The following is a 42414-nucleotide window of genomic DNA, read 5'->3' on the forward strand; positions in this document are numbered from 1 at the left end:
AGTCGCAGATCGCTCCGGAGCAACTTCCCAAACTTACCCGAATCCAAACCACATTGCAAACCAGCGTCTCCGCGGTCCACGGCTCAAACAAGGATCCCCACCCGGATTCCACACGCCATAAAAGCGCCGTTTTCCAGGCCATTCAGAAGAGGGTCGGTCGCTTTCTTTCCGCATCAGCGGCGGCGACTCGAATTACTTTACACACCCCCGGCGGCCGGTGCAAATCGACCGTCGGGCGCGGATCCGGCGCCCGATGCCGACCCTCTGGCGTCGCCCCAAGCCGACCCCCGGAGGTGCCCCGGACCCACCCCCTGACAGGGCGCCTGGCCAAGCTTCCGACCCTGCACATGACCGTAAGCCAACCGTAACTAGACAGAACGGTCTGTCTCGCATAAATTTTTAGGACGTTCTCTGCCCAAAGGGCAGTGGTCCGTCATCGCTGAAGCAGAACGGCGTATCAAATGTGCACGCCATGAAAGAGCCAAAAATGACTGCAACACACTTTGACCGCTTCGTAGCCGAGGCCCTCACTGCGGACCGGGAAACCGACTCCGGGCTGACTCCGGACGAGCTCTATGGCCTCTACACCAGCTGGAGCCTGATCAACACGATACAGCCCGAGTCCCCCGAGGCCTTGCGGGCAGGTCTGAAGGAACTCGGCATCGATCCGGATCACAATGAGTTGTCCATGACTGGCCCGGCCGCGGCGGACTATATCCTCGCCAGCGCCCCCAGCCTCATCTAGCTCCACTGCTCCAGGAAGAGCCGACACGCACCGGCTCTTCCTGGAGCGTTAAAGGCCGATGCTTCCAATCGGACGCCGGCCTTCCAAGCCGCGTTGTTATTAACCCGCTCCTGCCAGCACCCCACACCAACCTACGCACCGCACGCCTTTTGGCGCGCTCGGGAAAATTCAAGGTATCCAATGGACGTACTGTCCGGCATTTCAGCAGGAACGTTCCTCGGCGGACGATACCGCGTCGTGGACCAGATCGGTTCCGGTGCAATGGCCAACGTCTACCGGGCTACCGACGAATTCCTCGGCCGGGACGTGGCCGTCAAGGTGGTCATCAAGCCCGCCAACAGGGATGCGCAGGACGACGACGCGGAACTGAAAGTCCTCGCACGCCTGAACCACCACAACCTGGTCACGCTCCTGGACGCAGGAGCGGACAGGACCGAATCCGGCCCCCGCATCTACCTCGTGATGGAGCTCGTGGAGGGCCCGGACCTCCGCCGCCGCCTCCAGGACGGCCCGCTCTCGTCCCGGCACACGGCCCAGATTGGCCACGATCTGGCGGACGCGCTCACCTACATTCATGACAGCGGCGTAGTCCACCGCGACGTCAAACCCGGCAACATCATGGTCTTCGACTACCACCACGATGCCGCCCGGATGCGCGCGAAGCTGACCGACTTCGGCATTGCCCTCATGGCGGACACACCGCATGTCGACACCGGTGACGTTCTCGGAACCGCGGCATACCTCAGCCCGGAGCAGGCGATGGCCGAACCGGTGGGGCCCGCCAGCGATGTCTACTCCCTTGGACTTGTGCTGCTTGAATGCCTTGCAGGCGAGCCCGTATTCAAGGGCGATCCGCTCCAGAGCGCCGTGGCGCGACTGATCAGGGACCCTGAAATTCCTGCCGGCTTGGACCCGGAATGGCAGCAGTTGCTGGCGGCCATGACGGCACGGGACCCGCAGGACCGGCCCTCCACGCGCGAAGTAACCCAGGCCCTCTACGACCAGACCGTCAACAGCCGCGGGAAGCACAAGGTGGACACCGCCATCATCCCCGCCAACGAGGACGCGCGCATGGAGGCTGTCCACCGCTACGGCATTCTCGATACCCCTCCGGACGGCTCCTTCGACAGGATCACGGCACTCGCGGCCCGGGTCTTCTCGGTGCCCATAGCGATCGTCTCCGTCGTGGACCATGACCGCATCTGGTTCAAGTCCCACCACGGAATCCCTGCGGAGGAAATCAACCGGGACCCAGGTCTGTGCGCTTCGGCGATCCTGCAGGACGACCTCTGGGTTGTGGAGAATGCCCCCCATGACCCGCGGGCCTTGGCCAATCCGCTTGTTGCCGGGGAGTTCGGTCTTGGTTTTTATGCGGGTGCGCCGCTGACTTCACGGGATGGCTACAACCTGGGCACGCTGTGCATTCTCGATTACAAACCCCGTGTCCTCGCCCCGGAAGATGCAGCAACGCTCCGTGACCTTGCCGCCGTCGTCATGAATGACCTCGAGCTCCGGCTCGAGAGCCGGAGTTTGGCACCCGTCCGTCCCTGAGCTGGGCAACGAGGGAGACCCCGACGGCGGGAGGCCGGCAAACGCCGCGGGCTTCCCGCCGTCGGGCTTGGATCCCCGCTGCCGCCCCTCCCCCAATTAGCCCCCGCACAGCCCAACCTTTCCGTAGCATCTCCGGGCAATGCTGGATGTGTCCGCAAATGCAATTGGGGGGGACATGACTTTTCGGGCCAGCACGATTTCCAGCCGGGATGACTACCGGGGGCAGCCATGAGCCCCCTGGACATCCACTTCGATGAGCCCTCTGTTCCGGTGCCCGACTGGTCCGCCGGCAGTCCAGGCGTCGATGACGGGCCAGCCCCCGTTGTCCACCGTTTCCTTCGATTACCGTCGGTTGGTCAAAGGGCCGCCGCTCGCCCGGACGCCGACCGGGGCAGCTACCTAACAGGATTCTGCGCCGAGTTCCGCGCAGAGAAGGCTCGACGGCGGGGTGGTCGCCAGCGCTGCCGGCCCTCCCGTCGTCGAGGTACACTGCAGCTGCCGAAAGCAGCTTCCCCAAGCCGATGACGCCCCTGCGCCCGGCTGCTAGTGTGGCGAAATGGCAACAGCAATGGTTCGGCCCAGGAACGGCAAGATGATCGCCGGCGTCTGCGCGGCCCTCGCCGCCCGCTTCGGCATCCCCAAGGCCCTCGTCCGCATCGGCTTCGTGCTCTTCGGCCTGTTCGGGATCGGTGAATTCGTCTACATCGCCTTGTGGGTCATCATTCCCAAGGAGGCTTAGCCTCAGTCCGGCTGCCGCGCCGGGGGCGTGTCCGTTCGGGCTGGGCTGCGGGGAGTCTCGCCTAGCCGCCGGTGTGGTGGATGGTGAATGCGGTGAGGAACCCCACCGATGCCACCAGGCCCGTGAGGTTGTGGTGTTCCTCGAACGCCTCGGGAATCATCGTGTCTGCGAGCATGGCCAGGATGCCGCCGGCGGCGACTGCGGTAATGAAGGCCACGAGTTCATCGGGGGCGCTCTCCAGGGCTGTGAAACCGATAAGGGACGCCAAGCCGCTGAGGATGGCGATGCCGCCCCAGACGCCGAACACATATTTGGCGCTGCGGCCCGCCTTCTTCATCCCGGCGGTGCTGGACAGCCCTTCCGGGACGTTGGAGATGAACACGGCCGCGAGCATGGCTGGGCTGACGGCACCACCGGCGATCAGGCCCACGCCCAGAACCACTGATTCAGGGATGCCGTCCAGGAGCGCTCCGATGGCGATGGCAGTGCCGCTTCCCGGGGTGTCCTTTTCGGAGGGCTGCAGTTCCGTGGAGCGTTTGCGGTGCTTGGCCCCGGATTTCGACAGCATGGTATTGGCGCTGACGTAGATCAGGGATCCGGCCATGAATCCTGCGGCGGTGGGCCAGAGGCCGCCACCCTGCACGGCTTCGTCAACGAGCTCAAACGCGAGCGCCGAGATCAGTACACCGGCGCCGAAGGCCATGATGGAGGAGACCAGCTTCGGCGGGACCGTCCATTTCCAGGACAGCCACGAGCCGAGCACCAGCGCGCCTCCGGCAAGTGTTCCCCAGAACATGGCCTGCGCCCACATCGGCATGTATCCCCTTCCGCGGCCGCCAGGCCTGATCGTTCGCTTGGAACCGCCATCTGCTGCAGGCAGGCGCCGGTCCCGAAACCACGAGCATTCTCGCAGACAGGAGGACGGGGCCAGCGGCGGCGTGCCGTCAGCATGCTGATCAAATGCGGACAGAGGCACTCGAGACGGACCGCGCCCTCCGGGACGCACCACTGGGCGTGGAAAGCTAGAGGCGGCGCCGCCCTTGCGGCTTGCTGCCGATGCTCGCCGTCGGCGCATCCCAGAGCCCGGCGAGGCTGGATGCCCCGCGGAGGCCGGCGATGGCCCGAACCACATTCACACTGGCCCTGGCGTCAGCACCCGGGCCGGCCTCGGCGGGCGGCAGACTGAGCGCGGAAAGGACGGCGTCGAGGCTGTACGTCGGCAGATCCAGCTGGCTCCGTGCCAGCTGCAGGGCGCAGTAGAAGTCCTTCGCGGGGAGATCCAGCTTCAGGTGCCCGCTCGCCTTGCGCATGACATCGGCGTCATGGGGGGCGTCGAAGGCAACCAGGGGATCTTCGCAGGTGAAGTGCAGGATCCCTTCAACGGCCATTTCCCAGCCGGCGGCTGTGGAGACGTCCTGTTCGGTGACGCCGTGGCGCCCGGTGTGGACGGGATCGAACCGGTTAAGTCCTGCCGGCGGCTTGATCAGCCAGGACGTCGTGTCCACGATGCGTCCGTCCCGGACTTTCACCAATCCCACGCCGCACACCGACGCAAGGTCACTGTTGGCCGTTTCGAAGTCGATGGCCGTAAAGCATATTCCTGGCACTGCTTGCCTCCCCCTGGCATTGTTGCCGGAGGCCAAAGCTTGTCGTTCTGCCCCCTAGCCAAATTATCTTCGCAGACGGGATGCCAGATTACTTTCCCGGGCGGATTGTGAAGCCGGCGGTGATGAACAGCCGGTGAAGACCAGGCTCAGCGTTCGAGGACGGCCTTGAGATTCTGCACAAAGACCTTGTTCCGGCGCGGCACCATGAAGGCCATTGCCGGTGCCATCAGCATGCCGAGTCCACGCGGCCTCATGTCCACGCTCCGGGTAAATTTGGCGCCCTCCGGTGCGGGTTCTACCTTGTAGGTGATCAGGGGCTGGAGCCCGGCGAAGTCCCCTCGGTACACCAACTGCTCCCCCGGCGTCACGTCCAGTGCAGTGAACTGTCCGTCGGTCTTGCCCATGAACGGTTTGAACCGGAGGGGATAGGTCTTGCCGACGGAGGGCACGGGATCGGTGGCCGCGTCCACCGAGTCAATGTCGACGTGCCAGTTGGGCTCGTTGCGAAGATCCGCAACGTAGGCGAAGACGTCTTCCGGGGTCCGCCTGATGACCACACTTTCAGCCGATCTGACCACGGATCCTCCTCGCGCCCGCCACCTGAACCAAACCAACCGCCGGACGTCGAGGACGTGCGGCGATGAGCCGATTTGTGGCTCTCAGTTTACGCTTAGGGCCGCGGTCTGGGCACTCGGCCGGCTGCAGTCCGCAGCCCAAGCAACTACCCGTTGACACCCCGCCGGGTGCGGAGTACCACGGGGCTTAGACGGTCCAATCCCGGGCCGTCTCTGGTTTGTTCTGAAAGCCTTTAGGAGCGCGCTATGCCCATCGCCGTCATCCTGGATTTCCCCGGCGGAACCCTCGAACAGTACGACCAAGTCGTCGAGAAATTGGGCTTCACGCCCGGCGGACCCGGTGCCCCGGGCGGCCTCACCCACTGGGTGGCAGCCACGGACACCGGGATCCGCGTAGTGGACACGTGGGAGAGCCGGGAGGCCTTCGACACCTTCACACAAGCGAAGACCCTTCCCACCGTCGCCGAGGTCGGCATCCCTGGCCCGCCGGAGATCACCTTCTTCGACGTCCACAACTACCTGACCGCAGGCCCGAAGGCGTAAGCCACTCACCTACATGGGGGACGCCGCCAGGGCCTTCTTCGCCAATCCCGACCTGAAAGACGCCAAGCAAAGGGGCAGCGTCCAGGGCAACCCGAGGATTGAGTCCTTCGAATAGCCGGCCCGCCTGCAGACGGACCAAAAAGCATTGGAAACCCCGACGGCGGGTGGCCGGCATTGCTGCCGGTCACCCGCCGTCGAACTTTGCCCTGGTTGGGTCCGTCGACACCGATCCCGCTGGTTGAGCCTGTCAAAACCGGGTTTAGTGCCTTCGCGCTCAGCGCTCGGGATGCAGGTCCTTGCTCCAGAGCACGGCGCCGTTGGCGTTGCGGAGGCTGACGGAGAAGACGTCGTCCTCGCCGAGGTCCACGTGGCCGAAGAACTGGCTCTCGCCGTTGCGCGGGGACTGGTTGGCGTAGGCACCGGCCTTGAAGAATGCGACCTCGGGGCCGAAGGTGCCGTCCATCTGGCTGGGGCCGAACGTTCCGGCGTTGATGGGGCCGGCCACGAATTCCCAGAAGGGGTCGAAGTCGCGGAAGGCCGCGCGCTCCGGCGAGTAGTGGTGTGCGGCGCAGTAGTGGACGTCGGCCGTGAGCCAGACCACGTTTTTAACCCGGTTGCGCTTGAACGCGGACAGCACCCCGGCGATCTCGAGTTCCTTGCCCAACGGGGCTCCGGCGTCGCGGTTTGAGAGGGATTCCTCGTTCACGGTGCCGTCCGGCACGATGATGCCGAGCGGGAGGTCGGCGGAGATGACCTTCCAGGTCGCCTTGGACTTGCTCACTTCACGGATGAGCCAGCGCGCCTGCTCCTCGCCGAGGATGTGGGTGAGGCTCGTTTCCTTGCCGTCCGTGTTGGGGTCCTTGAAGGTGCGCATGTCCAGGCAGAAGACATCCAGCTGCGGGCCGCGGGAGATCTTGCGGTAGATGCGGGCGGGCTCGAAGCCGGTGCTGCCGTCGCTCAGCTGCGCGATCGGCTGGTACTCCTGCCAGGCCTGGCGGCCGCGGGCGGCGAGCACGTCTGCGCGGCGTTCGGTGTAACGGGCGTCGGTGATGATCTGCCCGGGGTACCAGTTGTTGTGGGTTTCGTGGTCGTCCCATTGGGCGATCACCGGCACGTCGGCGTAGAGGGCGCGGATGTTCTTGTCCATCATGTTGTAGCGGTGCCTGCCGCGGAACTCGTTGAGGGTCTCGGCCACCTTGGACACTTCCTCGGTGACCAGGTTGCGCCAGACCTGGCCGTCCGGCTCGGTGACCTCGGCGGTGATGGGGCCGTCAGCGTAGATGGTGTCGCCAGAGTGGATGAAGAAATCCGGCTTGGTGGCGTGCATGGCCGCGTATCCGCCCATGCCGCCGATCTCTTCGTTGATGCCCCAGCCCTGGCCGGCGGTGTCGCCGGTCCAGACGAAGCTCTGCTGGCGGGCTGTGCGGCCGCTGCGGAATGTGCCGGTACCGGGTGCCGTGCTGAACGAGCCGTGCGCAGTCTCGCCGGCGTGACCCTCGGCGTCCTCGAAGTGCATGGTGAGCGCGAAGCGGGTGCCGGCCGGGAGGTGCTGGGCGTTGATCTTGGAGGTGAAGTCGGTGGCCTCGCTGGCCGTGGTCCCGCGGAGCATGCGCTGGAAGGCGCGTCCGCCCCGGAGCGGGGTTCCGTACTCGTCCACGGCCAGCAGGTTGGCCACGAGCCGGCCGGGACCGGAGGCTCGGGACCAGAGCACGCCGGAGTTGGTGGTGACGTCTCCGGTGGAGATGCCGGACGGGAGGGTGAGGCGGTTGCGGACCAGCGGGACGCCGGATGGGCGGGCGGCGTGCGCGGGCACAATGAGTGAGGGTGCGACGGCGGCAGCACCGGCAGCGGCGATGGCACCTTTGAGGACGTTTCGGCGAGTGAAAGCAGTCATGGTGCCATCGTTGACGGCGCTTGTGAACCGTTGGAGACGTGGGGGTGAACACTTGAGTGAGAGCTGACAACTGTTTATTTCAATTGGGGATTTAGCGAAATTGTCTTCCCAAGCACGCGCGGCAGGGACTAATATCCTGCACCTAGGCATTAAGCAAAGAAGATAATGCCGGGAGCGGACCCTTACTTTCGAGTAAGAAATAATGAGTGGGAATCGGTGCTTTGCGCCTTCTCCGCGGCGACTCGTTAGCAGCACTCTCCACCGGGAGCTGCCCTATTGGATATTAATCTGCGAATACCCACCGCCCATAGAATCTTTCATTCGCAAACCTTCGACGCGTCTTTTGTCGAGCGCTTCCCAACCAAGCTTGGATGGAGTTTTGTCATGAAAAGAATGCCTGTTTTGTTGTGCCTTCTAGCGGGCCTGCTCGGAGGAACGGGAGCCGTGGCCACCGCGGCACCCGAGCCGATCGGCACATTCACCTTTACTCTCAAAGAGTGCGGCTTCCGAATCGAGGGTGTGCTCACAGGTAAGTCGAACTTCATTGAGCTACCCGGCGGAGCATTGCTCACGTCTCCCGGCCAGGAAGTGACTCTGACAAATGTGAAGACCCGCGAAAGCGTTACCTATGTGATCACGGGATCCTCGCATATTACAACCTCGGCATCGGGCAACCAGACCATTACAGCAACGGGGCGCAATGTGTTGACCATTCCGGTAGGCGACAGGAAAGGAGTCTACTTGACCGTGGGCAGCGTAACGTATGTGCTCGACAGCAGGGGAAGGCAAGTTAGCCCGTTCGAGGGCGATGCCCAAGTGACGAATATCTGCGAGTTGCTCGCCTAAATTCGTCATTTCACCATCCCTAGTGCCGTCGTACCCGGTGGCCGGCATCTCTGCCGGCCACCCGCCGTCGGGCATTCCTATTTTGGCCGAAACGTCAGCGCGACGGCAGTTGGTCCACGAATGGGATTTGGGTGACGTATTGCTGGTAAAGCTTCAGTGCGTCGTCAATGGGAATGTGGCCAAAATCCAACGTGTCCTGCAGCCCTTCCAGTTGGGCGTTCGTTGTTTCCGCTGCGCTGACCCTGTCGGTCAGCGCATGTGAATTGGCGAAGTTGGTGGCCAGGGCCGCCGCGACGGACAGAATTACGGCTGCCAGGCACAGGAATCGCCACACCACGGAATCGTCGCCGAGCGAGAATATGCCCTGTACTGCTTCGGTGAACCCGGTGCCCCCAGCCGCCGGTCCGGCGGTGACCATGGCGGCTAGTGCGCTACCCACGATGCTGATGTTTGAGAGCCTGTTCCGCCGGGGTCGTTCCCGCCCCAGGTAGGAGCGGATGGTCTCTTGCTTCTGTTGGATGCGGTCGGACAGCCTTTGACGCGTTTCCGGTGATTCGTCCATGATCTGCTACCAGCCTCCCTGTCGGACGGTATCTGCGATCAGGATCCCACCGCCCCGATGCGCGGTCCAGACTCGACTGCTCCAGCGCGGGCAGTCCCACTGGCCGCAGAGGAGTAAGGCTGGAGCCCAAGTTAGGCAGAGGGAATGAAACGCCTGACACTGCGAATGTGCTTGGCGGCAGCCGCGGCCCAACGGCCGCAGTCACCCGTTAGCGTGCGCGTGCAACATCCATGAACGCCACGTGGGAGACATATTGCTTATAGAGCATCGCCGCTTCGTCGATCGCTATGTGGCCGAAGCCCAGGGACAGTTGCAGCCCTTCCAACTGTGCGATGGCCGTCTCCGCTGCGCTGACCTTCTCGGCCAGAGCCTGGGAGTTGGCGAAGTTCGTGGCGAGCCCCGCCCCGACGGAAAGAATTACCGCTCCCAAACAAAGAACCCGCCACACCACCGAAGGGTCCCCAAGGGAAAGGGTGTCCTGGACGGCGGCGGTGAACCCTGTGCCACCGAACGCCGGACCTGCCGTGAACATAGCCGCCAGCACACTCCCGACGACGCTGAATTCGGTGAGTTTGTGCCGGCGGGGCAGTTGCCGTCCCAGATAGGACCGGATGTCCTGCTGTTTCTGGTCGATGCGGTCGGACAACCTCTGACGTGTCTCCGGCGAATCCTCCATGATCTGCCACCAGCTTCCCTCTTCGAGAGTGTGTGCGATCAGGATCCCACCGCCCCAATGCCCGGTCCAGAGTTCATAACAACAAACGCCGCGAGCGGCAGCCAACCGACACGAAGACCGGACAGGTTTGTCTCTCTGTCCCGGAACGCCGCGGTTTGTGTACGTTTAGGTTCTAGCGACGGGACTGCAATGAAGCAGGACCTAGCCTGAGGCAGGCACCGGACGAGAGGCGACGAACATGGCAAAGACATCGGGTGTGGCACCACGGCTGGCCAAAGCGCTGGCGATTGTTTTGGGCACGGAGGAGATCCCCGTCCGGCTGCGGGCGTGGGACGGATCGGAAGCAGGCCCGGCAAACGCACCGCTTATCGAATTCACGTCGCGGCGGTCATTGCGCCGGATCCTGTGGTCACCCGGGCAGCTTGGCCTGAGCCGGGCGTACGTGGCCGGAGAAATCGATCCTCACGGCGACATCTTTGCAACCTTCGCGGCGCTGAGCTCCGCCGGCAAGTTCGCCGAGCCCGGCCCCTTCAAGAAGCCAACGGCGCGTGAGCTGGGGACGCTGCTCACCACTGCCGTCAGTTTGGGCGCGGTCGGACCGAACCCCGCGCCGCCGCCCGAAGAAGCGAAGGTCGAAAAGCACGGGCACCGGCACTCAAAGAAACGGGACGCCGCGGCGATCTCGCACCACTACGACGTCGGCAACGACTTCTACCGTCTGGTCCTCGGCCCGTCGATGGTCTACTCCTGCGCGGTGTTTGACAGTGAAGGCATCTCGCTTGAGGCAGCCCAGCAAGCGAAGCTCGATCTGGTCTGCCGGAAGCTGGGGCTGAAGCCGGGAATGCGGGTCCTGGACGTGGGCTGCGGCTGGGGCAGCTTTGCGCTGCATGCCGCTGAGCACTACGGGGTCAACGTCGTCGGCGTGACGCTATCCACCGAACAGGCGGAACTGGCGCGCAAGAGGGTGGCGGAAGCCGGGCTGACGGAGCGGGTGGACATCCGGGTTCAGGACTACCGCGATATCGACGACGGGCCGTTCGACTCGATCAGCTCCATCGGCATGTCAGAGCACGTGGGCCGCGAACAGATCGGCCACTACGCTTCTCAGCTCCACGGGCTGCTGCGCCCCGGCGGCCGGCTGCTCAACCACGCAATATCGTGGAACGCCGGGCCCACAGAGGATGACCCCGACTCCTTCATCCCCCGCTACGTCTTCCCCGACGGCGAGATGCTGAGCCTTTCAGACATGGTTGTGGCGCTGGACGGCGGCGGCTTCGAGGTGCTCGACGTCGAAGCCTTGCGCCGGCACTACGCCCTGACGCTGCGGGCCTGGGTGAGAAATCTGGAGGAGCACTGGGATGAGGCAGTGCGGCTCGCCGGCGCGGGCCGGGCCCGGATCTGGCGCCTCTACATGGCCGCGAGCGCACTGGGTTTCGAGGACGGGCTGACGGGTGTGAACCAGGTGCTGGTGCAGCGGAAGGGCGGGGCAGAGCCGCCCCTGCGCCGGAAGGATTGGATCTGATCCGCTGACTGGGGTTGTCGCTGATCGAGCCTGTCGAAACCAGGTGCGCAGAACTCGGATCTCGACAAGCTCGATCAGCGGGGACAAGCTCGATCAGCGGGGAACGCCGGTTGAGCCTGTCGAAACCAGGTGCGCAGAACTCGGATCTCGACGAGCTCGATCAGCGGGGAACGCCGGTTGAGCCTGTCGAAACCGGGTGCGCAGAACTCGGATCTCGACAAGCTCGATCAGCGGGGACAAGCTCGATCAGCGGGGCAAGCTCGATCAGCGGCGCCCGGCTCGGCTCAGTCACATGCCCGGATGGACCTTTACGAAGTCGATCTTGTTTCCGGGGCTGGTTTTCTTTTGCGGGGAACGCGAGAATCCCTTCGCGTCAAGGTGGTTTTGTGCTCGGTATTCGGCCAGGGCGTCGTCGTAGGCCTTGTTGAGCCGGCCACCGGCGATCTCTTCTACTGTGCCGTCGGCAAAAGTGATGGAGATCAGGACGCTTTCGGGAAAGTGCCGGTTCATCCGGATAAAGCCTTCGGCATCCTGCTGGAGAGTAATCAATGTCTTCCGCCTTCGTTTCAGTGGCTTCCAGTCTCCCCCACTTTCGGGCCGCGCGGTGCGGCGCCGTCATCACACGACAACCCGCGGACGAAATGTGTCCGTTCCAACGGCACCGGGAATGCCGCTCCTGCTAGCCTCCTCGTATGACAACCGGACCGGGGGTAGGGTCAACCGATCCTCGCGGGACGGCCCCAGAGAAGACGCCCGCCGATTTTTCCAGCGCAGCTCCCGCCGAAGCCGCCGATGCGCCAACGGATCTGACAAGCCCCACTTCGACGGCGGACCCAACAGGTCCGGCCCGCACGTGGAGCCTGCAGCGCGAGTGGTCCAGGGCCTTCATCTTCATGCTCTTGGCACTGGTCTTGGGCGCGATCGTCACGATTGTGGGCGTACGGGCCGTGGTGCACCAGATGGAAACGACGGCCGGCCGGCTCCAGCTCGAGTCGGGGAAGGTCGCGCAGGTGGCCGCGGCGGTTGACGACCACGAACAACTGGGGCATCAGCTGCTGGCCGATGCGCCGGTGAACCGTCAGGCGTTCATGCTGCAGCAAAAGGACATCTCGGACAAGTTCGATAAGGCCGCCGAGGTCCTCGCGGATCCCGAGGACAGCGGCATCCAGTCCGCGCTCCTCGGCGCGCGCCAGGACTGGCAGGCGGCGCTGGCGGCACGCGGCCTCTGGGGAGACCAGGTGCTCGAACTGGACGGGAACCACGTGGCTGAGACCCCCGCCTTCGCGGCAGCCAGCAAGGGTGTGCGCGATCAGCTGGCAGGCATCCAGCGTTCGTGCTGGCGACGTTGGACCGGGGCCTCGTTGACACCGGCGACCTCGAACAGCTGCTCCTGATCGCCAGGACGGGGCTGTTGATCCTGGCCGTCGGCGCCACCCTGTACTTCCGCCGCCGCATGGTCAAGGACCTGATGCGTCCCGTCAACAGCCTGCGCCGCGGCGTCCACAAGCTGCAGGCCGGGGACTACAGCCACCGCATCGACATCGCCAGGCGGGACGAGCTGGGCGAGTTGGCCACCGCGTTCAACGGAATGGCCGCCGCCCTCCAGGACAGCCACCGCACGCTGACACACCGGGCGACCCACGACACCCTCACCGGACTAGCCAACCGCGCTGCCCTGACCGAGCGCCTGGCGGCGTCATTTGAAACCGGCAGCGACCTCAGGACGCGGCACGAGGGCCTCCTGTTCATCGACATTGACGACTTCAAGGACGTCAACGACTCCTTCGGCCACGAGGGCGGCGACGACCTGCTCATCCAGCTGGCGGCCCGGCTCCGGGCCAGCGTCCGCAGCCACGACATGGTGGCCAGGCTGGGCGGTGACGAGTTCGCCGTCGTCGTTCTGGACAACGACGACGGCAGTCCCGCCACGGGGCCCGTCGCCGAACGGATCTACGAGACGCTGAGCGAGCCGTTCCTCATCGGCGATCATCCCCTGACCGTCTCCGTGAGCATGGGCGTGGCCCAGAGAAGCGCCGAAACGGCCGACGCCGCTGAGCTGCTGCGGCAGGCGGATTCCGCCATGCACGCGGCGAAACTCGGCGGCAAGGCGCGCTACGAGGTCTACAACGCCGAGGGGAACCAACCGAAACGGCACGTGCATCCGGTGCGGTCAAAGCAAGGCTCAGACACCGCCGGGTGGTGAACCCGCTGGTTGAGCTTGTCAAAACCACTGGCTTTGAGAACCGCGGTTAGCCCTCACGGACAGAGTCGAAGTCCACCTGTGTGACCAACCCGGCCGAACGGAACCAATCCTTGGCCCCTGCCTGGACCGCCGGCAACGCCAGCTGCTCAACAACCCGTTCAGGTGGTCCTTCGAAGACTGATTTCTCATCCTCCAGGTCCCGCCCAGTCACGCTGCCAGCGAGAAGCCGGAAGAGGGCCGGCTGATCCATCAGGGGAAGCTCCGCACCGTGGCCATCGTTGAGCACACCCCAGCTCGACGCATAGAGCGAAAAGGTCGCCGGACGTTCGCCGTTGTCCAATACGAGCCCACAGTCCTTCCCGTTGAGCTCCAACCGCCGGTAGTTGTGCTCCGTTGCGTCCAGCGCCAGCAACTGGCCCTCATCAAGCCACGACACCCAGACCGTGGTGCACTTCCCCGTCCGGGAGTACGGGGCGGCCGCAATGTAGCCGGCAGTGCTCACGTGGGCGGAATGGCCAACGCCAATGTTGTGTAGCCGGCCACGGACCATCGGCAGAATCCTGCTGACCGGCTGGCCGTAGTTTGCGAATTTTCTCCTCATGACATCAGGGCTGGAGTTCGAGCCGATCGAAACTACCAGCGACCGGGCGCCCAGCGGTGCCGCGTCGGCCCCGGAGAGGACCGCGTTTAGGTCGGCTGCCAGCCCCAGAGGCAGGAAATCCTCGCCGAGGACGACACCCGAGGCTTCTGGCGGATCCCACGGATAGTGCAGCGGATCCAGCCGGACGGACATCGTGGATTCGTTCCCCATCGGCTCAACTTTGTCGCCGCCCGGAAGACACCTGGCCATATATCGAGCCTACTCCCGGCCGCCGCACATCCGATCAGCTGCGGCCCTAGCCGTCAGGCGGCGCCGGGCCGTGCCGCCAGCTTTCCGTTCAGGGCTGGACGCCGCCCGGCTCAGCGATGCCGAGTCGCGCTCCGTGGACATCGCGGGCTGATCACCTCTTCGGAGCCACGACGGCGGGAGGCCGGGACACGCTCCCGGCCTCCCGCCGTCGTAGTTTTGCGGTAGACCTGTCGAAACCCGGCTAAAGCCGCGCCTCCGAAAACGGCACGCTGGGAAGGTTGCCGGCTTTCCACGGTTCGGTGGAGCGCACACTGGGAGTGTGGCCCCGTCCGTCATGAACGACGGAGCGGACCGTGGCCGAGACAACCCAGAGTCCGACAAGCAGGATGAGCAGTACCATTGCGGTGCACCTCGGGTGATTGAGTGTGGATTGGGTGATTTCAGTGTCCCCAGGCGGCGTGTGAGCAAGCGTGTGATGCTACGCAGACGCCGAAGAAGCGCGGCGGTAACATGAGCCGTATGGCCGAGACCTGGATCCGGCTCCTCGGTCCGCCCCGGATCGAGTCCCCTGGCGCAATTCCCCCGCAGCCCAGAGGCCGCAAGGCCTGGGCGGTGCTCGCCTACCTCGCGCTGCAGGCGGACGGCACCGGCCGCTCCCGGACCGCCTCGCTGTTGTTTCCGGATGCCGCGGATCCCCTCGGGGCGCTGCGCTGGAACCTGTCCGAGCTGCGGCGGACCCTCGACGGCATTGCGATGGCGGGCGATCCCCTGCGGATGGTGGTGCAGCCTCCGTGGCGCTGCGATGCCGCCGAGGTGATTGACTCGGGAAGCAGCCCGGGCCTTGACCCCCGCCGGCTCGACGGCCAGCTGCTGGAGGGACTGTCCTTCGCCGACTGCCCCGTCTTCGACTCGTGGCTGGCGGACCAGCGCTACCGGCTGGAAAACGTCGTTCAGTCCATGCTCTACGAGGCCTCCCTTGCTGCCCTCGCTACGGGGGCTCCCGGCGAGGCAGTGGAGCTGGCATCGCTCGCGCTGCACAGGGATCCCTTCCACACGGACTGCAACGTCGTGCTGGTCAAGGCGTTCGTGGCCCTGGGCGAGCACCGCCGCGCCCGGGAGCATGTGACCAGATGCGGAGAGCTCTACCGCCAGGAGCTCGGCCTGCCGCTGCCCGCGGAAGTCCGGCGGGCACTGTCCGATGCAGCTCCGGCAGCGGACACCGGCATGCCGGCCACCGCGGCGACGGTCCGGTCCTATCTCGACGCCGGAGGCGCCTCACTCTCGGCGGGCGCCGTGGACCGGGGGCTGGATCAGCTGCGGCTCGCCGTCGTACTCGCCCAGCGCACCAGCGACCGCCACCTGCTCGCCGAGTCCCTCGTGACGCTGTCCGGCGCGCTGATCCACCAGGCGGGCGGCCGCGGCGCCGAGGTGGCGGACTTCCTGCACCAGGCGTTGTCGGCCGAAGGGCCCGACGGCGCCTCCCGCACTGCCGCCGCCGCCTACCGCGAGCTGGGTTACCTGTCCGTGCAACGCGGTGTCCCCGACCGCGCGGCCGGGTGGCTTGACCGGGCGATGGTGGCAGCCAATGGATTCCCCGACGAACAGTCAAGGATCCTGGCCATTCAGGGCATGCTGGCCTCGGACACTGCCCGGTACGCGGACGCCGTGACGGCGCTGACCGAGTCCGGAAGGCTCGCCAAGGCCGTCGGGAACCGCCGGCAGCAGGCGTTCAGCGAGGCTCTGCTGGGCCGGGTGCGTCTGCTCCAAGGCGAGTTGGAAGCGGCGGCGGCCTGTTTGGACCGGGCGCTGGACTGGATAGCGGCGGAGCACTGGACGGCGTTCGAACCGTTTGTCGACGGGGTCCGGGGAGAAACATATCTCGCCGCCGGCCGGCTGGAGGAAGCTGCCGAACTGATTGACAGGTCCTGGGTGATGGCCGACTTGGCCGGCGACCACTGCTACATGGCGTTGGCCGCAGGCGCCGAGGCACGCCTGTTCCTGGCGCACGGCGATCTGGCGGCCGCGGAACACTGGGTCAGCCGCGGCCTTGAACCCAAGCCGTGGTACCTCTGGTATTCGGCCCGGCTGCTGGACACGGCGGCCGAAGTCGCCATCGCCGCCCGGTCTCCGCGGGCTTCAGAATTCGTGGGGCGGCTGGGCGAGCTGGCGAGCCGCAGCGGGATGCGGGAATTCGTGGTGCGGGCGCAGTCGCATCGGGCCGTTCTCGGCGATGAGGCCGCAGCGGAGACCGTGCCCTGGCTGGCGAAGGAGATCGACAACCCTGCGCTGACGGCGTTCCTGGCCGGGCGCCAGCGCGGTTGAGCCAGTCGAAACCCCGCTGGTTGAGCCCGTCGAAACCAGCACACCCGCGTTAAACAAAAGCAGGGCCCGTCAAAGACGGACCCTGCTCGAAACCTGTAAGGTTCCGGACTCAGAAGAGTTAGCTGAAAGCTAAGTCTTAGAGAGCCTGGATGTTTACGGCCTGGGGACCCTTGGGGCCCTGCTCGGTTTCGAAGGAGACCTTCTGGTTCTCTTCGAGTGAGCGGAAACCGGAGGAAGCGATCGCAGAGTAGTGTGCGAAGACATCCTGTGAAGAGTCATCGGGGGAAATGAAGCCGAAGCCCTTTTCAGCGTTAAACCATTTGACGGTACCAGTAGCCATTATTTTTGTCCTTCGTGAAGGTGGAGGAAAAGTCCCGACTTTCGGGTCCTCCGGTGTGGGGTGTTCAAAACCGCTACTTCAGAAGAACGCGGACTTTCGACCGCGCGTACTGCCTGAACTACCAAATACAAACACAACAACGATGTCTACTGTACACGGGTTTTCGGACCGCGTTGACCAAAAGCCAAATGGGGCACGTCAGCGCAGGATCGAGGATGACCCTGGGACCGCTTGAACAACCCAGCTCCCCCGGACCACAAACACCTCGCCCGCGCCCTCGGAACGCAATATGCTTCACACAAACCAGCCCATTGGGCTCCCGCGCAAACCGGAAGAAGAAGCCATGCAGATGCCCAAGCCGTCAGAGGCAGACAAGGATCACTTCCACACTGTCATGCCCTCGGACCCCGAGGTCGTGATCAAGCCGATGTTCGGCAACCTTGGCGCCTTCGTCAACGGGAACATGTTCGCGGGCCTCTTCGGCTCCACCATCGGGGTGAAACTCGGAGACGCGGACAGAGAGGAACTCGAAGGCACCGAGCGCACCGTTCCCTTCGGGCCTGCGGAGCGGCCAATGGGCGGTTACACGGGACTGCCGGAAGTATGGAACGCCGAGGGCGACGGCGATGACGCACGGGCTAAAGCCTGGGTGGCAAAGGCCTACTCCTACGTCGCCGGGCTGCCACCCAAGGAGCCGAAGGCTTCCACGCCGCGCCCGACCAAAAAGTAGCCGCCGCCGTCGGCCCTTGATTTGCCGCCCATCCCCCCTCTAAAGTTAAAGAATCTAGTTTTAGAAAGATCATGGGAACGGCGCAAGCGCAACCCGTGTCACCCACGCAGGCAACAGGGAGGCGGGGATTGAAATGGACTGGCAAGGCTGGGCCCTGTTCGGTCTGCTCGCCACCGCAGCCCTGACCGTGGTGATGATTGCCTCCCAGATGGCCGGATGGACCCGGCTCGATCTGCCTCTGGTCCTCGGCACCCTTGTCACCCCGGACCCGGACAAGGCGCGCGTTGCAGGGTTCTTCATCCACCTGGCCGCGGGGCAGGCCTTCGCACTCGGATACGCGGCGGTCTTCGCGCTGTTGGGCAGGGCCACATGGTGGATCGGCGCACTGCTGGGGCTCCTGCACGTTGCGGTGGCGCTGACGGTCATCCTGCCCCTGCTGCCCGGGGTTCATCCCCGAATGGCCACCACCAGAGCCGGTCCGGCGAGCCGGGCGGTGCTGGAGCCGCCGGGCCTGTTGGCTTTGAACTACGGGATTCAGACGCCGGCCGTAGCCATGGCAGCCCACGTGATCTACGGCTCCATGCTGGGACTGCTCCTCACGGTCCATTGACGCCTGTCAGCTCGAGAGAAGGTGGACGCAAAATGGAAGCCGGCAACATGAACTCCCCTGCCCTTTCGGATTACGGGCTGCTCGGCGATACGCGCACGGCGGCTCTGGTCTCGGCCGACGGCGGCATCGACTGGCTCTGCGCGCCAACCTTCGACGGCGATCCCGTGTTCGGCGCCCTGCTCGGCGGCCCCGAGGCCGGCAGCTTCCGCGCCGGCCCCGTCCTGCCCGCCAAGCGCCTTGTCCGCCGCTACCGGCCGCACACCGCCACGCTCGAGACGGTTTGGGCAACCGACGGCGGCACCCTGTCACTCACCGAAGCGATGGTGGCGGAGGTATCCGGCGGGCTGTTACCCACGACTCTTCTCATCCGGCGGCTGACCGCCGAGGGCGCACCGGCAGCGGCCGCCGTCGACTTTGACCCGCGCTTCGGCGAGCGCCATCTCCGCCCCCGGGTCCGGCAGGGACAGCACCTGGCCTGCGAATGGGGCGCCCTGGCCATGTCGCTCGGCTGCAGCGGCGGGCTAAGGGTGGAACCCGGTACGACGACGGAAATCACCGTTGTGCCCGGCCGTCCGGTCGTGATGGTGCTCGCCCTGGCCTACGCGGAACCACTGATCTTCGTCGATCCCGAGACCGCCTGGGACCTTGTGGAAGCCGACGAAAGCCGCTGGCGGGAATGGGCGTCAGGCATCAGCCAGGATGTCCCGTTCCGCGAACCGGTCCTGCGGAGCCTGCTGACGCTGAAACTTCTGACCTACTCCCCCTCGGGCGCGCCCGTGGCTGCACCCACGACGTCCTTGCCCGAGGACCCCGGCGGCATTCGGAACTGGGATTACAGGTACGCCTGGCCCCGGGACGCCAGCATCGGCATCGCCGCCTTCCTCGGGCTGGGCAAGGACGGCGAGGCCCTGAACTTCCTGAACTGGCTCCTGCACGCCAGCAGGCTGCAGCGGCCCCGGCTCCCTGCCCTGTTCACTCTGACCGGAGGACACGTCCCCCGCGAGCGCACCCTTCAGAACTGGCCCGGGTACCTGGGCAGCGCTCCTGTGAGGGTGGGCAACGGAGCCGCCCACCAGCACCAGCTCGACGGCTACGGCTGGGTCCTGGACGCCGCGTGGAACCTCGTCCGGCAGGGGCACAGGCTGAATTCGGAGACGTGGCGGGCGCTGCGCGGCTTCACCGATCTCGTGGCGCGGCGCTGGCCGGAACCGGATGCCGGCATCTGGGAAATCCGAGGCGATGCGGCACAGCACGTGCACTCCAAGGTGATGGGCTGGCTCGCCCTGGACCGGGCACTGCGAATTGCCCGCTCGCATCAAGTCAGCGCCAGGCGGCGGGGCCGGTGGGAAACAGCGAGAAACGATCTGGCCGCCGAGATCAGGACCCGCGGATTCGACACTGCCCGGAACTCGTACACCCGCTCGTACGGGTCCGGCGATCTCGACTCGGCTCTGCTGATCCTGCCTGTGACCGGCTTCGAGTCGCCGGACTCTGAAGGCCTGCGGGGCACGGTGGACGCTGTGTGGACGGAGCTGTCGGCCGGCTACCCGTTCCTCTACCGCTACCCGCCAGGCCAGGACGGACTGCCCGGGGATGAGGGCGCCTTCCTGCCCTGCTCGTTCTGGCTCGTGCAGGCCCTTGCCCTGACGGGAAGGGCAGCTGAGGCCACGGAGTTGTTCGAGGCTCTTCTGGCGATCGCCAATCCGCTGGGCCTTTTCAGTGAGGAAATCGACCCTGCCACAGGGGCTTATCTCGGCAACTACCCCCAGGCACTGACGCACGCCGCGCTGATTCAGGCGGCCCTGGCCCTCCGTGACGCTGGTCAGGCTTCGGCTTTTGGCTGGAGCTCGGGCGACCGGGGCTTGGGCGTGCGGGGGAACTCGGTGGCCGCCCAGGATGCCAGCAGGCACAAGGCCTCTTCGGACGTGGACCCGGGCTCCGCGGTGTAGGAGACCCTGCCGATAGGTGGGCTGGCGAAGCGTGGTACTGACAGGGACTCCCTCAGGACCGGATGAGTTTGTAGCGTGGTCGGCATGGACAACCGCACCGCGATTTGTGAGTTCCCCGCCGCCCGGCGTGCGAAGCTCAGCTGGGCGGCGACCGAATCGACTTCCACCGCCAGCAAGGAGCACGCATGAACGTCGAACCCACCAACCCCACCGGCAAGAATCCGCCCGAGCAGTTTGTCGGCGATGTGTGGCTGGACCCCATCGCGCTTCCCCACGAAAGCGATCAGCGCATGATCGTCGCGACCGTGCGGTTCGCCCCCGGCGCCCGCACCGCCTGGCACTCCCACGCCCGCGGACAGTACCTCCGGGTTACCCAGGGCGTCGCCCGGTTCGGCGGCCGCGACGGCAGCATCATCGAGGTCCACCCCGGCCAGACCCTGTACACCCCGCCCGGCGAAGAACACTGGCACGCCGCCGCACCCGGCTGCTTCATGGAGCACATCGCCATGCTGGAGAACGGTGATGACCCGGCCACGACCACCACCTGGCTCGAACACATCACCGACAACGAGTACAACGGCACCCAGTCCTGACTGACCCCTCGCTCGAGTCCCATCGACGCGGGAAGCACCACGAACAGACCACCGACCACAACGGAGACTAAACCATGCACACACGTACTCTCGGACAAGGCCTGACCGTCTCTGCGGTCGGCTTGGGCTGCATGGGCATGTCGCAAAGCTACGGGCCCAACCCTGGCAGCCGCGAGGACATGATCGCTGTGATCCGCTCCGCATACGACCTCGGGGTGACCTTCTTCGACACCGCCGAGGTGTATGGACCGTATCTGAACGAGGAGCTGGTCGGTGAGGCTTTGGAGCCGATCCGCCACCAGGTACAGGTCGCCACCAAGTTCGGGTGGCGCATCGAGGGCGGTAAGAGCATCGGCCTGGACAGCCGGCCCGAGCAGATCCGCCGCGTCGCTGACGCCTCACTGAAGCGTCTCCGGACCGATGTAATCGACCTGTTCTACCAGCACCGCGTCGATCCCAGCGTTCCCATCGAGGATGTCGCCGGCACCGTCGGCGAGCTGATTGCAGAAGGCAAGGTCCGGCACTTCGGACTGTCGGAAGCATCGGCCCAGACCATCCGTCGTGCGCACGAGGTGCAGCCGGTGACGGCGGTCCAGAGCGAGTACTCCCTGTGGACCCGCGACCCCGAGGCGGAGGTGCTTCCGGCGCTCGCTGAGCTGGGCATCGGCTTCGTGCCGTTCAGTCCGCTCGGCAAGGGCTTCCTCACCGGCACCGTCGACACGGCCACCACCTTCGCTGAGGGCGACGTCCGCGCCACGATCCCCCGCTTCACCCAGGAGAACAGGTCCGCGAACGCCGCGCTCGTCGAGCACGTCACCGGCCTCGCCCGCAGCAAGGGCACCACCCCTGCGCAGATCGCGTTGGCGTGGCTGCTCGCGCAGCAGCCATGGATCGTGCCCATTCCGGGCACGCGCAGCACCCCCCGAATCGAAGAGAACGCCGGCGCCACGGCCGTGGCCCTGTCCGCGGACGAGGCCGCAGATCTCGCCGCGCTCGCGCGGCGGATCGGTGTGCAGGGCGCCCGCTACAACGACCAGCATCTGGGATTCGTCAACCGCTGACGCCTAAGGAAGCACATGACCCAAACACATCCCAGCCCAGGCCATGTCGCCGCCCCCGCCGAAGGGCGCGGCTTCGTCGCGGCCACCGTCTCGTTCGTCTCGGTGTTCGCCGCCGGAGCCGCAGCCATTCCCCTCTACGACACCTACCGGAGTGCCGACGGCCTTACCAATGACCAGTTCTCGCTGGCCGCCGTAACCTACTTCGTCTGCGCCGTGTTCGCCCTGCTCGTCCTCGGCCGGCTCTCCAACCACCACGGGCGCCGTCCGGTCTCGATTGCCGCGCTCCTGATCGCCATCGCCGGGTGCCTCACCCTGCTGTGGGTCCACAGCTCCCTCCCGCTCCTGCTCGGCCGGGCCCTTCAAGGACTTGCCGCCGGCCTGGCCTCCAGCGCCATCGGCGCCTACATCGTCGACACCGCACCCCGGCGCCCCAGGTGGCTTGTCGCGGCCGTCACCGCTGCTGGCGCCACCGTCGGACTTGCCCTCGGCGTCTTCCTCTCCGGGGTGCTCGTCCAGTTCGCGCCGGCCCCGCGCGAGCTCACCTTCTGCGTCTTCGCCGTGATCCTGCTCGGCTGCGCGATCGCCCTCGCCACCCGCCCCGAGACCGTCACCCGCACCGCCGGCGCCTGGTCCTCACTGATCCCACGGCTCGTCGTTCCCAACGCGTCCCGCCCCTACCTGCCCATCGCCTCCGGCGTCTTTGTCGCCACCTGGGCGTTCGGTGGGTACTTCACCTCGTTCGGCCCCTCCATCGCGGCCGAGGATCTCGGCTCGCACAGTCCGCTCGTCGCGGCCGCCGTATTCGCCTCCTACATGGCGCCGAGCTTTCTCGGCGGGTTCATCGCCGGGCGTTTCACACCCGCGGCCGCGCAGCGCACGGGGATGACGCTCGTCGCCGCCGCAGGCATCGGCCTCGCGTTCGCCAGCAGCGCCGGCATCCTTGGCTTGTATATCGGTGCGGGCGTCGTCGGCGGCATCGGGATGGGGATCGCCACCTCCGGCAGCATGAACACTCTCCTGCCCGAGGCGCTCCCCCGGGAGCGCGCCGGCCTGCTTGCCGTGATCTACGCTATCTCGTACACCGGGTCCGCCGTCCCCAGCCTCATCGCCGGACAGGCCAGCCGGGTCCTGAGCCTCCCCGCCATCACCGCCGGCTACGCCGTGCTCGCCGCCATTGTCTGGATCACCACCCTCATCGCCGCCCGGAACCCGCCCGCGCCGGCCGGGCTTTGATGCCGGAATGCCCGACGGCGGGTCCTGAGGCAACCGCCGTCGGCAGTTAGTCCAGTTCTTTCGCAAGCGACGGGGCTCAAAAGCGGCAGCGTAGATCCGAATGCTACGCAGGCAGTCATGACCACAATCCCCCATTTGGAACTGCGAAATCAGAGATGTGTCTCGTAACTAACGGTGGATACAGCGATTCAACCAGAAGGCTGTGAGACGTAGTTACGAGCCGCGGACGAACTCCAACGATTCCACGAAAACTAAGGCACTGCCGTCGCCGCGGTCGTTCAGTCGGTGAGACGTGTCGTATCTCAAGGGTTGTGAGACGCCTACGAGATCGCAGATAAGGCACCCTCGCGGTGTGAATCGCAGGACTATATGGCCCGTTTTTCGCGGCACTATTTGGCGTGCTCGCATCCCCCGGCCGTCCCGTTAGGAAACAGCATTTGGGACGCCGCGAGGTAAGCCTGCTGTGCTGAGGGGCCTTCTTCGCGGGGTCGGTTTCTTATGGGACCTTTTTTAGAGGCGTGCGGTGTGAGGGAGACGTTTGAGTGTCGGTGGCCGGCCGGAGGACGGAAAGGGCTGCGAGGGCGGTGAGCGAGAGCAGGGATGCGGCGATGATGAAGCTGACCTGCATCCCGTGGACGAAGTTGGAGCGGTCGGCGATAAGGGCGCCGAAGACAGCGATGGCGACAGCGCCGCCGACCTGCCGAAAGGTGTTGAACACGGCACTTGCGGTGCCCGCCTTCTCACTTGGCGCGCTCGCGAGGACAACGGAGGTGACTTGCGGCATCGCAACTGATCCGCCGGAGCCGGTGAGGATCAGGAAGGCTCCCACCAGGAGCGGGGACCCCATCGGTGCGGTGATAATCATGGCGGTGAGCCCAAGGATCATAATCGTCAATCCGAGAACGATTGGCGTCCGGGGCCCGAAACGGTTTGCGAAAGTTCCACTGACGATGTTTCCAACGACGCTGAACGCCGCGGAGGGCAGGAAGACGAGTCCGGCCTGGAGCGGTGTCAGTCCGAGGTGTTGTTGGAGGAAGAGGCTGAGTACGAAGACGGTACCGAAATGGCTCGCCATGAACGAAAACCCGACAGCAAGGGACACTCGCATTCCGGAAGAGCGGAACAACTCCAAGGGCATCATGGGATGCCGGCTGCGCGCCTGGATCAGGAGAAATCCCGTGATGCCCGCGGCTGCGGTTATCAGGCTCAGCACGACTGGCATCGAACTGAAGCCCTCAGCTCCTCCGGTGATGAGGCCGTACATCAACGCGGTCAGGGCGATGATCGCTGTGGTCTGTCCGGCCCAGTCGAAGGAAACCGGCCGGCGCGGCGAGGTGGCGACGGAGGCCAGGAGTACGAGCATTGCGATGCAGACGGGAAGGTTGATCGCGAACACGAGTCGCCAGTTGATGGTCGTGAGCAGGCCGCCGACAAGTGGACCCACGGCCCCGGCGACGGCGCCGCCGACGGCCCAGATCCCGAGGGCGTGTGCGCGACGTCTCGGGTCGGGGAAGGCCTGCCGGATCAATGCCATTGAGGCGGGAAGCATGACCGACGCTGCACCACCCTGGACGACGCGCGCGGCGATCAGCAAGCCCGCAGTCGGCGCGATGGCGCAGGCGATCGAGGCCACCAGGAACACGGCGATACCGATTCCGAAGGCCCTTTTCGCGCCGATCCGGTCCGAGAGGTTTCCCGCGAACAGCAGCAACGCTGCGAACATGAGTGTGTAGGTATCGATGACCCACTGCTGGCCGGCGGTTCCGCCGCCGAGTTCCTTGCCGATGCTGGTCAGCGCGAGGTTCACGATCAGGATGTCGAGAGTGATGAGGAAGAACCCGAGAGAGGCCAGCACTAGTGTGACTCGCGCCTGTGGCCCATCCGTCGTGACCGGAACGGGAACCGGGGAGGGGCTTGTTGTTTCGCGTTGAGACAAGGTTTTCCTCTGGAGGAGATGGCTGGGGGCTGGGATTGGCCCTGAGGCGGTGTCGGGCCGCTTCCACTATCGAACCTCATCATCCGCGCGGGCGGGGTTCCCTCCTGAGGGGTGTCCTGGCGGGGAACCCCACGCTAGAGAAACCGCTCGTAGTGTTGTGTCATGACTGAGCGGAACCGAGACGAAGTTCGTGAGTTTCTCACGACGCGGCGGGCGAAAGTGCGGCCGGACCAGGTCGGTCTGGCACCCGGGCCGAACCGGCGCGTCCCCGGGCTTCGCCGTACCGAGGTCGCGCTGCTGGCCGGGATGAGCGTGGAGTACTACTCCCGTTTGGAGCGTGGGGATCTCACTGGAGCGTCTGACGCGGTCCTTCACAGCATCGCGGGTGCACTTCTGCTTGACGAAGCCGAACGCGAGCACCTTTTCGATCTGGCACGGGCCACTTCGGCCTCCCCGGGCCGCCGCCAGCGCCGCTCACCTCGGGACCCCGTGGTCCGCCCCGGCCTTCAGCTCGCCCTCGACGCGATCACAGGCGGCCCGGCACTGGTGCGGAACGGCCGGATGGACATCGTCGCCGCGAACGCGCTCGGCAGAGCGCTGCACGTTGACGCCTACGCCTCAGCCGAACGGCCGGTCAATCTGGCCCGCCACGCCTTCCTGGACCGCAGGAAGGCCGAGCTCTTCTACCCCGACTGGGATGGCACTGCCGACGCGATCGTCGCGATCCTCCGGACCGAAGCCGGCCGCGATCCGTACGACAAAGACCTCCAGGACCTGATCGGTGAACTTTCCACCCGGAGCGAGGAGTTCCGGACCAAATGGGGCGCCCACAACGTCCGGCGGCACGCAACCGGCCTCAAACACTTCCACCACCCGATCGTCGGCACCCTGGACCTTCTGTTTGAGGCCAGCGAGCTGATGGCCGATCAGGGATGGAGCCTCCTGATCTACACGGCGGAGCCGGGAACACCGACGGCGGACGCTCTTCGGCTTCTGGCGAGCTGGGCGGCGACCCAGGAGGAAGAGCAGGAAACGGCGCCGGCACCCACGAAATCCAACACACCCCGCGACGCCTAGACCGCTTCGGTGTTGCCTCCTTTCGCCGCCCCACCGAACAGAATCGACTTCGCACACGGCACCGGAACGACTGAACCACTCATCTCGCGAACGACCGATAGTGAGACTGCCCTAGGGGTGTCATTTTCCGAAGTCGTCTGCACGGAACGTCAGGAGTCCTCTGCACTACAGGAACAGCTCATCTGGGGCGGGGCGGGGCGGGTCGAGCAAGGATCCAGCGGGCCCGCCTGATTGGTGGTGCGGTTTGGCTAATTCGTTGGTGAGGCGTGCATGCCACAATGAGGCCATGACTCGAATCCTCATGATCGGCATCCACGCGCGAGCCCTCGACTATAGCAAGCTGCCTCCTGGCCTCGACGAGGCCACGATGACCGAACGGATCGAAGCGGGGTTCGGGGCCACTACGGCCGCCGGCTTCGACGCCGTCAACTGCCTGATCGGCACCTCCCCGGACGAGGCCGAAGCAGAGATTCGCTCGGCGTTCGGTCGTGATCGTTTCGGCCTAGTGATGATCGGGGGCGGCATCAGGATGATCCCGGAGTACACCGAGCTCTTCGAACGGATCATCAACGTGTGCAATGCGGAATCGCCCGGAATCACCTTCTGCTTCAACACATCGCCCGAGACGACTCTGGACGCGTTGGAGCGTCACGCCCAGCCGTGAACGTCTGCGACGCGATCCGGTGCGTCGACTAGCCTCGGCGTTTCGTGTCGGCGGTCATGAGATGCGCCTCTGCTCACGTGCGGCTGCGATGTATTGGGAATGGGTGCTCGCCTTACGGGAACTGTTGCGACACGGAGCGACCAAAAAACGCCGCCACAGAGCGACCAACTCCACACGTGCAGTGTTTCGTGCAAAGGTCAGTGTCGGCGTTCCGCGAATTGGCGCTGACTATGTCAATCCTTCTTGGCCCCGGCTGGACGGACGTATCTGGCCCCACCAGGAGCCCCGAGGCTTATTCCGCCTAAAGTGGCATTTATGCGAGGAAGGCACCGACACTCTAGCCTTGGGACCAGTCATTGACGGCTGGAACTGGAACTCTGTCAGGGGCTCGGAAACCGCAGGGATGGTTACGTGGGGAACTTACCTGCTGCAGGGGACGTGGGACGGCACAACCTTCACCCTTGGGCAAACACCTCCACGCCCTCTCGGACCCAATGAGTCCGCGCCATGGCCAAAGGACCCTCGAATGGACACAGCGCATCGAGGCGTTGGCACGCCGGATCAGCTGAGGAAGATCCGAAACGATCTGTCGCAATCCAGTGATCCAGCGCTGCTTTATGCAAAGGTCGAAAACGGGTATGTCTTTGTCAGGGTCATTTACGACGACGGAAGCATCCAGAAAAATATGGACCGACTCTACGGCTCGAAAATTGTCGCCGTTGAATCCGCCCTTCTACCCGCCACCTAATGCATCGTTTTGAAGGTTTCAAAGACAGACCAGGCCGAGCTAGCCGGACTATCCCGCACGGGGTTCCCAACCGGGGCAAGAAACTACTCACACAAGCGACAATTGTTGGCTTGGGAATCCGAAATAAGTTGTGCCATCACCATCGGGGCCCTCAAAAAGTTCCTCCCGTTCACTCCGGTTGGTTTCGCCCCAATAGCTCTCTGATCGACTGCTTCAGACTTCGCCGTGCCGGTCTAAACACCTGTCGCCAATCGAAAACCGTCTGTTCCAAGGCGACTTCCTCGTTGCTTCTGGCTAGCCACACAACACCGTACTCCTCGAGGACGTTCGCGGCATACTCATCAGCCAAAATATAGGAATCCAGGGGACCTTCTTCCAATGAGGAGCTGACGACTTCCGCCCATTGACCAGGCGTTGGCTCCGGATGGAAAAGAATCAGCCTGTTGGTGTACTTACCCTGGGTGATCACGCCGACACGGCCGTTTGGTTCCCAAAATTCCTTGTCGGAAAGCAACGCCAGCAGGCTTCCTCGGTCGCCATTTCCTGCCGTCGTCATGACTGGCCACCTCATTACCTCTGGTTCTGGAGATGATCCCAATCTACCAACCGAAATATCTAGCGCCGGGGTTGGCGCGTTCCAGTAGCGCCCGTCCTAGGGAAAATGAGGCCCACAGGCCCCTGTAAAGGTTACTGATCAGGGGGCGTCCGGTTTACGTTCCTTCTGAGGGAGCCCGACACCCTTCTCCTAATCGATTCGGTGTCTTGAAACCTCGTGCCTCGTATCCCTAGGGTTATAAGACTTTCCATGCTCCACTTCGGGGACGTTCACCGGGGCGGTAAACCGGGCAGGGCATACGGGGCATCCCGATGTCTGCCCCTCACACGTTCGAGAAATCAAGGGGTGTGCCCTTCCATCGACCGGCTTGCGGGACGTAAGTGAGCCACCCGCTTTCGGGACGTTAGCGTGGACTTGGCGGTACAAGGTCAACTCGACAGAGGGACCCTTTGCTTTGTCTTTGTATCCGGCAACTTGAGCGAAAGATTGTAGGCTCCGAACAGGGCAAGGATTTTGAACCCAATCGACTGGAGGAGCCCGTGAAAGCTGAAGAGATTGTGCGGGATCGCCCTCGCAATTTAGGTCGCCGGCGGAGTGGTCAAAACATTAGGGGGCCTGCTCGCTCTAGTCGGAGTTATGGGCTTCGTTCGGGCCAGGAAACGTCAGCGTATGTAATGCTGCAGCGGAGGGCCGGCAGAGGTTCCCGCAAATGGAACCCAGGCAAGACAGTAATCGACACACGTGGCATATCAACAGACGCGCCTGGCGGACGATAAGGTTGCGCTACGTTTGGCGTCGGAGCCTCCAATACAGGCAGGATATGAGCTCGAATCCAGAACCCGTGGACTTTCGTTCATCCGTAGAACTGATCCTGTTCAAAGATCAGGACGGGCTCTTCAACGCTGCAAACGACCTCACTCAGATTCCCAAGTATGCAGCGATAGAAGTCTCGTACCTTCTTGCCATCGAGCACGGAGTGAAGGAAGCCTACCTGAACTATGGCTGGTTCCTTCGCGGCATCAACCGGCCCAAGGAAGCAATAGCTCAATTCCAGAAGACGTTGGAAATAGGGGATCCTCAGGCGGCCTATTTATCTGGGAGAAACCTCCCTGGAGATGGGCAAACATCTTCAGGCCATAAAATGGCTGCGCCTCGCTGGCGAAAATCCTCTCGTGCCGCTCCGCTTGGCCAGATCGTACAGAGCAGTAGGCGATGAACTGTCCGCCGTGGAGGTCCTACGCGAAGGATGCGAAACGAGCCCTGAGGCCGCCGTGGAACTCATCCACACCACAGATGACGATCAATCTACGGGAAAAACATCTGGAAAACGGCAAGGTAGAGGTTTTGATCGTGCTGGCGGATCTTTATTCGAAGGTGGGCAACCCACAGACGGAAATTGAACTCCTCAGACGCAGCGTCGCAGAGGGTGAACCCAGCGCACTTCATAACTTGGGCTTTGCGCTTTGGAATTCTGGCCAAGTGCGGGAGGGCAGGGCGTTACTGAAGAAGGCTGCGCAGCAGGGCGACAAACTATCCCCAAAAGTCCTGCGCAAGATTCGCGGTAAGCAGCGTCACGGACGGCGTCACAGGCCGATAGACGGATCGCCCTCAAAGCTCATAACCATTCGCCGGGCGGCCACGCGTGATCTACGAATCTCTTCAGATGAGGGCTGGCGGCTCATCGCGTGGATTAGTCCTCTCCAACTGCCTCGTTCGGGGTTGGTCCTTGAATCGCAGTTTCATTCTCGATTGGCCACACGTTTGGGCGATTGGGGTGCCGCATGCTCGTCCTAGTCTCCGCCCTGGCAGGAATCCAATACCTGATCGACAGGTTCCTTTTGGATAACTAAAGGACTAATCCAGTCAGAGCAGAACCATCCACGGCTGCTCAGCCGTGCGTGGTCAACGCGCCGCAGTCAGGGATCCTATGGCAAACTGCGTAGGTCCAACCCAACCTGCCGGGAGTGTCTGTGTCTTCGGCATTGGAGACAACATCGTGTTGAAGAACACCTAACTGTTGAGAGTAAGAAGCGATCCTCAGCAGGGCGTGGCCCAGCGGTAGATGTGAGTCGGACTTCCATCTGCTGGCCACCCGACGTGGGGCCGCGGGTGGTGGATCGATTCCTCCACCGCTCGGAGGAACGCGCTCAGCGCCTCGTCTCGTACCTGGTTAGGACCACGCCGCCGGGAAACGTCCGCGTCTCGACCAGGTCCAGGTTCACCCAGCTGTCCAGCGCAGTGAAGAACGGCGTGCCGCCGCCCACCAGGACCGGATGGGTGGCCAGCGCGTACTCGTCGATCAGACCGGCCCGCATGGCCGCCCCGGCGAGCGTTGCGCCGCCGACGCTCATCGGGCCTCCGTCCTCGGCCTTGAGCCGGGTGATCTCGGCGATCGCGTCGCCGGTGACCAGGCGCGTGTTCCAATCGACCTTGTCGATCTTCGAGGAGAACACCACCTTCGGCGTGTCCCGCCAGTTCCGCGCGAACTCGATCTCCGCCGGGGTGGCGTTGGGCTGCTGGTCGCCGGTCGGCCAGTAGGAGCTCATGGTCTCCCAGAGCTTGCGGCCGTACAGCGACAGGCTGCTAGCCACCTCCTGGTCGAGCCACCACTGGAACAGTTCGTCGCTCGGCCCGCTCCAGCCGATGTCGTCGCCGGCCGCGGCGATGTAGCCGTCCAGGGTCAGGTTCATGCCGTAGATCAGTTTCCGCACGGCGCCAGCCTTCCGTCAGTCGGTCTCCAGCTTATAGACCAGCACGGAGCAGGAACCTCTGTCGTCCCGCACATGATCAGCAGCATCCTGTCCCTCATGGAGCCACAGTAACTGCCCATGATCTGGATGCCATAGCCTTCGGTCCTCATTTCAACTGAGCTATCTGGTGAAGGATCCCCAACTGGACGCAATGCCCCAATGACTTCCGTCGTGCAAGAATCGCCGCATGGATGAGGATGAGCGGCAGACAAGGGAACAATTGATGGTCGTCGATGCCCTGGTACAGGCGATGGATCGGCGTGACGAGGTCTTCCAGATGATTGAGGATTCAGAGGACGGGGACGAAGCAATCCGTCGGGTGGGTCAGCTGTTGGGTGTAGGAGAGCTGTGCAGCCGGGCAGTCCTCGACCTGCAGGCTAGAAGATTCACCCGAGACCAGCGTCAGGCCATCGCTTCCCATGCAGAAGAACTTAGATCAAAGTTGCCTGATGGCCGCTGAGGACTTCGTGTTCTCCGTCGACTACTTGTTCCCTCAGCGCGACGCTACCAGGAAGCAGCTGCTCACCGTTGTGCCCAGCTAACTCGGTGTCTAGAAACCTTCCCGTCTCGTATTGCTAGGGTTCCGAGACGCGCCTGCGCTTTGGTAGATTCGGCTCGTTCGAGGGCAAGCTTAACGGGCAGGGCCATGCGGCCATCAGGGGCGATTGAAGGAAGGGCACTCAGGACCCGTGCAGCGGTTCATCAGGCCACCCATTGAACAGATCGCGGCCGCCTAAAGAGGCCTATTCTGAGGGCATGTCGCAGTTCGGTGACACGATTCCCCCGGCGCTTCGCCCGGGGGAATCGCCGGGGGTTCGCCCGCCGCTGGAGGTTGCGCTGGCGAAGGGGGTGAAGGGCATCCCGCCGGCTTCTGCCTTGCCTGACCAGATGCTTTTCGAGCCCAAGTTTGGTGGTTATCGTGTTCTGATTTTTAGGGATCGGAATCGGGCCAGTCCGTGGTCGCGCCAGGGTAAGGACCTGACCCGGTATTCTATTGGCGTCAGTGGCGCCATTCTGACGTTTGGCCTCGTGAGAGTGCAGTTGTTCGTGCGCGATAAGTGTCGCTCACTTGTTCTCCGTGGGCTGGCCTCTAGACGGTTTGGTGTCTTGCGCGCAACTACCCTTCGAGCTCAATCCCCGTTATCTCGGCCAACTGCTTGAGGAGTCGGTCTTGGAAGCTGCTGTCGCGAGCTTCGGCGGCGATGGAGACTGGTCGGCGGTGGTGCCAGACTTGGCCGCTGCGGGTGGCATCTCGGCTGCCACTGACCGCGAGCCAGGCTTGAGTGAGGTGGCCTTGATCAAGATCGTCGGGGGCGGAAGGGCCGCCCATGCGCGTGGGTACCCAGCCGGGGTCGACCGCGTGGCTCATGACGTCTGGCCAACGGCGGGCGATGGCGAGAGCGAGTGCGGTGACGAAGAGCTTGCTGTCGCAGTAGGCCTGGGTGCCGTTCCACCGGCGGGTGTTCCAGTCGAGGTCGCTGAGGTTGCCGTCGCCGCTGACGTGCATGTCGCTGGTGAGGTAGATCAGCCGGTCTGGCTTCTGAATCAGCCCGGTCAGTAGGTAGGGGGCGAGGGTGTTGACCGCCAGCACCCGCGGGTGCCCCTCAGGGCTGGGGTTACGATCGCGGTCGCCGTAGACTCCCGCGTTATGAATGACGGCGTCCATCGGGCCGAGCTGGTTGACCTGGTCAGCGAGGTGGCGGGTCTGCTGAACGCTGGCAAGATCGCCAACGACCAGGGCCGCACCGCGATCGACCAAGTCGGTCAACGCGGCCGCGCGGTTGGTGTCGCGGGCGTGAACGACAATCTGGTGCCCTTCGTCGAGCAGGGTGGTGGCGGCGGCTCGACCGAGCCCTTGGGCGGAACCGGTGATCAGGATGCGAGCCACGAGCGGTCCTTTCGTACGCTGGTCAACTGAGGAAGCGTTCGACGGGGGCGTTGTCGACGTAGATGCGTTGGTCGGTGAACTTGCCGTCGATGAGGGTGAAGATCGAACAGGCGTTGATGTTCACTTCGCTGTCGTCGTGGAGGCGCCAGATGCTGGTGACCTCGACGATGACCACCCCACCGTCTTCCTGCCAGACGTTGATCAGCGGGTGGGCCAGCGACTTGACCTTGCCGAGCAGGGTAATCATCTGGCCCAGCATGGCGTCGCGCCCGGCGATGGTCGGTGCGTTGGCGAAGGTCAGGGTGATGTTGTCGGCGTAGTAGGAACCCAGCCGTTCGTGATCTTTGGCCTCCATGGCGTCGAAGTAGGCGGTCAGGAGGCCGATGGTGTCCTGGTCGGCTTGAGGCATGATTGTTCCTTTGTGATGAAGGGCTGGGGTACGCAGTCGAGCGAGGGACCGGCTGCGGTTGGTGCCGGCGCAAGACCTGCTCAGTGGCGAGGTTGAGCCACTCAGTCGGTTGATGGCATGGCGGTCGTGACGGGTGGCCGTTCCGGTCCGGTGCCGGCGCGGTGATGGAAGGCTGCCGGTTCGCTGGCCAACGCCGTGAGTGTGTCCAGCTGCGACTGTTCGAGCTTGACGTCGGCCGCTGTGGCGTTGGCGTGGAGCTCGTCGGGGGTTTCGGCGCCGACGATGGCGGAAGCGACGGCCGGGCGGGACAACAGCCAGGCCAGCGAAACTTGGTACGGCGCCAGTCCCCATGTACGGCTGAGACGCTCGACCTGCCGAGCAACGGCAATCTCGGCGTCGCTGAACCCTGCTCCGGCGAAACGCTGGTCACCCGAGACGTCCCGGTCCAGAACGCGAAGGTCGGCAAGCAGGCCGCCGTGCAGCGGCGCGTAGGGAACGATCGACAGCCCGAACCGCTGGCAGGCGGGCACCAGCTCACGTTGGGCGGCCCGATCGATGAGGTTGTACTTTACCTGGGCGGCGACGGGCGCCTGCTGACGCCGATCATCCGCGATCCACAGGGCTTGTGTAACCTGCCAGGCAGGATGGTTGGACAAGCCAACGTAGCGGATCTTGCCCTGCCGGATGAGATCGTCGTATGCCGCCAGGGTCTGCTCCAACGGCGTGTCCGGGTCGGGATCGTGGGCGTAGTAGAGGTCTATGTAGTCAGTTTCCAGGCGGCGTAGGCTCGCCTCGACCTGACGGATGATGTGTCGACGTGACAGGCCACGGTCGTTGATGTCGTGCCCGACGATTCCGTTGGACTTGGTAGCGATCACCACCTCGTCGCGACGTCCGCGGAGGGCACGGCCGAGGATCTGCTCGGAGGGTTCACGATCAGCGGCGACGGGGGCACCGGGCCGGTCGAAGACCGGCATGTTGCCGTATACGTCGGCGGTGTCGACGAAGTTGATCCCCAGGTTGATAGCTGCGCCAACGACCTGGTCGGCATCCTGCGCGGTCGGTGCGACGCCAAATGTGGCGGTGCCCAGACAAATCCGGGACACTTTTACGCCGGTCGAGCCGAGGACTGAGTATTCCATCAGAGTTCCTTGTCTTCCATGGTGGTTGGCGGGCGGCCGGGCTTGGCAGGTGCCGGACGTCAGGGAGGATGTTTGCGTCGTGGGAGTCGTGGTCGAGGCTGCTGTCGACGGCGCCCCTATCTGGAGATAAACTGTAACCGAGTGGTAGGTTTTGGTCAACGGATTCATGAGAAGGTGGAACCTATGTCGAATAGCACAGGGACTACCTCACGGGGTCCCTACCGCACCGGAATCCGGCGGCGTGAACAGATCGTCGCTGTCGCCATCGCGGTCTTCGGAGAGAACGGCTACGCGGGTGGCTCGATCCGGACCATCGCTGACCGGGTCGGGGTCTCCCACGCCACGCTGCTGCAGCATTTCGGCAGCAAGGAAGGACTCCTCACGGCAGTGCTGCAGGAGTGGGACCGACGAACTGTCGAAGCCAGCCTCACGGGTGTTCTCGGTCTGGACTATTTCCGCCGACTACCTGAGGTCATGACTGCGCATCTGAGCAACCGGGGGCTGCTCGAGTTGTTCACCACCATCGCGGCCGAGGCATCCAGCCCGGCCCATCCGGCTCACGTCTTCATTCAACGCCGCTATACGGACAACCTCGAAACTCTCGCACTCCATCTCCGGCAAGCGGTCGACGCCGGCGACGTGGCACCGCTCACCTCAGCCGAAATCGAGATAGAAGTTCGCCTGGTCACCGCCGTGTTGGACGGAATCGGGCTGCAATGGCTGCTTGACCCGTCCACCAAGGTCAGCGCCAGCGTCGAGACCTATATCAACCGAACGGTCGAAGCCTGGCGTAGTAACCGGCACTAAGGACCACATAGGCGATGCTTCCCCGGGATATCCAAGGGCTTCAGTCCTGGCGGGTCGCATCTTGCATCGTGCCGCGGCGGCCATCCAAACCATCACTTGGCGCCGGCCTGTTGAGTTGCCCTATGAGTTGACGGTTCGCCTCCCGGGCGGCACCTAGTTCTTCCTCCTGGTCTTGCATCTTGGCCCGCAGTTCTTCGATCTCGTTCTGCAGTGTGTGGTTCTGTTCCTCGAGCGCGGCGTGGTTGCGAGATGCGCCGAGTCCGGTCCGGGAGTAGGCCTGCTCGCCGAGGAGCTCCGACAGCCGGGCTTCCAGGTCGGCAATGTGCTGAGTCTGACGGCGGACGCTGGCCCGCAGGTTCAGGTTGTCGGCTTCAAGGCTTTGGCGCGTTGTAGTGGTGGCGGCTGCTGCCGACGGCTGGTCAGCGGCCGCGTAAACGTCCGCACGAAGGTCGAGATGGCGGTGGATAGCCTGGTCGGGACGGTCGTTCCGCCATCCCCTCCGTCTTGTCCGAGCCAGACCCGAGCTGCATCCGGATGAGCTTTCGTCACCCTTTGATCGGACCTGAAGATACAGCCATTTCGGAAAGCCCGCGAAGTAAGCATGAAGCCGCCTTCCAGGCCATGACGTGGGTGACATAAGCCTTGAAGTGAGGAGGCCCCGGGGCTTAGTGGAGGTATCTGACATCTTCACGGCCCGCGGAGGCCCTCAGTAACCCCATACCCTCTTACCGGCGGGCCGGGGAAGCCGGAGCTTCCCGGAGCCACAAACGTGCCCTGTTGCGCAGCTGACCCGCACGGTATGTTGCTCGAATGGACGATACATATCAGGTCATCGTGGTTGGCGGTGGGTTTGCCGGCATGACCGCGGCCGAGGAGCTCGGCCGCAAGGGCATTCGGGTACTCCTGATCGACGTGAACAACTACCATCAGTTCCAGCCCCTTCTGTACCAGGTGGCGGCGTCGCAGATCGGCGTGTCGGCGGTGGCTCGGCCTCTTCGTTCCGTGTTCCGCGGCATAAATGGCGTGCGCGTCCTCACGGCGGAGGTGACGGCGATCGATTCCGTCACCCGAACCGTCACCACGGCCGACGGTTCCCGTCACCAGGCACGGATCCTCGTAATTGCCACAGGTGCCGTCCCGAACTTCTTCAACACTCCGGGCGCCGAAGAACACGCCTATCCGCTGTATTCAGTGGCTGACGCCACGCGGCTGAGCGCTTCCCTCACCCGCGTCCTGGATGAGGCGGACCGTGAACATGCGGGCAGCGTGGACGTCGTTGTGGTCGGCGGTGGCCCCACCGGAGTGGAGACCGCCGGTGCGCTGGCAGAGAACGTCAAGTACATTGTGCCGAAGTATTTTTCGCCCGGCCTTGCGGGCCGGTGTCGAGTCCATCTCGTGGATATGGTGCCGAACGTGCTGATGGCGTTCTCCGCCAAATCACAGACGTATACCCGTGACCGTCTGGTGAAACTCGGGGTACAACTACACATGGGCCAAGGCGTGACAGACGTCCGTCCCGACGGCGTCACGCTCGCGGACGGCACCGTCATTCGAGCCAAGATCGTTGTGTGGGCCGGGGGCCTGCAGGCCGGAAAAATCATCGCCGAGTCCGGCCTGCCGCAGGGGAAAGGCGGACGCATCGACGTGCTGACCGATCTGACCGCGGCCGGGGCCGAGGGCGTCTACGTGCTGGGCGATGCAGCCAACATCACCGATGCCAGGGGCGCCAAACTTCCCCAGCTCGGTTCGGTCGCCCAGCAGTCCGGCAAATGGGCCGCCCGCAACATCTACGCTGACCTCACCGGCCAAATGCGCCAGCCGTTCGTCTATTGGGACAAGGGCTACATGGCAATGGTCGGCCGCGGAGCCGCAGTCGCCGAACTCGGCCGCAAGCGTATCCAACTGCAAGGCCCGCTGGCGTTCGTCTCCTGGCTGGGAGTTCACCTCGCCTTGCTGCCCGGTTTCCAGCAGAAGCTCCAGGCCCTCTTTTCCTGGGCTAATGGCTACGTCACGCACAGTCCGTCGCAGGTGATTGTCGGCAAACCGGACTAGCCGATATGAGGTAGGCGCGTCGCATGCGGTAGCTCGCCACCAGCACCGCGATTCCCGAATCAACCCGTTCTTGAAATCCTTCGTCTGTGAGAACGAGAACTGCAGCGCCCCGGTCGCTTGGTCGAGGCGCTCAGCGGCAGGGCAGCGGCACGCTAGCTCGTCGCGGTCACCTGGTGCCGGGGATCGTCATTGCCGTTGCTGGACTCCCGAAGTCCGGCCACCAGCTGGCCTACTTGGGCCACTGCTGACCTGATTTTGGTCGGGTTGCTGATCGTGAGGAATTGCAGCATGAGGCCGTCAAGTGCGGCGAAAATGGCCAAGGAGGCCTCACCGCTGGTGTCCAGTCCCCGTTTGCTCAAGGCTTCTTCAACAGTGCTTACGTAGTTCTCGTAGAGACGCTCCACCATGGAACGGATCTGCGGATTGCGCCTCGACTCTAGGATCATTTCGAACTGGAACAGTTGCAGTTCGGGTTCAGCTGAGACCGATGCAATAAGAGAGTCGGCAAAGTCATCGTCAAAGTCCGCGATCCCGGCCAGGCCCGTTTCCCGGATGGACCTCTGTACCGCCCACTCCATCGTGGCGGCCAGCAGCCCTTCCAAGGACCCGAAGTGGTGCGTCACCAAGGCGTGGTTGACGCCCGCACGCGCTGCCACGGACCGATACGTCACTCCTCGGAGGCCCTTTTCTGCGACCACGTCGATGACGGCCGCTAGCAGCGCCTCGCGGCCATCTCCGTACGGCAACTTGCGAGTTTCCTGGCTCATACAGCGAGTCTAGCCGCGTTACGCGTCGCAAAGTCGCCCGTTGACAGTTCAAACTATACAAACGTATAGTTTCAATTGTGGCTCAGATCACCCGACGATCTGCCCCTCCCAGGAACAGCTTCTGGCCTTTTGCTGCCGCGCACCGGCGCGCTACAGCAGGCTTCCTACCCTCCGCATCGGCGTCGACAATGCACTCCTGAAGGACCCACCCATGAATCAAGAATCCAGTCAGACCACCGCACATCTTGAAGTAGAAGATCCCCTCTCCACGGCGACTTCGGTCCGGTTGAGAGCGAACAGGCTCGGTGTTGTCGCCATTGCCTTTTTTGCCATCGCGGCGGCCGCGCCGATGGCTGCGGTCGTGGGTGCCAGCCCCGTCCTCTTTTCCGCCAGCGGTCCCGGAACGCCAGTGATCTACGCCATCGCCGCACTGTTGGTTGCTCTCTTTTCGGTCGGCTACCTGCGGATGAGTCAGCACATCACCAACGCCGGCGGCTTTGTGGCCTACATCGCCAAAGGCCTGGGCAACAAGTGGGCCACGGGTGGCGCGGGAATCGCGATACTGACCTATCTCAGCCTTCAGATCGGCCTATGGGCACAGTTCGGCGTGTTTGCCCAGCAGCTGATTGAAAGCCTCACCGGCATCGGACTTCCTGTCTACGTCTGGATCGTGGTCATTCTGGCGGTAACTACCGGGCTGACGATGCGGGGCGTCGACGCAAGCCTGAAAGTGCTGGGAGTTCTCATCCTTGGCGAAACGCTGGTCATAGCTGCGTTGGTTGTATCTCTCGTGGCCCAAAACGGCCTGGGAATCTTCACCTTCGAAGGCTTCACCAGCTCGAACATCTTCGGACCCGGTTTAGGAATTTCCTTGCTTTTCGCCTTCGCATGCTTCACCAGCTTCGAAGCAACCGTTGTCTTCGCCGAGGAGGCGAAGAATCCTCGACGCACAATTCCGCGCGCCGCCTACCTCGTCATCGCGTTCATCGGCGTTTTCTACGCACTTTCCACCTGGGCCATCAGCGGCGCCATCGGAATCGACAAAATTCAGGCGGCGTCCACGGAAAACCCCTCGGGAATGATCTTCGATTTGGCAGAAGCCAGCGCCGGTTCATGGCTCAGCGTCGCCATGCAAGTACTCGTCGTCACCAGCTTCATCGCGATGCTCCTGGGACTGTCCAACATGTTCTCGCGCTACCTGTTTGCGCTCGGACGGGCCGGCGCACTCCCCGCCAAGCTCGCCTCGGTCTCCAAGACCGGCGCCCCGTCTTTTGCAGGCCTTGTGAATGGGCTCGTTGTTCTGGCCATCATCAGCACCTTCCTCCTGACCGGGGCGGACCCCATTACCACCGTGTTCGCGTGGTTCGTAGCCTTGGGTACGGCCGGGTTCATCGCAATCCTGTTGGTGACCTCGGCCGCGATCCTCGTCTATTTCGCCAGAACGGGCGTCCGCGACAACCTCTGGGTGACCGTGATCGCTCCCGCACTGTCCTTCCTTGCCTTCGTAATTGTCGGTTACCTGACGCTGGACAACTACGACGTCCTGCTTGGCGGCGCTGGCGGCGTGGCACGCTGGCTCCTCATCGGCATCCCGCTCTTCTTCGCAGCCGGACTGGTACGGGGCAGGCAAAAGCCCGCGATCAATTACGCCGCAGAAATCCTCTGACATCCACTTCCGATACGCCCATCCCCAGGGCACCCCCGTGCCCGATGAAAGGAACCATCCAATGACGTCCACAGAGATCCAGGACTACATCCCCGAAGACGAATGGCCCCCCGTGTCAGCCATGCTGGACGGCTTCGGCGACCAGACACTGCCTGCCACTTCCGCCTTGTCCAACACGGCCCTGACCATACCGGCACCTGCGGGCTCCATCACCGAATACGCCTTCAAGGACGCGTCCTCCCTAGGCTGGTCCGGCCCCTCAGGAAGCGGAACAGCAACCTACAAAGCAATCGAAGCCCGTCCTGGCGTCTTCATCATCGACTTCGTCCGCAGTGAAGGCATCGACGCCGAAAACGTCACCATCATCTTCGACCGCAACACCGGCGCCGTCACCAGCGGCGTCTCCGCCTTCGTCACCGTGGACGGCAGGATCCGGAGCACCACAGAATTCACGCACTCGAACGCCGACGGTTCGTCATCCCTGCACGAGCGATCCTCCGGCCTGGTCGGGAAGCGGATCTTCTACCGCTACAGCGATGTGGAGAGTTACGAGCACATCTACCTGAATGCGGGAACGTTCACCTGGAACTGCGTCCGCGGCGGAGAGGCCGGACTCGCGGATACGGACCGTTGCATGACCTGGGCCGTCGCCGAAGACCTTTACATCTTCTTCTGGACCGAGAAAGTCATGACAGTTGAAGCCGTGCTGCTCGTGGATCTCCGTGAACAGCGCTCGATCGGGCGGATGTTCGGCTGGGACGACCCCGCCGCCGAGCCTGTCATCCTGCCGTTCAACTCACGGCTCAGCGTGCTAAACACCACCGAGTACCCGCAGGACACCCGCAAACACTAACCGCAAACCGATGCCCGGCCAGCCGGTCCGGCCAACAAACTCAAGGAGCAACATCATGTCCCAGGTCTTCCACACCCAGCACACCGACGCAGCCTTCGAACCCTTCGAACTCGGGAATGTGCAATGGCTTCTCCGCCCCGGCGACAATGGCAACGACGCGCTGAGCTCCGGCATCTGGAAGGTCACGCCCGAGGAGGCGCCCGAACCCTTCGACCTGCCCATCGACCAGGACGAAACCATCTACATCGTCTCCGGACACCTGCGCATCGACGTCAAGGGCGCCGACACCTTCGACCTCACAGCCGGGTCCATGGCCTCCCTCTCCAAGGGTGCGATGACCCGCTGGACCGTCCTGGAACCCACCATCGAATTCTTCGTCTACAGCTAAGGGGAGAATCTCCGTGGAAACCTCCGATGTCATCATTGTGGGCGCCGGGTTCGCCGGCCTCACCGCCGCCCGTGAACTCTCGCGTCGCGGCCACACCACCACCCTGCTCGAAGCCCGGGACCGCATCGCAGGCCGCACCCACCTCGACGAACGGCTGGGCCGCAACCTCGAACTTGGCGGCACCTGGGTGCACTGGACCCAGCCTTACGTCTGGGCGGAAATGGGACGCTACGGGATCAACCCCGTCCCCGGGCCGGAGTTCACCAAGGCCTTCTGGACCGCCAACGGCCAGCTACGCGAAGGCAGCGCGGACAGTCTGCTTGAACTGCTCGACGCCCCGAACCAGGCCCTCCTGGCTGACTCGCGCCACTATTTCCCGCTTCCTTGGTCGCCACTGTCCAGCCCAGGAGTCGCGGACATCGACGGCATTACCCTTTCCGAGGCCATCGACCGGCTGGACCTGCCCGACGAGCAGCGCCAGCTCCTCCGCTCCTTCTGGACACTGAACTTCAACGGCAAGCTCGACCAGGCCGCCTACACCCAGGCCCTGCGCTGGTGCGCGGTCGCGACCGGCTCATGGCAGATCATGTTCGAGGCCTGCGCCAGCTTCAAGATCGACGGCGGCACCCGCCGCCTCGCTGAGGCCATCCTTGCCGATTCCACGGCGGAGCTGCGGCTGAACCAGCACGTTGTTTCCATCGCCCAGGACAACGCCGGCGTCATCGTCCACACCGCCGACGGCCAACAGTACGCGGCCCGGCAAATCGTCCTTGCCCTGCCCCTGAGCGTGCTGAACGACGTGGACATCCAGCCCGCTCTTTCTCCCGCCAAACTGGCAGCGGCAGCCAAGGGCCAAGCCGGGCAGGGAGCCAAACTGTGGATCAAAGTCAAAGGCCGCCAAGAGCGGTTCGTTGCCCTCGGCCCTGAAAACGGGGCGCTCAACTTCGCTCAGGCCGAATACATTGACCATGACAGCACCACCCTCGTCTGCTTTGGACCTGACGCCGCCGCCATCGATGTCGACGACCCTGTAGCTGCCCAAAGTCACCTCGACTCCCTCGTCCCAGGACTGGAAGTCCTCGAAATAGCCGGTCACAACTGGATCGACGACGAACACTCCAGATCCACCTGGCCAATGCACTACACCTGGTACCTCACCCGTTCGCTGGCCGAACTCCAAAGACCAGAAGGCCGGGTCCGCCTCGCCGGATCCGACTTCGCCAACGGCTGGGGAGGATTCATCGACGGCGCGATCGAAAGCGGCCTCGACGCAGCCAGAGCCGTAGCGGACCAACTGGCCGTAGAGTCCCGCGCCCCCATCGGCGCCAGCTGAAATACGCTACCCAATCCCAGTCCCGCCCACCTGAGCAGGACCATCGCTTGACTACTAGTGGAGTACCCCATGGAAACTTACGATGCCCTGCTGGCCTCGATCACCCCGGAGTCCGGCGAAACCCGGACCATCCTTGACCCCGCCACCGGAGAAGCAGTCGGTGAGGCGCCGGTCCACAGCGTCCAGGACCTGGAGCAGGCCATAGCCGCCGCATCGGCCGCCCAGCC

The 42414-nt window shown here is 64.0% G+C and carries 45 protein-coding genes and 1 pseudogene; 28 read left to right on the plus strand and 18 right to left on the minus strand.

Annotation, left to right across the window (positions count from 1 at the left end; genetic code table 11):
• Positions 1-487: 487 nt before the first annotated feature.
• The 3 genes from AC1DD3_RS20225 (at position 488) to AC1DD3_RS20235 (ending at position 3035) form a co-directional block, all read left to right on the plus strand.
• Entirely contained in the window at positions 488-745 is a 258-nt protein-coding gene (locus AC1DD3_RS20225; protein WP_230121523.1) for a hypothetical protein, read from the plus strand.
• A gap of 180 nt (positions 746-925) precedes the next feature.
• The gene (locus AC1DD3_RS20230) at positions 926-2296 is read left to right on the plus strand and encodes a GAF domain-containing serine/threonine-protein kinase (protein WP_476882385.1); all 1371 of its coding nucleotides are present in this window, start codon (positions 926-928) and stop codon (positions 2294-2296) included.
• A gap of 556 nt (positions 2297-2852) precedes the next feature.
• Positions 2853-3035: a PspC domain-containing protein gene (locus tag AC1DD3_RS20235; protein ID WP_230120122.1), complete on the plus strand. Its 183-nt coding sequence runs from the start codon at positions 2853-2855 to the stop codon at positions 3033-3035.
• Positions 3036-3096: 61 nt separating this feature from the next.
• Here AC1DD3_RS20235 and AC1DD3_RS20240 read toward each other — a convergent pair whose 3' ends face one another.
• The 3 genes from AC1DD3_RS20240 to AC1DD3_RS20250 form a co-directional block, all read right to left on the minus strand.
• Positions 3097-3852, minus strand: coding sequence for a ZIP family metal transporter (locus AC1DD3_RS20240; protein ID WP_230120121.1), 756 nt, complete (start codon positions 3850-3852; stop codon positions 3097-3099).
• A gap of 205 nt (positions 3853-4057) precedes the next feature.
• Positions 4058-4642 (minus strand): 3'-5' exonuclease family protein, encoded by a 585-nt coding sequence (locus AC1DD3_RS20245; protein ID WP_476882386.1) that lies wholly within the window; start codon positions 4640-4642, stop codon positions 4058-4060.
• Positions 4643-4788: 146 nt separating this feature from the next.
• Positions 4789-5220 (minus strand): SRPBCC family protein, encoded by a 432-nt coding sequence (locus AC1DD3_RS20250; protein ID WP_230120119.1) that lies wholly within the window; start codon positions 5218-5220, stop codon positions 4789-4791.
• 243 nt (positions 5221-5463) lie between these two features.
• Here AC1DD3_RS20250 and AC1DD3_RS20255 point away from each other — a divergent pair, with 243 nt between their 5' ends.
• Entirely contained in the window at positions 5464-5760 is a 297-nt protein-coding gene (locus AC1DD3_RS20255; protein WP_230120118.1) for a hypothetical protein, read from the plus strand.
• Positions 5761-6034: 274 nt separating this feature from the next.
• Here the strand turns inward: AC1DD3_RS20255 and AC1DD3_RS20260 are convergent, their stop codons facing one another.
• Entirely contained in the window at positions 6035-7654 is a 1620-nt protein-coding gene (locus AC1DD3_RS20260; protein ID WP_476882387.1) for an alkaline phosphatase D family protein, read from the minus strand.
• Between the two features lie 276 nt (positions 7655-7930).
• On the opposite strand from AC1DD3_RS20260, the gene AC1DD3_RS20265 reads away from it, so the two are divergent.
• Positions 7931-8500, plus strand: a complete 570-nt coding sequence (locus AC1DD3_RS20265; protein WP_230120116.1) for a hypothetical protein — start codon at positions 7931-7933, stop codon at positions 8498-8500.
• A 94-nt stretch (positions 8501-8594) separates the two neighbouring features.
• Here the strand turns inward: AC1DD3_RS20265 and AC1DD3_RS20270 are convergent, their stop codons facing one another.
• Together AC1DD3_RS20270 and AC1DD3_RS20275 are read right to left on the minus strand one after the other, a co-directional pair.
• A complete protein-coding gene (locus tag AC1DD3_RS20270; RefSeq protein ID WP_476882388.1) occupies positions 8595-9062 on the minus strand; it encodes a hypothetical protein in 468 nt (155 codons plus the stop codon).
• 208 nt (positions 9063-9270) lie between these two features.
• Complete coding sequence (locus AC1DD3_RS20275) at positions 9271-9738, minus strand: hypothetical protein (protein ID WP_230120114.1); 468 nt, start codon at positions 9736-9738, stop codon at positions 9271-9273.
• Positions 9739-9976: 238 nt separating this feature from the next.
• Here AC1DD3_RS20275 and AC1DD3_RS20280 point away from each other — a divergent pair, with 238 nt between their 5' ends.
• Entirely contained in the window at positions 9977-11260 is a 1284-nt protein-coding gene (locus AC1DD3_RS20280) for a class I SAM-dependent methyltransferase (RefSeq protein ID WP_476882389.1), read from the plus strand.
• Between the two features lie 288 nt (positions 11261-11548).
• Here AC1DD3_RS20280 and AC1DD3_RS20285 read toward each other — a convergent pair whose 3' ends face one another.
• Positions 11549-11809, minus strand: a complete 261-nt coding sequence (locus tag AC1DD3_RS20285) for a hypothetical protein (RefSeq protein ID WP_230120112.1) — start codon at positions 11807-11809, stop codon at positions 11549-11551.
• A 143-nt stretch (positions 11810-11952) separates the two neighbouring features.
• On the opposite strand from AC1DD3_RS20285, the gene AC1DD3_RS20290 reads away from it, so the two are divergent.
• Both AC1DD3_RS20290 and AC1DD3_RS20295 read left to right on the plus strand, forming a co-directional pair.
• Positions 11953-12654 (plus strand): hypothetical protein, encoded by a 702-nt coding sequence (locus AC1DD3_RS20290; RefSeq protein ID WP_476882390.1) that lies wholly within the window; start codon positions 11953-11955, stop codon positions 12652-12654.
• Entirely contained in the window at positions 12594-13463 is an 870-nt protein-coding gene (locus AC1DD3_RS20295) for a diguanylate cyclase domain-containing protein (RefSeq protein ID WP_476882391.1), read from the plus strand. The genes AC1DD3_RS20290 and AC1DD3_RS20295 overlap by 61 nt, the downstream gene beginning before the upstream one ends.
• A gap of 46 nt (positions 13464-13509) precedes the next feature.
• Here AC1DD3_RS20295 and AC1DD3_RS20300 read toward each other — a convergent pair whose 3' ends face one another.
• Both AC1DD3_RS20300 and AC1DD3_RS20305 read right to left on the minus strand, forming a co-directional pair.
• Positions 13510-14274: a hypothetical protein gene (locus tag AC1DD3_RS20300; RefSeq protein WP_476882392.1), complete on the minus strand. Its 765-nt coding sequence runs from the start codon at positions 14272-14274 to the stop codon at positions 13510-13512.
• A 280-nt stretch (positions 14275-14554) separates the two neighbouring features.
• The gene (locus AC1DD3_RS20305; protein WP_230120109.1) at positions 14555-14713 is read right to left on the minus strand and encodes a hypothetical protein; all 159 of its coding nucleotides are present in this window, start codon (positions 14711-14713) and stop codon (positions 14555-14557) included.
• Between the two features lie 119 nt (positions 14714-14832).
• Here AC1DD3_RS20305 and AC1DD3_RS20310 point away from each other — a divergent pair, with 119 nt between their 5' ends.
• Positions 14833-16635, plus strand: a complete 1803-nt coding sequence (locus tag AC1DD3_RS20310; RefSeq protein WP_476882393.1) for an AfsR/SARP family transcriptional regulator — start codon at positions 14833-14835, stop codon at positions 16633-16635.
• Between the two features lie 136 nt (positions 16636-16771).
• Here the strand turns inward: AC1DD3_RS20310 and AC1DD3_RS20315 are convergent, their stop codons facing one another.
• Positions 16772-16975 carry a cold-shock protein gene (locus AC1DD3_RS20315; protein ID WP_024365339.1) on the minus strand — a complete coding sequence of 68 codons (204 nt, stop codon included), beginning with the start codon at positions 16973-16975 and terminating at the stop codon, positions 16772-16774.
• Positions 16976-17318: 343 nt separating this feature from the next.
• Here AC1DD3_RS20315 and AC1DD3_RS20320 point away from each other — a divergent pair, with 343 nt between their 5' ends.
• The 6 genes from AC1DD3_RS20320 (at position 17319) to AC1DD3_RS20345 (ending at position 23151) form a co-directional block, all read left to right on the plus strand.
• The gene (locus tag AC1DD3_RS20320; RefSeq protein WP_476882401.1) at positions 17319-17705 is read left to right on the plus strand and encodes a TfoX/Sxy family protein; all 387 of its coding nucleotides are present in this window, start codon (positions 17319-17321) and stop codon (positions 17703-17705) included.
• 133 nt (positions 17706-17838) lie between these two features.
• Positions 17839-18315, plus strand: a complete 477-nt coding sequence (locus tag AC1DD3_RS20325; RefSeq protein WP_230120107.1) for a hypothetical protein — start codon at positions 17839-17841, stop codon at positions 18313-18315.
• 32 nt (positions 18316-18347) lie between these two features.
• Positions 18348-20264, plus strand: coding sequence for a glycoside hydrolase family 15 protein (locus AC1DD3_RS20330; protein ID WP_230120106.1), 1917 nt, complete (start codon positions 18348-18350; stop codon positions 20262-20264).
• A gap of 185 nt (positions 20265-20449) precedes the next feature.
• Positions 20450-20857 (plus strand): (R)-mandelonitrile lyase, encoded by a 408-nt coding sequence (locus AC1DD3_RS20335; protein WP_230120105.1) that lies wholly within the window; start codon positions 20450-20452, stop codon positions 20855-20857.
• Between the two features lie 74 nt (positions 20858-20931).
• The gene (locus tag AC1DD3_RS20340) at positions 20932-21918 is read left to right on the plus strand and encodes an aldo/keto reductase (protein WP_230120104.1); all 987 of its coding nucleotides are present in this window, start codon (positions 20932-20934) and stop codon (positions 21916-21918) included.
• A gap of 15 nt (positions 21919-21933) precedes the next feature.
• Complete coding sequence (locus tag AC1DD3_RS20345; RefSeq protein ID WP_476882394.1) at positions 21934-23151, plus strand: MFS transporter; 1218 nt, start codon at positions 21934-21936, stop codon at positions 23149-23151.
• A 496-nt stretch (positions 23152-23647) separates the two neighbouring features.
• Here AC1DD3_RS20345 and AC1DD3_RS20350 read toward each other — a convergent pair whose 3' ends face one another.
• Complete coding sequence (locus AC1DD3_RS20350; RefSeq protein WP_476882395.1) at positions 23648-25006, minus strand: MFS transporter; 1359 nt, start codon at positions 25004-25006, stop codon at positions 23648-23650.
• A 243-nt stretch (positions 25007-25249) separates the two neighbouring features.
• Here AC1DD3_RS20350 and AC1DD3_RS20355 point away from each other — a divergent pair, with 243 nt between their 5' ends.
• The 3 genes from AC1DD3_RS20355 to AC1DD3_RS20365 all read left to right on the plus strand — a co-directional run bounded on the left by AC1DD3_RS20355 (position 25250) and on the right by AC1DD3_RS20365 (position 27576).
• Positions 25250-26164 carry a helix-turn-helix domain-containing protein gene (locus tag AC1DD3_RS20355; protein ID WP_476882396.1) on the plus strand — a complete coding sequence of 305 codons (915 nt, stop codon included), beginning with the start codon at positions 25250-25252 and terminating at the stop codon, positions 26162-26164.
• Between the two features lie 286 nt (positions 26165-26450).
• A complete protein-coding gene (locus tag AC1DD3_RS20360) occupies positions 26451-26828 on the plus strand; it encodes a hypothetical protein (RefSeq protein ID WP_028275079.1) in 378 nt (125 codons plus the stop codon).
• Positions 26829-27354: 526 nt separating this feature from the next.
• Entirely contained in the window at positions 27355-27576 is a 222-nt protein-coding gene (locus AC1DD3_RS20365; protein ID WP_476882397.1) for a hypothetical protein, read from the plus strand.
• 169 nt (positions 27577-27745) lie between these two features.
• Here AC1DD3_RS20365 and AC1DD3_RS20370 read toward each other — a convergent pair whose 3' ends face one another.
• A complete protein-coding gene (locus AC1DD3_RS20370; RefSeq protein ID WP_230120099.1) occupies positions 27746-28132 on the minus strand; it encodes a hypothetical protein in 387 nt (128 codons plus the stop codon).
• An 820-nt stretch (positions 28133-28952) separates the two neighbouring features.
• On the opposite strand from AC1DD3_RS20370, the gene AC1DD3_RS20375 reads away from it, so the two are divergent.
• The gene (locus AC1DD3_RS20375) at positions 28953-29348 is read left to right on the plus strand and encodes a hypothetical protein (protein ID WP_230120098.1); all 396 of its coding nucleotides are present in this window, start codon (positions 28953-28955) and stop codon (positions 29346-29348) included.
• A gap of 77 nt (positions 29349-29425) precedes the next feature.
• A complete protein-coding gene (locus AC1DD3_RS20380) occupies positions 29426-29926 on the plus strand; it encodes an SEL1-like repeat protein (RefSeq protein ID WP_230120097.1) in 501 nt (166 codons plus the stop codon).
• A 353-nt stretch (positions 29927-30279) separates the two neighbouring features.
• Here AC1DD3_RS20380 and AC1DD3_RS20385 read toward each other — a convergent pair whose 3' ends face one another.
• Entirely contained in the window at positions 30280-30843 is a 564-nt protein-coding gene (locus AC1DD3_RS20385) for a dihydrofolate reductase family protein (protein ID WP_230120096.1), read from the minus strand.
• A gap of 226 nt (positions 30844-31069) precedes the next feature.
• Between AC1DD3_RS20385 and AC1DD3_RS20390 the strand changes: the two genes are divergently transcribed.
• Positions 31070-31342 (plus strand): DNA gyrase subunit A, encoded by a 273-nt coding sequence (locus tag AC1DD3_RS20390; protein WP_230120095.1) that lies wholly within the window; start codon positions 31070-31072, stop codon positions 31340-31342.
• Between the two features lie 657 nt (positions 31343-31999).
• On the opposite strand, the gene AC1DD3_RS20395 is transcribed toward AC1DD3_RS20390, so the two are convergent.
• The 3 genes from AC1DD3_RS20395 to AC1DD3_RS20405 all read right to left on the minus strand — a co-directional run bounded on the left by AC1DD3_RS20395 (position 32000) and on the right by AC1DD3_RS20405 (position 34321).
• Positions 32000-32770: an SDR family NAD(P)-dependent oxidoreductase gene (locus AC1DD3_RS20395; protein ID WP_476882398.1), complete on the minus strand. Its 771-nt coding sequence runs from the start codon at positions 32768-32770 to the stop codon at positions 32000-32002.
• Between the two features lie 22 nt (positions 32771-32792).
• The gene (locus AC1DD3_RS20400; RefSeq protein WP_230120093.1) at positions 32793-33179 is read right to left on the minus strand and encodes a nuclear transport factor 2 family protein; all 387 of its coding nucleotides are present in this window, start codon (positions 33177-33179) and stop codon (positions 32793-32795) included.
• 101 nt (positions 33180-33280) lie between these two features.
• A complete protein-coding gene (locus AC1DD3_RS20405; RefSeq protein ID WP_230120092.1) occupies positions 33281-34321 on the minus strand; it encodes an aldo/keto reductase in 1041 nt (346 codons plus the stop codon).
• A 183-nt stretch (positions 34322-34504) separates the two neighbouring features.
• On the opposite strand from AC1DD3_RS20405, the gene AC1DD3_RS20410 reads away from it, so the two are divergent.
• Positions 34505-35128 (plus strand): TetR/AcrR family transcriptional regulator, encoded by a 624-nt coding sequence (locus AC1DD3_RS20410; RefSeq protein WP_230120091.1) that lies wholly within the window; start codon positions 34505-34507, stop codon positions 35126-35128.
• A 40-nt stretch (positions 35129-35168) separates the two neighbouring features.
• On the opposite strand, the gene AC1DD3_RS20415 is transcribed toward AC1DD3_RS20410, so the two are convergent.
• Entirely contained in the window at positions 35169-35765 is a 597-nt protein-coding gene (locus AC1DD3_RS20415; protein ID WP_476882399.1) for a hypothetical protein, read from the minus strand.
• A gap of 173 nt (positions 35766-35938) precedes the next feature.
• Between AC1DD3_RS20415 and AC1DD3_RS20420 the strand changes: the two genes are divergently transcribed.
• Positions 35939-37180: an NAD(P)/FAD-dependent oxidoreductase gene (locus tag AC1DD3_RS20420; protein WP_476882400.1), complete on the plus strand. Its 1242-nt coding sequence runs from the start codon at positions 35939-35941 to the stop codon at positions 37178-37180.
• Between the two features lie 152 nt (positions 37181-37332).
• Here AC1DD3_RS20420 and AC1DD3_RS20425 read toward each other — a convergent pair whose 3' ends face one another.
• The gene (locus AC1DD3_RS20425; RefSeq protein WP_230120089.1) at positions 37333-37947 is read right to left on the minus strand and encodes a TetR/AcrR family transcriptional regulator; all 615 of its coding nucleotides are present in this window, start codon (positions 37945-37947) and stop codon (positions 37333-37335) included.
• Positions 37948-38158: 211 nt separating this feature from the next.
• Here AC1DD3_RS20425 and AC1DD3_RS20430 point away from each other — a divergent pair, with 211 nt between their 5' ends.
• From AC1DD3_RS20430 to AC1DD3_RS20450, 5 genes and pseudogenes are all read left to right on the plus strand, one after another.
• Complete coding sequence (locus tag AC1DD3_RS20430) at positions 38159-39613, plus strand: APC family permease (RefSeq protein WP_230120088.1); 1455 nt, start codon at positions 38159-38161, stop codon at positions 39611-39613.
• A gap of 61 nt (positions 39614-39674) precedes the next feature.
• Complete coding sequence (locus AC1DD3_RS20435; RefSeq protein WP_230120087.1) at positions 39675-40466, plus strand: MoaF C-terminal domain-containing protein; 792 nt, start codon at positions 39675-39677, stop codon at positions 40464-40466.
• Positions 40467-40521: 55 nt separating this feature from the next.
• Positions 40522-40854: a cupin domain-containing protein gene (locus AC1DD3_RS20440; RefSeq protein WP_230120086.1), complete on the plus strand. Its 333-nt coding sequence runs from the start codon at positions 40522-40524 to the stop codon at positions 40852-40854.
• Positions 40855-40867: 13 nt separating this feature from the next.
• On the plus strand, positions 40868-42187 hold the full coding sequence (locus tag AC1DD3_RS20445) for a flavin monoamine oxidase family protein (RefSeq protein ID WP_230120085.1): 1320 nt from the start codon (positions 40868-40870) through the stop codon (positions 42185-42187).
• 69 nt (positions 42188-42256) lie between these two features.
• Positions 42257-42414, plus strand: a pseudogene (locus AC1DD3_RS20450) (aldehyde dehydrogenase family protein); the annotation flags it as partial.

Source organism: Arthrobacter sp. 05T444 (assembly GCF_056395905.1).

Bases quoted from the DNA above. Each gene is read 5' to 3' on its own strand.
- AC1DD3_RS20225 (WP_230121523.1), top strand. From the start codon at position 488: ATGACTGCAACACACTTTGACCGCTTCGTAGCCGAGGCCCTCACTGCG.
- AC1DD3_RS20230 (WP_476882385.1), top strand. From the start codon at position 926: ATGGACGTACTGTCCGGCATTTCAGCAGGAACGTTCCTCGGCGGACGA.
- AC1DD3_RS20235 (WP_230120122.1), top strand. From the start codon at position 2,853: ATGGCAACAGCAATGGTTCGGCCCAGGAACGGCAAGATGATCGCCGGC.
- AC1DD3_RS20240 (WP_230120121.1), bottom strand. From the start codon at position 3,852: ATGCCGATGTGGGCGCAGGCCATGTTCTGGGGAACACTTGCCGGAGGC.
- AC1DD3_RS20255 (WP_230120118.1), top strand. From the start codon at position 5,464: ATGCCCATCGCCGTCATCCTGGATTTCCCCGGCGGAACCCTCGAACAG.
- AC1DD3_RS20260 (WP_476882387.1), bottom strand. From the start codon at position 7,654: ATGACTGCTTTCACTCGCCGAAACGTCCTCAAAGGTGCCATCGCCGCT.
- AC1DD3_RS20270 (WP_476882388.1), bottom strand. From the start codon at position 9,062: ATGGACGAATCACCGGAAACGCGTCAAAGGCTGTCCGACCGCATCCAA.
- AC1DD3_RS20275 (WP_230120114.1), bottom strand. From the start codon at position 9,738: ATGGAGGATTCGCCGGAGACACGTCAGAGGTTGTCCGACCGCATCGAC.
- AC1DD3_RS20280 (WP_476882389.1), top strand. From the start codon at position 9,977: ATGGCAAAGACATCGGGTGTGGCACCACGGCTGGCCAAAGCGCTGGCG.
- AC1DD3_RS20290 (WP_476882390.1), top strand. From the start codon at position 11,953: ATGACAACCGGACCGGGGGTAGGGTCAACCGATCCTCGCGGGACGGCC.
- AC1DD3_RS20300 (WP_476882392.1), bottom strand. From the start codon at position 14,274: ATGGGGAACGAATCCACGATGTCCGTCCGGCTGGATCCGCTGCACTAT.
- AC1DD3_RS20305 (WP_230120109.1), bottom strand. From the start codon at position 14,713: ATGGTACTGCTCATCCTGCTTGTCGGACTCTGGGTTGTCTCGGCCACG.
- AC1DD3_RS20310 (WP_476882393.1), top strand. From the start codon at position 14,833: ATGGCCGAGACCTGGATCCGGCTCCTCGGTCCGCCCCGGATCGAGTCC.
- AC1DD3_RS20315 (WP_024365339.1), bottom strand. From the start codon at position 16,975: ATGGCTACTGGTACCGTCAAATGGTTTAACGCTGAAAAGGGCTTCGGC.
- AC1DD3_RS20320 (WP_476882401.1), top strand. From the start codon at position 17,319: ATGCAGATGCCCAAGCCGTCAGAGGCAGACAAGGATCACTTCCACACT.
- AC1DD3_RS20325 (WP_230120107.1), top strand. From the start codon at position 17,839: ATGGACTGGCAAGGCTGGGCCCTGTTCGGTCTGCTCGCCACCGCAGCC.
- AC1DD3_RS20330 (WP_230120106.1), top strand. From the start codon at position 18,348: ATGGAAGCCGGCAACATGAACTCCCCTGCCCTTTCGGATTACGGGCTG.
- AC1DD3_RS20335 (WP_230120105.1), top strand. From the start codon at position 20,450: ATGAACGTCGAACCCACCAACCCCACCGGCAAGAATCCGCCCGAGCAG.
- AC1DD3_RS20340 (WP_230120104.1), top strand. From the start codon at position 20,932: ATGCACACACGTACTCTCGGACAAGGCCTGACCGTCTCTGCGGTCGGC.
- AC1DD3_RS20345 (WP_476882394.1), top strand. From the start codon at position 21,934: ATGACCCAAACACATCCCAGCCCAGGCCATGTCGCCGCCCCCGCCGAA.
- AC1DD3_RS20355 (WP_476882396.1), top strand. From the start codon at position 25,250: ATGACTGAGCGGAACCGAGACGAAGTTCGTGAGTTTCTCACGACGCGG.
- AC1DD3_RS20360 (WP_028275079.1), top strand. From the start codon at position 26,451: ATGACTCGAATCCTCATGATCGGCATCCACGCGCGAGCCCTCGACTAT.
- AC1DD3_RS20365 (WP_476882397.1), top strand. From the start codon at position 27,355: ATGGACACAGCGCATCGAGGCGTTGGCACGCCGGATCAGCTGAGGAAG.
- AC1DD3_RS20370 (WP_230120099.1), bottom strand. From the start codon at position 28,132: ATGACGACGGCAGGAAATGGCGACCGAGGAAGCCTGCTGGCGTTGCTT.
- AC1DD3_RS20375 (WP_230120098.1), top strand. From the start codon at position 28,953: ATGAGCTCGAATCCAGAACCCGTGGACTTTCGTTCATCCGTAGAACTG.
- AC1DD3_RS20380 (WP_230120097.1), top strand. From the start codon at position 29,426: ATGACGATCAATCTACGGGAAAAACATCTGGAAAACGGCAAGGTAGAG.
- AC1DD3_RS20390 (WP_230120095.1), top strand. From the start codon at position 31,070: ATGGATGAGGATGAGCGGCAGACAAGGGAACAATTGATGGTCGTCGAT.
- AC1DD3_RS20400 (WP_230120093.1), bottom strand. From the start codon at position 33,179: ATGCCTCAAGCCGACCAGGACACCATCGGCCTCCTGACCGCCTACTTC.
- AC1DD3_RS20405 (WP_230120092.1), bottom strand. From the start codon at position 34,321: ATGGAATACTCAGTCCTCGGCTCGACCGGCGTAAAAGTGTCCCGGATT.
- AC1DD3_RS20410 (WP_230120091.1), top strand. From the start codon at position 34,505: ATGTCGAATAGCACAGGGACTACCTCACGGGGTCCCTACCGCACCGGA.
- AC1DD3_RS20415 (WP_476882399.1), bottom strand. From the start codon at position 35,765: ATGTCACCCACGTCATGGCCTGGAAGGCGGCTTCATGCTTACTTCGCG.
- AC1DD3_RS20420 (WP_476882400.1), top strand. From the start codon at position 35,939: ATGGACGATACATATCAGGTCATCGTGGTTGGCGGTGGGTTTGCCGGC.
- AC1DD3_RS20425 (WP_230120089.1), bottom strand. From the start codon at position 37,947: ATGAGCCAGGAAACTCGCAAGTTGCCGTACGGAGATGGCCGCGAGGCG.
- AC1DD3_RS20430 (WP_230120088.1), top strand. From the start codon at position 38,159: ATGAATCAAGAATCCAGTCAGACCACCGCACATCTTGAAGTAGAAGAT.
- AC1DD3_RS20435 (WP_230120087.1), top strand. From the start codon at position 39,675: ATGACGTCCACAGAGATCCAGGACTACATCCCCGAAGACGAATGGCCC.
- AC1DD3_RS20440 (WP_230120086.1), top strand. From the start codon at position 40,522: ATGTCCCAGGTCTTCCACACCCAGCACACCGACGCAGCCTTCGAACCC.